Annotated in this window: 43 protein-coding genes and 2 tRNA genes (2 of these 45 only partly in view); 31 read left to right on the top strand and 14 right to left on the bottom strand. The window is 67.3% G+C overall.

Annotated features, from left to right (window positions below):
* The 6 genes in view from hutC to hutG are tightly spaced (at most 58 nt apart) and all read left to right on the top strand, a layout consistent with a single transcriptional unit that may run on beyond the window.
* A protein-coding gene (hutC, locus tag HWX25_RS12745; RefSeq protein ID WP_059599060.1) for a histidine utilization repressor crosses the window boundary here: on the top strand, positions 1-74 show its end. The gene continues 622 nt to the left of window position 1, outside the view; 74 of the gene's 696 nt are visible here — the last part of the coding sequence; its start codon lies beyond the left edge, outside the window; it ends in the stop codon at positions 72-74.
* Positions 75-114: 40 nt separating this feature from the next.
* Positions 115-1,803, top strand: a complete 1,689-nt coding sequence (gene hutU, locus HWX25_RS12740) for a urocanate hydratase (RefSeq protein WP_175908693.1) — start codon at positions 115-117, stop codon at positions 1,801-1,803.
* 2 nt (positions 1,804-1,805) lie between these two features.
* Positions 1,806-2,423: a HutD family protein gene (locus HWX25_RS12735; protein WP_059817888.1), complete on the top strand. Its 618-nt coding sequence runs from the start codon at positions 1,806-1,808 to the stop codon at positions 2,421-2,423.
* A gap of 4 nt (positions 2,424-2,427) precedes the next feature.
* The gene (gene hutI / locus HWX25_RS12730) at positions 2,428-3,678 is read left to right on the top strand and encodes an imidazolonepropionase (RefSeq protein WP_175908692.1); all 1,251 of its coding nucleotides are present in this window, start codon (positions 2,428-2,430) and stop codon (positions 3,676-3,678) included.
* A complete protein-coding gene (locus tag HWX25_RS12725) occupies positions 3,675-5,051 on the top strand; it encodes a formimidoylglutamate deiminase (protein WP_175908691.1) in 1,377 nt (458 codons plus the stop codon). The genes hutI and HWX25_RS12725 overlap by 4 nt, the downstream gene beginning before the upstream one ends.
* A gap of 58 nt (positions 5,052-5,109) precedes the next feature.
* On the top strand, positions 5,110-5,907 hold the full coding sequence (hutG, locus tag HWX25_RS12720) for an N-formylglutamate deformylase (protein WP_175908690.1): 798 nt from the start codon (positions 5,110-5,112) through the stop codon (positions 5,905-5,907).
* 44 nt (positions 5,908-5,951) lie between these two features.
* Here hutG and HWX25_RS12715 read toward each other — a convergent pair whose 3' ends face one another.
* A complete protein-coding gene (locus HWX25_RS12715; RefSeq protein WP_175908689.1) occupies positions 5,952-6,176 on the bottom strand; it encodes a hypothetical protein in 225 nt (74 codons plus the stop codon).
* Between the two features lie 457 nt (positions 6,177-6,633).
* Here HWX25_RS12715 and HWX25_RS12710 point away from each other — a divergent pair, with 457 nt between their 5' ends.
* The 3 genes from HWX25_RS12710 to HWX25_RS12700 are packed head-to-tail and all read left to right on the top strand — an operon-like array spanning position 6,634 to position 10,213.
* Positions 6,634-7,440, top strand: coding sequence for a gamma-glutamyl-gamma-aminobutyrate hydrolase family protein (locus HWX25_RS12710; RefSeq protein WP_175908688.1), 807 nt, complete (start codon positions 6,634-6,636; stop codon positions 7,438-7,440).
* 12 nt (positions 7,441-7,452) lie between these two features.
* Positions 7,453-8,790: a glutamine synthetase family protein gene (locus HWX25_RS12705; protein WP_059689197.1), complete on the top strand. Its 1,338-nt coding sequence runs from the start codon at positions 7,453-7,455 to the stop codon at positions 8,788-8,790.
* 28 nt (positions 8,791-8,818) lie between these two features.
* Positions 8,819-10,213 (top strand): aspartate aminotransferase family protein, encoded by a 1,395-nt coding sequence (locus HWX25_RS12700; protein ID WP_175908687.1) that lies wholly within the window; start codon positions 8,819-8,821, stop codon positions 10,211-10,213.
* 160 nt (positions 10,214-10,373) lie between these two features.
* Here the strand turns inward: HWX25_RS12700 and HWX25_RS12695 are convergent.
* Positions 10,374-10,448: transfer RNA gene (locus tag HWX25_RS12695), tRNA-Val, on the bottom strand.
* Positions 10,449-10,530: 82 nt separating this feature from the next.
* Positions 10,531-11,013: an Lrp/AsnC family transcriptional regulator gene (locus tag HWX25_RS12690; RefSeq protein WP_059535916.1), complete on the bottom strand. Its 483-nt coding sequence runs from the start codon at positions 11,011-11,013 to the stop codon at positions 10,531-10,533.
* Between the two features lie 191 nt (positions 11,014-11,204).
* Here HWX25_RS12690 and HWX25_RS12685 point away from each other — a divergent pair, with 191 nt between their 5' ends.
* The 4 genes from HWX25_RS12685 (at position 11,205) to HWX25_RS12670 (ending at position 15,517) form a co-directional block, all read left to right on the top strand.
* Entirely contained in the window at positions 11,205-12,419 is a 1,215-nt protein-coding gene (locus HWX25_RS12685; RefSeq protein WP_175908724.1) for an amino acid aminotransferase, read from the top strand.
* Between the two features lie 30 nt (positions 12,420-12,449).
* Positions 12,450-12,836 (top strand): RidA family protein, encoded by a 387-nt coding sequence (locus tag HWX25_RS12680; protein ID WP_059535912.1) that lies wholly within the window; start codon positions 12,450-12,452, stop codon positions 12,834-12,836.
* 132 nt (positions 12,837-12,968) lie between these two features.
* Complete coding sequence (locus tag HWX25_RS12675; RefSeq protein ID WP_175908723.1) at positions 12,969-14,006, top strand: porin; 1,038 nt, start codon at positions 12,969-12,971, stop codon at positions 14,004-14,006.
* Between the two features lie 92 nt (positions 14,007-14,098).
* Positions 14,099-15,517 (top strand): amino acid permease, encoded by a 1,419-nt coding sequence (locus HWX25_RS12670; RefSeq protein WP_059535908.1) that lies wholly within the window; start codon positions 14,099-14,101, stop codon positions 15,515-15,517.
* Between the two features lie 36 nt (positions 15,518-15,553).
* Here HWX25_RS12670 and HWX25_RS12665 read toward each other — a convergent pair whose 3' ends face one another.
* Positions 15,554-16,456 carry a LysR family transcriptional regulator gene (locus tag HWX25_RS12665; protein WP_059817870.1) on the bottom strand — a complete coding sequence of 301 codons (903 nt, stop codon included), beginning with the start codon at positions 16,454-16,456 and terminating at the stop codon, positions 15,554-15,556.
* Between the two features lie 174 nt (positions 16,457-16,630).
* Between HWX25_RS12665 and HWX25_RS12660 the strand changes: the two genes are divergently transcribed.
* From HWX25_RS12660 to HWX25_RS12650, 3 genes are all read left to right on the top strand, one after another.
* Positions 16,631-18,385 carry an acyl-CoA dehydrogenase family protein gene (locus HWX25_RS12660; RefSeq protein ID WP_175908686.1) on the top strand — a complete coding sequence of 585 codons (1,755 nt, stop codon included), beginning with the start codon at positions 16,631-16,633 and terminating at the stop codon, positions 18,383-18,385.
* Between the two features lie 14 nt (positions 18,386-18,399).
* The gene (locus HWX25_RS12655) at positions 18,400-19,602 is read left to right on the top strand and encodes a CaiB/BaiF CoA-transferase family protein (RefSeq protein WP_175908722.1); all 1,203 of its coding nucleotides are present in this window, start codon (positions 18,400-18,402) and stop codon (positions 19,600-19,602) included.
* Between the two features lie 185 nt (positions 19,603-19,787).
* Positions 19,788-21,200, top strand: a complete 1,413-nt coding sequence (locus HWX25_RS12650; protein ID WP_175908685.1) for an MFS transporter — start codon at positions 19,788-19,790, stop codon at positions 21,198-21,200.
* 175 nt (positions 21,201-21,375) lie between these two features.
* Here the strand turns inward: HWX25_RS12650 and HWX25_RS12645 are convergent, their stop codons facing one another.
* Positions 21,376-21,651, bottom strand: coding sequence for an oxidative damage protection protein (locus HWX25_RS12645; protein WP_006478357.1), 276 nt, complete (start codon positions 21,649-21,651; stop codon positions 21,376-21,378).
* A gap of 49 nt (positions 21,652-21,700) precedes the next feature.
* Positions 21,701-23,080 (bottom strand): amino-acid N-acetyltransferase, encoded by a 1,380-nt coding sequence (gene argA / locus HWX25_RS12640; RefSeq protein WP_044847668.1) that lies wholly within the window; start codon positions 23,078-23,080, stop codon positions 21,701-21,703.
* A 23-nt stretch (positions 23,081-23,103) separates the two neighbouring features.
* Here argA and hrpA point away from each other — a divergent pair, with 23 nt between their 5' ends.
* The 5 genes from hrpA (at position 23,104) to HWX25_RS12615 (ending at position 31,180) form a co-directional block, all read left to right on the top strand.
* On the top strand, positions 23,104-27,288 hold the full coding sequence (gene hrpA / locus HWX25_RS12635) for an ATP-dependent RNA helicase HrpA (protein WP_175908684.1): 4,185 nt from the start codon (positions 23,104-23,106) through the stop codon (positions 27,286-27,288).
* Between the two features lie 160 nt (positions 27,289-27,448).
* Positions 27,449-28,438 (top strand): beta-propeller fold lactonase family protein, encoded by a 990-nt coding sequence (locus HWX25_RS12630; protein ID WP_059535900.1) that lies wholly within the window; start codon positions 27,449-27,451, stop codon positions 28,436-28,438.
* Positions 28,439-28,454: 16 nt separating this feature from the next.
* Positions 28,455-29,429 (top strand): sterol desaturase family protein, encoded by a 975-nt coding sequence (locus HWX25_RS12625; RefSeq protein WP_059690959.1) that lies wholly within the window; start codon positions 28,455-28,457, stop codon positions 29,427-29,429.
* Between the two features lie 111 nt (positions 29,430-29,540).
* On the top strand, positions 29,541-30,368 hold the full coding sequence (locus HWX25_RS12620) for an EI24 domain-containing protein (RefSeq protein WP_059535897.1): 828 nt from the start codon (positions 29,541-29,543) through the stop codon (positions 30,366-30,368).
* Positions 30,365-31,180, top strand: a complete 816-nt coding sequence (locus HWX25_RS12615; protein WP_059535895.1) for a molybdopterin-binding protein — start codon at positions 30,365-30,367, stop codon at positions 31,178-31,180. The genes HWX25_RS12620 and HWX25_RS12615 overlap by 4 nt, the downstream gene beginning before the upstream one ends.
* A gap of 113 nt (positions 31,181-31,293) precedes the next feature.
* On the opposite strand, the gene HWX25_RS12610 is transcribed toward HWX25_RS12615, so the two are convergent.
* Positions 31,294-31,758: a rhodanese-like domain-containing protein gene (locus tag HWX25_RS12610; protein WP_175908683.1), complete on the bottom strand. Its 465-nt coding sequence runs from the start codon at positions 31,756-31,758 to the stop codon at positions 31,294-31,296.
* Positions 31,759-32,164: 406 nt separating this feature from the next.
* Between HWX25_RS12610 and glnA the strand changes: the two genes are divergently transcribed.
* From glnA to HWX25_RS12590, 4 genes are all read left to right on the top strand, one after another.
* The gene (glnA, locus tag HWX25_RS12605; protein ID WP_059535891.1) at positions 32,165-33,580 is read left to right on the top strand and encodes a type I glutamate--ammonia ligase; all 1,416 of its coding nucleotides are present in this window, start codon (positions 32,165-32,167) and stop codon (positions 33,578-33,580) included.
* A gap of 161 nt (positions 33,581-33,741) precedes the next feature.
* Positions 33,742-34,884, top strand: coding sequence for a nitrogen regulation protein NR(II) (gene glnL, locus HWX25_RS12600; RefSeq protein WP_059817862.1), 1,143 nt, complete (start codon positions 33,742-33,744; stop codon positions 34,882-34,884).
* Positions 34,885-34,930: 46 nt separating this feature from the next.
* A complete protein-coding gene (gene ntrC / locus HWX25_RS12595) occupies positions 34,931-36,460 on the top strand; it encodes a nitrogen regulation protein NR(I) (protein WP_059535886.1) in 1,530 nt (509 codons plus the stop codon).
* A gap of 79 nt (positions 36,461-36,539) precedes the next feature.
* Entirely contained in the window at positions 36,540-38,684 is a 2,145-nt protein-coding gene (locus HWX25_RS12590; protein ID WP_175908682.1) for a prolyl oligopeptidase family serine peptidase, read from the top strand.
* A 27-nt stretch (positions 38,685-38,711) separates the two neighbouring features.
* Here HWX25_RS12590 and xth read toward each other — a convergent pair whose 3' ends face one another.
* The gene (gene xth / locus HWX25_RS12585) at positions 38,712-39,488 is read right to left on the bottom strand and encodes an exodeoxyribonuclease III (protein ID WP_208456622.1); all 777 of its coding nucleotides are present in this window, start codon (positions 39,486-39,488) and stop codon (positions 38,712-38,714) included.
* A gap of 181 nt (positions 39,489-39,669) precedes the next feature.
* On the opposite strand from xth, the gene HWX25_RS12580 reads away from it, so the two are divergent.
* Positions 39,670-39,746 (top strand) — tRNA-Met (locus tag HWX25_RS12580).
* Between the two features lie 82 nt (positions 39,747-39,828).
* Here HWX25_RS12580 and HWX25_RS12575 read toward each other — a convergent pair.
* Positions 39,829-40,521 (bottom strand): aspartate/glutamate racemase family protein, encoded by a 693-nt coding sequence (locus tag HWX25_RS12575; protein ID WP_175908681.1) that lies wholly within the window; start codon positions 40,519-40,521, stop codon positions 39,829-39,831.
* A gap of 170 nt (positions 40,522-40,691) precedes the next feature.
* Here HWX25_RS12575 and dinB point away from each other — a divergent pair, with 170 nt between their 5' ends.
* Positions 40,692-41,897 carry a DNA polymerase IV gene (dinB, locus tag HWX25_RS12570; protein ID WP_175908680.1) on the top strand — a complete coding sequence of 402 codons (1,206 nt, stop codon included), beginning with the start codon at positions 40,692-40,694 and terminating at the stop codon, positions 41,895-41,897.
* A 60-nt stretch (positions 41,898-41,957) separates the two neighbouring features.
* Here the strand turns inward: dinB and HWX25_RS12565 are convergent, their stop codons facing one another.
* The 4 genes from HWX25_RS12565 to fixL all read right to left on the bottom strand — a co-directional run bounded on the left by HWX25_RS12565 (position 41,958) and on the right by fixL (position 48,553).
* Positions 41,958-44,045 carry a M3 family metallopeptidase gene (locus HWX25_RS12565; protein WP_175908679.1) on the bottom strand — a complete coding sequence of 696 codons (2,088 nt, stop codon included), beginning with the start codon at positions 44,043-44,045 and terminating at the stop codon, positions 41,958-41,960.
* Between the two features lie 254 nt (positions 44,046-44,299).
* Positions 44,300-45,157 carry a bifunctional methylenetetrahydrofolate dehydrogenase/methenyltetrahydrofolate cyclohydrolase FolD gene (folD, locus tag HWX25_RS12560; RefSeq protein WP_175908678.1) on the bottom strand — a complete coding sequence of 286 codons (858 nt, stop codon included), beginning with the start codon at positions 45,155-45,157 and terminating at the stop codon, positions 44,300-44,302.
* A gap of 244 nt (positions 45,158-45,401) precedes the next feature.
* A complete protein-coding gene (gene fixJ, locus HWX25_RS12555; RefSeq protein WP_006493245.1) occupies positions 45,402-46,040 on the bottom strand; it encodes an oxygen response regulator transcription factor FixJ in 639 nt (212 codons plus the stop codon).
* Positions 46,037-48,553 (bottom strand): oxygen sensor histidine kinase FixL, encoded by a 2,517-nt coding sequence (gene fixL, locus HWX25_RS12550; RefSeq protein WP_059464201.1) that lies wholly within the window; start codon positions 48,551-48,553, stop codon positions 46,037-46,039. The genes fixJ and fixL overlap by 4 nt, the downstream gene beginning before the upstream one ends.
* Before the next feature lie 273 nt (positions 48,554-48,826).
* On the opposite strand from fixL, the gene aceE reads away from it, so the two are divergent.
* From aceE to lpdA, 3 genes are all read left to right on the top strand, one after another.
* Entirely contained in the window at positions 48,827-51,523 is a 2,697-nt protein-coding gene (aceE, locus tag HWX25_RS12545) for a pyruvate dehydrogenase (acetyl-transferring), homodimeric type (protein WP_175908677.1), read from the top strand.
* Between the two features lie 70 nt (positions 51,524-51,593).
* Positions 51,594-53,240, top strand: a complete 1,647-nt coding sequence (gene aceF / locus HWX25_RS12540; protein WP_175908676.1) for a dihydrolipoyllysine-residue acetyltransferase — start codon at positions 51,594-51,596, stop codon at positions 53,238-53,240.
* 272 nt (positions 53,241-53,512) lie between these two features.
* Complete coding sequence (gene lpdA / locus HWX25_RS12535) at positions 53,513-55,282, top strand: dihydrolipoyl dehydrogenase (protein ID WP_175908675.1); 1,770 nt, start codon at positions 53,513-53,515, stop codon at positions 55,280-55,282.
* 204 nt (positions 55,283-55,486) lie between these two features.
* On the opposite strand, the gene HWX25_RS12530 is transcribed toward lpdA, so the two are convergent.
* On the bottom strand, positions 55,487-56,053 hold the full coding sequence (locus HWX25_RS12530; protein ID WP_059450463.1) for a phasin family protein: 567 nt from the start codon (positions 56,051-56,053) through the stop codon (positions 55,487-55,489).
* A 653-nt stretch (positions 56,054-56,706) separates the two neighbouring features.
* On the opposite strand from HWX25_RS12530, the gene pbpG reads away from it, so the two are divergent.
* Positions 56,707-57,671, top strand: partial view of a D-alanyl-D-alanine endopeptidase gene (gene pbpG / locus HWX25_RS12525; protein ID WP_175908674.1) — the 5' portion only. It continues 187 nt past the right edge of the window; the window shows 965 of its 1,152 coding nt (coding positions 1-965); the start codon lies at positions 56,707-56,709; its stop codon lies beyond the right edge, outside the window.

Below are 57,671 nucleotides of genomic sequence, written 5' to 3'. Positions count from 1 at the left end.
CGCAGGGCGTCGTCGCCTCGGTGGCGAATCTGTGGCACCCCGGCAGCCGTTATCGCTTCACCGGGCATTTCTGATTCCTATTTGAATATTCACTTTCCCTCGGGAGCAGCCGTCATGAACCATCCGAAACACATCGATCCCCGTCTCGATCCGACGCGCACGATCCGCGCGCCGCGCGGCAGCGAGAAGGTCTGCAAGACCTGGCTGGCCGAAGCGGCCTACCGGATGATCCAGAACAACCTGGATCCGGAAGTCGCCGAGCATCCGCACGCGCTCGTCGTGTACGGCGGCATCGGCCGCGCGGCGCGCAACTGGGAATGCTACGACCAGATCCTCGCGTCGCTGAAGGAGCTCGGCGAAGACGAGACGCTGCTCGTGCAATCGGGCAAGCCGGTCGGCGTGTTCCGCACGCACAAGGATGCGCCGCGCGTGCTGCTCGCGAACTCGAACCTGGTGCCGCACTGGGCGACCTGGGAGCACTTCAACGAGCTCGATCGCAAGGGCCTGATGATGTACGGCCAGATGACGGCCGGCAGCTGGATCTACATCGGCAGCCAGGGCATCGTGCAGGGCACCTATGAAACGTTCTTCTCGGTCGCGAACCAGCACTTCAACGGCGACCCGTCGGGCCGCTGGATCCTGACGGGCGGTCTCGGCGGCATGGGCGGTGCGCAGCCGCTGGCGGCGACGATGGCCGGCTTCTCGATGATCGCGGTCGAGTGCGACGAGACGCGCATCGACTTCCGCCTGAAGACGCGCTACGTCGACAAGAAGGCGACGACGCTCGACGAGGCGCTCGGCATGATCGAGGAAGCGAAGCGCACCGGCAAGCCGGTGTCGATCGGCCTGCTCGGCAACGCGGCCGACGTGTTCACGGAGTGCGTCGAGCGCGGCATCACGCCGGACTGCGTGACCGACCAGACGAGCGCGCACGACCCGATCAACGGCTACCTGCCGCAAGGCTGGAGCGTCGCGCAATGGCGCGAGACGCAGAAGGTCGATCCGGAAGGCATCGTGCATCCGGCGAAGCAGTCGATGGCCGTACAGGTGCGCGCGATGCTGACGCTGCAGGAGCGCGGCGCGGCCACGCTCGACTACGGCAACAACATCCGCCAGATGGCGCTGGAAATGGGCGTCGAGAACGCGTTCGACTTCCCGGGCTTCGTGCCGGCCTATATCCGCCCGCTGTTCTGCGAAGGCAAGGGCCCGTTCCGCTGGGTCGCGCTGTCGGGCGATCCGGAAGACATCTACAAGACCGACCAGAAGGTGAAGGAGCTGATCCCCGACGATCCGCACCTGCACAACTGGCTCGACATGGCACGTGAGCGCATCGCGTTCCAGGGCCTGCCGGCACGGATCTGCTGGGTCGGCGTGAAGGATCGCTATCGCCTCGGCCAGGCGTTCAACGAGATGGTGAAGAACGGCGAACTGAAGGCCCCGATCGTGATCGGCCGCGACCACCTCGACACCGGTTCGGTCGCGAGCCCGAACCGCGAGACGGAATCGATGAAGGACGGCTCGGACGCCGTGAGCGACTGGCCGCTGCTGAACGCACTGCTGAACACCGCGGGCGGCGCATCGTGGGTGTCGCTGCATCACGGCGGCGGCGTCGGGATGGGCTTCTCGCAGCACTCGGGCGTCGTGATCGTCGCCGACGGTACCGCCGAAGCGCACGAGCGTCTCGGCCGCGTGCTGCTGAACGATCCGGCGACGGGCGTGATGCGCCATGCGGATGCCGGCTACGAACTCGCGCAGCAGACGGCCCGCGAAGCCGGCCTGAAGCTGCCGATGCTCGGCCGCTGAGCATGACGGCGCTCGATCAGGCGCCGGTGCACGCAACGATGATCCGCGCGGCGGATCTCGTTGCGACGCCGTGGAAGAACGGCGGCGGCGTGACGCGCGAAATCGGCGCGTTTCCGCCGGGCGCCGCGCTCGACGCGTTCGCCTGGCGCGTGAGCGTCGCGGACGTCGGCGCGGCCGGGCCGTTCTCGCGTTTCGACGGCATCGACCGCACGCTCGTGTTGCTGTCCGGTGCGGGCATGACGCTCGCGGAAGCGGGCGGCGCGCGCCACGTGCTCGACGCGCCGCTCGCCCGCGCGGATTTCGCCGGCGAAACGGCGATCGACGCGACGCTGCACGACGGCGCCACGCGCGACTTCAACCTGATGACGCGCCGTTCGGCCGCGCGCGGGACGGTCGATGTGTGGCCCGAAGGCACGCACCGCGTCGAGCGCGCCGATACCGTGCTGCTGTTCTGCGCGACCGGCGCCGTCGGCATCGACATCGACATCGACGGCGCGCACTATGCACTGCAGGAAATGGACACGCTGCGGCTCGACGGGCCGCGGCGTGCGTTTGACGTCGTCGTGAGCGGAGGCGGCGCGCTGCTCGCCGTGTCGCTCGCCGTCGGCGAACGAGACTGAACGCATGAAACCGATTGTCTGGCATCACCTGAGGCTGTGTCCGCACGGCCATCCCGACGAAACGATCGACGATGCGGCGATCGCCGTCGACGAAACCGGCACGATCGTGTGGCTCGGCGCGTTTTCCGCGCTGCCGCACGGTTATGCGCACTGGCGGCGGGAAGACCTGCACGGCGCGTGGGTGACGCCGGGCCTCGTCGACTGCCATACGCACCTCGTGTACGGCGGCACGCGCGCCGACGAGTTCGCGCAGCGCCTCGCCGGCGTCAGCTACGAGGAGATCGCGCGGCAGGGTGGCGGGATCGTGTCGACGGTGCGCGCGACGCGCGCGGCCGACGAGACGACGCTGTTCGTGCAGGCGGCCGCACGCCTACAGCCGCTGCTCGCCGAAGGCGTGACCGCGATCGAGATCAAGTCGGGCTACGGGCTCGACCTCGCGAGCGAGCGCAAGATGCTGCGCGTCGCGCGCCAGCTCGGCGAGCGCTTTCCGGTCACGGTGTACACCACGTTCCTCGGCGCGCACGCGCTGCCGCCGGAATACGCGGGCCGCGCGGATGACTACATCGACGAAGTGTGCGGACGGATGCTGCCGGCGCTCGCCGACGAAGGCCTCGTCGACGCGGTCGACGTATTTTGCGAGCGCATCGGCTTCTCGCTCGCGCAGACCGAGCGCGTGTTCGAGGCCGCGACGCGGCGCGGCCTGCCGGTGAAGCTGCACGCGGAGCAGTTGTCGAACGCGGGCGGCACCGCGCTTGCCGCGCGGTATCGCGCGCTGTCCGCCGACCACCTCGAATTTCTCGACGAAGCCGGCATCGAGGCAATGAAGGCGGCCGGCACGGTCGCCGTGCTGTTACCCGGCGCGTATTACTTCATTCGCGAAACGCAATTGCCGCCGATCGAGCTGCTGCGCAAGCACGGCGTGCCGATCGCGCTCGCGACCGATCACAACCCCGGCACGTCGCCGCTCGAATCGCTGCTGCTGACGATGAACATGGGCTGCACGCTGTTCCGCATGACGGTGCCCGAGGTGCTGCAGGGCGTGACGCGCCATGCGGCCGCGGCGCTCGGCCGCGCGGATCGTCACGGCGCGCTCGAGATCGGTCGCCAGGCCGATTTCGCGGCCTGGTCGGTCGGCTCGCTGTCGGAGCTTGCTTACTGGATCGGCCGGCCGCTGTGCGAGCAGGTCGTGCGCGGCGGTACGACGGTGTTTCGCCGGATCAACGGCCAGCCTTGCAACAGACGAGACTCACGATGACCGAAATGACGCTGTTCGCGGACCATGCCCGGCTGCCCGATGGCTGGCGCCGCAACGTGCTGCTGCGCTGGGACGCGGCCGGCACGCTGACCGACGTGACGCCCGATGCCGACGCGCCGGCCGGCGTCGCGCGCGCGGCGGGACCCGTGCTGCCCGGCATGCCGAACCTGCATTCGCACGCGTTCCAGCGTGCGATGGCGGGGCTCACCGAATACCGCGCGAATCCCGCCGACAGCTTCTGGAGCTGGCGCGACCTGATGTACCGTTTCGCGCTGAAGATCACGCCCGACGCGCTCGCGGCGATCGCGCGCTGGCTGTACGTCGAGATGCTGAAGTGCGGCTACACGTCGGTGTGCGAATTCCACTACGTGCATCACGCGCAGGACGGCTCGCGCTATCCGCAGATCGCGGAACTCGGCACGCGCGTGATCGACGCGGCCCGCTCGGCCGGCATCGGCATCACGATGCTGCCCGTGTCGTACCAGTTCGCCGGCTTCGGCAACAAGCCGCCGCGCGACGACCAGCGCCGCTTCATCAACACGCCGGACGGGCTGCTCGAACTGCTAGACGCGATGCGCCGCGTCGCGCCCGAGCATGGCGGACTGCGCTACGGCGTCGCGCCGCACTCGCTGCGCGCGGTGTCCGAGAGCGGATTGCGCGCGCTGCTCGACGGCCTGCCCGACGACGCGCCCGTGCATATCCATATCGCCGAACAGACGGCTGAAGTCGACGATTGCGTGCGTGCTTACGGCACGCGTCCCGTGCAGTGGCTGCTCGATCGCTTCGACGTCGATGCGCGCTGGTGCCTCGTGCACGCGACGCACGTCGATGCGGCCGAAACGGCCGCGCTCGCGAAGCGTCGCGCGGTGGCCGGCCTGTGCCTGACCACCGAGGCGAACCTCGGCGACGGCGTGTTCCCGGCCGTCGACTATCTCGCGCAGGGCGGCGTGATCGGCGTCGGCTCGGACAGCCATGCGTCGGTCGACTGGCGCTCGGAGCTGCGTCTGCTCGAATACGGGCAGCGGCTCGTGCATCGCGCGCGCAACGTGCTCGCGAGCGACACGCAGGCGCATGTCGCCGACCGGCTGTTCGACGCGTCGCTCGCGGGCGGCGCGCAGGCCAGCGGGCGGCGCATCGGCGCACTGCGTGAAGGCTGCCGCGCCGACTGGCTCGTGCTCGATCCCGATCATCCGGCGATCGCCGAACACGACAGCACGGCGTGGCTGTCGGGCGCGGTGTTCGCCGAGCATGGCGACACGCCGGTGCTCGACGTCTACACCGGCGGCGAACGCGTCGTGAGCGGGCGCCGCCATCGCGACGAAGCCGTCGCGTATGCCGACTACCGCGCCGCGCTGGCGCAACTGCTGCGCTGAACGCGCGGCACCCGGCGCGCCGCGTGCGCGCGCCGGCAGACTCTTACGGTGATGCGACATGACTGAACAACCGGCTGTTTTCACGCTGAAGCAGGGCACGCTGCCGCTGCTGATCTCGATTCCGCACGCTGGCACCCACATTCCCGACGACATCGCCGCGACGATGACGCCCGATGCGCGCTTCGTCGACGATTGCGACTGGCACCTCGAGCGGCTGTACGGGTTCGCGGCGACGCTCGGCGCGTCGATCCTCGTGCCGTCGCACGCGCGTTACGTCGTCGACCTGAACCGTCCGCCCGACAACGAGAACCTGTACCCGGGGCAGGACACGACCGGGCTCGTGCCGGTCGACACGTTCGACAAGGCGCCGCTGTATCGGGCGAACGCGCTGCCCGGCAACGACGAGATCATGCGCCGTCGCGACCGCTACTGGCGCCCGTATCACGACGCGCTGCAAGGCGAGATCGCGCGCCTGAAGCGCGAGCACGGCCGCGTGCTCGTGTGGGAAGCGCATTCGATCCGCTCGCACGTGCCGCGCTTCTTCGAAGGCCGCCTGCCGGACTTCAACTTCGGTACGTCGGGCGGCGCGAGCGCCGCGCCCGGCCTCGCCGAGGCGCTGGCGGCATGCGTGAGCGCGCACGGCGGCTATACGGCCGTCGCGAACGGGCGTTTCAAGGGCGGTTACATCACGCGTCATTACGGCGTGCCCGCCACCGGCGTCGAAGCCGTGCAGCTCGAACTGTCGCAGATCACCTACATGGAAGAGACGCGTCCGTACGCGTACGACGAAGCGCGTGCCGCGCGGATCGTGCCGCTGCTGCAGACGCTTGTCGAAACAGCCCTCGCGCATCGCTGAGCCGCCGGCGCGCGTGGCGTGCGGCGGCGCGGTGTCGCCTCGCGTCACGGCCTGTCAGCGGGCACTGCACGCGCCGACGCAGCGCACAAAACGGCATCGACCGGTCGGGTCGATGCCGTTTTTTTTCGTCTGATCGATGTCGGGATCGATACCTGAAAATTTGACGCAATTTTTAGGTGATATAAGCTGAATGTCAGGAAGTCGTCACGCGCGCCGGCCGCGACGGCGTCGATCAGCGCCGCATCGCGCCGGAATTCGTTGCGAAACACCTTGCCGACGTGTCGCCGCGCGGCATTGCCGCCTCCGCTTCATCGCGACACGTGTCCTGTCTTCACCAGTCAGTCGAGTACGATCGTGAAAGCCGCCAGCCCTTCGATATGCCGGACCCGAAGTCCGTCGGCGGGCGCGTCGCCTCAGGCCGGGCCGATCCGGCATGCTGATCGCGGCACGCGCGCCGCCCTCATACGCGAGCCTCGTCTCTTCGCTGTGTCCCATCGCGGCCTGCGCCGCTTCAACCTCGTGACCGCGCACGTGTTCAGCGCGGTGCAGTGCGACGGCAGCGCTTCATTGTTGCCCTAGCGTCCGTTTCCGCTTTCGCATCGGGTCGCACCGTCCGTTGCCGCGCCGTTCGCCCGGCAGGATCGCGCATGGGCGCGTGCGGCGCGACCGCGCGTGGCCATCGCCCCGCGCGGATGCCCGCGTCGCACGTTCATCCTGGAGGCGATCATGCGACCGCGCCCGCTCGTAGCCGTCACCGCCGACCGCGTGATGCGCGGCGCCCATCCGAACCACACGGCCGGCGAGAAGTATCTCGTCGCGCTGGTCGACGGTGCCGGCGCGCTCGCCTTCGTGCTGCCCGCGCTCGGCACACGCCAGCCGGTCGACGCGATCGTCGCGTCCATCGACGGGCTGCTGCTGACCGGCAGCTATTCGAACGTCGAGCCGCATCACTACGGCGGCCCGGCGAGCATGCCCGACACGCTGCACGATCCCGCGCGCGATGCGACCGCGCTGCCGCTGATCCGCGCGGCGATCGACGCGGGCGTGCCCGTGCTCGCGATCTGCCGCGGCATGCAGGAGCTGAACGTCGCGTATGGCGGCACGCTGCATCAGCGGCTGCATGCGAGCGCGGGCTTCCACGATCATCGCGAGCGCGACGGCGATCCGCTCGAGCGGCAGTACGGCCCCGCGCACTGCGTGCAGCTCGCGCCGGGCGGCGTGCTGCAACGGGTCGCGCGCGGCGCGCATGACGCGATGGTCAATTCACTGCACGACCAGGGCATCGCGCGGCTTGGTGCGGGGCTCGCGGTCGAAGCGAGCGCGCCCGACGGGCTGATCGAGGCCGTCAGCGTGCGCGGCGCGCGCGCGTTCGCGCTCGGCGTGCAGTGGCATCCGGAATGGCGCTTCGCGGAACAGCCGCTGTCGCGCGACATCTTCGCGGCATTCGGCGCGGCGTGCCGCGCACGCATGACACACCGTATTCATGCGGCCGGCGGCACCATGCCGTCGCCGGCCGCATCCGACATCGACTGAACGAGGCCGATCATGCAACCCGAACTGAGCGAATTCCTGCGTCAGCACCGCATCACCGAAGTCGAGGCGATCATTCCCGACATGGCCGGCATCGCGCGCGGCAAGATCATTCCGCGCAACAAGTTCGAGTCCGGCGAATCGATGCGCCTGCCGCAGGCGGTGATGGTGCAGACCGTCACCGGCGACTATCCGGAAGACGGCTCGCTGACCGGCGTGACCGATCCCGACATGGTGTGCGTGCCCGATCCGTCGACGATCTGCCTGATTCCGTGGGCCGTCGATCCGACCGCGCAGGTGATTCACGATTGCGTGCATTTCGACGGCTCGCCGGTCGAGATTTCGCCGCGCTACGTGCTGCGCCGCGTGCTCGACCTGTACAAGGCGAAGGGGTGGAAGCCGGTCGTCGCGCCCGAACTCGAGTTCTATCTGGTCGACATGAACGCCGACCCGGACCTGCCGTTGCGTCCGCCGGTCGGCCGCACGGGCCGCGCGGAGACGGGGCGTCAGTCGTATTCGATCGAGGCCGTCAACGAGTTCGATCCGCTGTTCGAGGACATCTACGAATACTGCGAAATGCAGGGCCTCGACATCGAGACGCTGATTCACGAGGTCGGCGCCGCGCAGATGGAGATCAACTTCGTGCACGGCGACGCGCTGTCGCTCGCCGACCAGGTGTTCCTGTTCAAGCGCACGGTGCGCGAGGCCGCGCTGCGTCACAACATGTACGCGACGTTCATGGCCAAGCCGATGGAAAACGAGCCGGGCTCCGCGATGCATATCCACCAGAGCCTCGCCGATGCGCGCACCGGCCACAACCTGTTCGCCGACGAGGGCGGCGTCGTCTCGCCGATGTTCCACAGCTATCTCGCGGGGCTGCAGAAATACACGCCCGCATTGATGCCGATCTTCGCGCCGTACATCAACTCGTATCGCCGGCTGTCGCGCTTCATGGCCGCGCCGATCAACGTGCAGTGGGGCTACGACAACCGCACCGTCGGCTTTCGCATCCCGCAGTCCACGCCGGTCGCGCGGCGCATCGAGAACCGGATTCCGGGCGTCGACTGCAATCCGTACCTCGCATTCGCGGCGACGCTCGCGGCCGGATATCTCGGTCTGACGCAGCAGCTCGCGCCGACCGAACCGATCGCGTCCGACGGCTACGACCTGCCGTACCAGTTGCCGCGCAATCTCGAGGAGGGCATCTCGCTGATGGCCGCGTGTGCGCCGCTCGCCGACATTCTCGGCAACAAGTTTGTGAAGGCGTATCTGGCGCTGAAGGAAACCGAATACGAAGCGTTTTTCCGCGTGATCAGCTCGTGGGAACGCCGCCATCTCCTGCTGCACGTGTGAGCGTGCGGCACCGACCTGCGGAGGCAACATGACAGAACGAAGCGAAGCCGTCGCCGCGCGCTCGACCGCCGAATACCGCGCGCTCGACGCCGCGCACCACATCCACCCGTTCTCCGACATGGGCGCGCTCAACCGCGCGGGCAGCCGCGTGATCGTGAAGGCCGACGGCGTCTACTTGTGGGACTCGGACGGCAACAAGGTCATCGACGGCATGGCCGGCCTCTGGTGCGTGAACGTCGGCTACGGCCGCAAGGAACTCGCCGACGCCGCGTATCGCCAGCTCCAGGAATTGCCGTTCTACAACACGTTCTTCAAGACGACGCACCCGCCGGTGATCGAACTGTCGGCGATGCTCGCCGAAGTCACGCCTGCGGGCTTCAACCACTTCTTCTATTGCAACAGCGGCTCGGAAGGCAACGACACGGTGCTACGTCTCGTGCATCAGTACTGGCGTGTGCAGGGCAAGCCGCAGAAGAAGGTCGTGATCTCGCGCAAGAACGGCTACCACGGCTCGACGATCGCGGGCGGCACGCTCGGCGGGATGGGCTACATGCACGAGCAGATGCCGTCGAAGGTCGAGAACATCGTGCACATCGACCAGCCGTATTTCTTCGGCGAAGCGCAGGCCGGCGAGACGCCCGAAGCCTTCGGCCTCGCACGCGCGCAGCAGCTCGAGGCGAAGATCCTCGAACTCGGCGCGGAGAACGTCGCCGCGTTCATCGGCGAGCCGTTCCAGGGGGCGGGCGGCGTGATCTTCCCGCCGTCGACCTACTGGCCGGAAATCCAGCGGATCTGCCGCAAGTACGACATCCTGCTCGTCGCCGACGAAGTGATCGGCGGCTTCGGCCGCACCGGCGAATGGTTCGCGCATCAGCACTTCGGCTTCGAGCCGGACCTGATCACGATGGCGAAGGGCCTGACGTCGGGCTACGTGCCGATGGGCGCGGTGGGCATCCACGAACGCATCGCGCGGCCGATCATCGACAACGGCGAATTCAATCACGGCCTCACGTACTCGGGCCATCCGGTCGCGGCGGCGGTGGCGGTCGCGAACCTGAAGCTGCTGCGCGACGAGGGGATCGTCGAGCGCGTGAAGCGCGACATCGGGCCGTATTTCCAGCGTCGGTTGCGGGAAGCGCTCGGCGATCATCCGATCGTCGGCGAGATCGCCGGGGCGGGACTGGTCGCGGGTGTCCAGCTCGCGGGCGATCGCGCGCGGCGCGAGCGGTTCGACGCCAGCGTCGATATCGGCACCATCTGCCGCGACTTCTGCGTCAACGGGAATCTGATCATGCGCGCGACCGGCGACCGGATGCTGCTGTCGCCGCCGCTGGTGATCAGGGAGGCGGAGGTCGACGAGATCGTCGACAAGGCGAAGCGCGCGTTCGATGCGACGGCGGAGCGGGTGGGGCGGGCAGGGTAGTCAGTCGTCGCGGCGCTGCGATTGCATGTGGTCGGAGCGTCGTTGCCCGTCGAACGGGTTCGCGAGCGCAAGGAAGCGTGCAGGGGAGACGGGCCGCAGCAGAAAGGCGGCCGCAAAACGAAAAGGGCCTGCGTCGTGAGACGCAGGCCCTTGAATTCTTTGGTGGGCGGTACTGGGATCGAACCAGTGACCCCTGCCGTGTGAAGGCAGTGCTCTACCGCTGAGCTAACCGCCCAAAGAAGCTGAAATTATGTCAGAGCTTTTCGGGTTCGTAAAGCACTTTCTTCAAATATTTTTCAGCCGGTGCAAAAGATTCGTCAGCCGGCCGTCGACGGCTCGACGAGATCGAGGATCGAGCCGTCGCGCTTGAGCGTCGCGAGCACGATGCTCGAATTGATCGACATCACGCCCGTCGCGCGGTGCAGGCGGTTGATCACGAAGTCGGAATAGTGGTCGAGATCGCGCGCCCGCACCGTCAGCACGTAGTTCGAGCCGCCGGTCACGATCTGCGCGGCGATGACTTCCGGCCACTGCTGGATCGCCTCCACGAACCGGTCGTGCCATTCGGGCACGTCCGGCCGCATCGACACGTGCACGAGCGCCTCGAATGCGACGCCGACCTTCTTCGGATCGATCGTGCAGCGGTAGCCCGAAATGGCGCCGCGTTCCTCGAGCAGCTTCACGCGCCGCAGGCACGCCGACGGCGACAGCGCGACCGCATTCGCGAGGTCCTGATTGCTGATGCGTCCGTCCCGCTCGAGATGCCGGAGGATCCGCATGTCGGTTCGATCCAGATTCATTTCGCAGAATCCCATATTTTTTGAGATGACAAGCGCAGACTCTACTGCAATGGCGGCGATTCGTCATCGAAAAGTGAAGCTCATTCTATTTCGTCCTCGATAACATGCGCCCCATGCCTCGACCGCACGGCCTGACGCGCTGTCACGCCGCCGGCCGACTTGCCGCCTTCAACTTCCAGCGTCATTCCGCCATGTACGAACACATTCCCGCCTATCCGGGCGACCCGATCCTGTCGCTGTTCCAGGCGTTCCAGCAGGATGCCCATCCGCACAAGGTCAACCTCAGCATCGGTCTCTACTACGACGAAGCGGGCCGCATCCCCGTGCTGGAGAGCACGCGTCTCGCGGCCGAGCGCGTGCGCGAAGCCGGCGCGCCGCATACGTATCTGCCGATGGAAGGGCTCGCCGCGTATCGGCAGGGCGTGCAGCGCCTCGTATTCGGCACCGACTGCGCGGCGCTCGCGCAAGGGCGTATCGCGACGCTGCAGACGCTCGGCGGCTCGGGCGCGCTGCGGCTCGGCGCGGAGTTCGTGAAGCGCTATTTCCCCGACAGCGCGATCTGGATCAGCGATCCGACGTGGGACAACCATCGCGTGATCTTCGCGGCGGCCGGCCTCGACGTGCACACGTATCCGTACTACGACGAAGCGCGCAACGACCTGCGCGTCGACGCGATGCTCGCGGCGCTCGACGCGCTGCCCGCGCGCAGCATCGTGCTGCTGCAGCCGTGCTGTCACAACCCGACGGGCCTCGACCTCGGCCGCGACGCATGGCGCGCGGTGATCGACGTGCTCGCGCGCCGCGGGCTGATTCCGTTCCTCGACATGGCGTACCAGGGCTTCGGCGACGGGCTCGACGACGACGCATGGGCCGTGCGCGCGATCGTCGAAGCGGGACTGCCGGCGATCGTCAGCAACTCGTTCTCGAAGAACTTCTCGCTGTACGGCGAGCGCGTGGGCGGCCTGTCGATCGTCTGCGCGAGCGCGGGCGAAGCGGCGACGGTGCTGAGCCAGTTGCAGGCCGGCGTGCGCCGCACCTATTCGAGCCCGCCGCTGTTCGGCGCGCAGCTCGTGTCGGCCGTGCTGAACGACGACGTCCTGCGGGCGTGCTGGGAAGACGAGGTGGCCGAGGTGCGCACGCGCATCAAGCGCATGCGCGGCGCGCTGAAGACGCGGCTCGACGCGCGTCTACCGGCGAGCGCGTTCGATGCGCTCGTCACGCAGCGCGGCATGTTCAGCTACACGGGCATCGCCGCGACCGACGTGGACCGGCTGCGCGCGTCGCACGGCGTCTACCTGCTGCGCTCGGGCCGCATGTGCATCGCGGGCCTGAACGACGCGAACGTCGACCACGTCGCGAACGCGATCGCCGACGTGCTCGGCGGCACGTCGCGCCAGGCCGCCTGAGCGGCCGGTCCCGAACCGAAGGAGGACACGATGGCAGACACGATCCCGGTCGACTTGCCGCAACTCGCGCAGCCGTTCTCGTGGGCGACCCGCGCGAGCGGGCTGATGTTTACCGGCCACGGGCCGGTCGATGCGTCCGGCGCGATCGCCGGCGATACGATGACCGAGCAGGCGCGCATCACGCTCGGCAATCTCGCGAAGGCCGTCGCGGCGGCCGGCGCGACGATGGACGACGTCGCGCAGGTGCTCGTCTATCTGTCCGACGTGAAGGCGATGCCCGAATTCGACGCCGAATACCGGCGCCACTTTCACGAACCGTACCCGAACCGCACGTGCGTGGGCGTGCAGGGCTTCGCGCACCCGGACATGCGCGTCGAACTCGTCGCGTACGTCGCGCTGCCGGCGGCACGCGGCTAGCCGGCACGCGACTTCGCGACGATCGCAGCACCCACGATTAACGACAAGCATCAACACCCCCGACGAACATCAAATATTCAGACAAGGATGGAGACGAAGATGAGGCGTATCACTCGATTCGCAGTACCGACGATGGCGGGCCTGCTCGCCGCGAGCGGCGCGATGGCGCAGAGCAGCGTGACGCTGTACGGCATCGTCGACCAGAGCATTCGCTACACGACGCATGCGAACGCGTCGAACGACGCGAGCGTGCAGATGACCAACGGCGCGATCACCAACAGCCGCTGGGGCCTGAAGGGCAGCGAAGCGCTCGGCGGCGGGCTGAAGGCCATCTTCCAGCTCGAGAGCGGTTTCGAGCCGCAGAACGGGCAACTCGACGGCGCGCTGTTCGGCCGCTACGCGTATGTCGGCCTGGCGAGCGACTGGGGAACCGTGAAGCTGGGCCGGCAGGCGACCGAGGCGTTCAACCTGTTCGGCGATCTCGATCCGCTGACGGTCGGCAACTATACGGCCAACATGTGGCCGTACTTCCTCACGCAGGGCCGCGCGAGCAACGTCGTCAGCTACGACGGCACGTTCGGCGGGCTGAACGTCGGCGCGAGCTACGGCTTCGGCGGCGTCGCGGGCAGCCTCGGCGCGAATGCGTACTGGGGCACGCACGTGTCGTACACGCTCGGCGGGCTGATGGTCGGCGCGACCTACCAGCAGGCGCGCGACCTGAACAGCCGTGCGCAGCAAGCATGGGGCGCGGGCGCACGCTACGCGTTCGGCGCGGCGACGCTGTACGCGGGCTACCTCGGCGGCATCGACCGCACGGGCATGCTCGACCGGCAACTGCTGAACGCGCCGGGCCGCGACGTGACCTACGGTTCGTTCGCCGACAACCCGCGCCGCGACGCGATCTTCTATACCGGCGCGAGCTTGAAGGTCACGCCGGCGGTGTCGGTGACGGGCGTCGCGTACTACGACGACATCCGCAACGTCAACGGCGTCGCAGGTAACGGCGGGAAGCGCTATACGGGCGTGCTCGAGGCCGAGTACGCTCTGTCGAAGGCGACGCAGGTCTATGCGACGGTCGACTACAACCGGGTGACCGGCGGCGCGTTCACCGAAATGCCCGGACGCGGCAACCAGACGGGTATCGCGGCCGGTTTGCGCCACATGTTCTGAGCACGCGGCGCGCGGTGGCCGGTGCGGTCCGGCACCGGTCCGTGCGCCGTCGATGTTTCGACCGGACACACGTTTTCGAACGAGGTCATTCGATGCAACCAGAAGGGCAATTTCAGCACATTGCGGCGCGCGAGCAGGGTCTGCGCCGCACGCTTTCCGCACGGCAGATGGCGATGATCGCGATCGGCGGTGCGATCGGCACGGGTCTCTTTCTCGGCAGCGGGTTCGCGATCGGCTTCGCCGGCCCGAGCGTGCTCGTCAGCTACGCGATCGGCGCGTTCATCTCGCTGCTGCTGATGGGCTGTCTCGCGGAAATGACGGTCGCGCACCCGACTTCCGGGTCGTTCGGCGCGTACGCCGAACATTACGTGAGCCCGTGGGCCGGGTTCCTCGTGCGCTATGCGTACTGGGCGTGCATCGTGCTCGCGGTCGGCACCGAAGTCACCGCGATCGCGCTGTACATGAAGTACTGGTTCCCGGGTGTGCCGGGCTGGCTGTGGATCGTCGGCTTCTCGGCGCTGCTCGTGTTCGTCAACGCGCGCAGCGTCGACGTGTTCGGCGCGGTCGAATACGGCTTCTCGGTCGTGAAGATCGCGGCGATCGTCGGCTTCATCGTGCTGGGCGCGTACGTCGTGTTCGGCAATCCGGCGCTGGTCGGCGACGGCGCGGCCGGCGCGGGCTTCCACCATTACACCGAGCATGGCGGGTTCTTCCCGAAGGGGATGTGGGGGATGTGGGTCGCGGTGATCGTGTCGATCTTCAGCTACCTGAGCATCGAGATGATCGCGGTCGCGGCGGGCGAGGCGGAAGATCCCGAGCGCGCGGTGACGCGCGCGTTCCGCTCGACGATCGTGCGGCTCGTGCTGTTCTATCTCGTCACGCTCGCGTTGATGCTCGCGATCGTGCCGTGGACGGCGGCGGGGCGCGACGAGAGCCCGTTCGTGAAGGTGATGGAGGCGATCCACCTGCCGGGCGCGGCCGGGCTGATCAACTTCGTCGTGCTGATCGCCGCGCTGTCCGCGATGAACAGCCAGCTCTACATCACGACGCGGATGATGTTCAGCCTGTCGCGCGCGGGTCATGCGCCGAAGGCGCTCGGCGAGGTGAACACGCGCGGCGTGCCGTTCGGCGCGCTGATGCTGTCGACGCTCGGCATCGCGCTCGCGACGGTCCTGAGCGTGCTGTATCCGGACGCGTCGTTCACGATCATGATGTCGGTGTCGATGTTCGGCGCGCTGTTCACGTGGATGATGATCTTCGTCACGCATTACTGCTTCCGGCGGCGTCGCGCGGCGCTCGGCCTGCCGGCGCCCGCGTTCCGGATGCGCGGCTTCCCGCTGCTGACGCTGCTCGGCGCGGCGCTGATGCTCGCGGTGATGGTGACGACGTACTTCACGGCCGAATTCCACATGACGCTGATCTTCGGCATTCCGTTCCTGGTCGCGCTGTCCGTTGTGTATGCGGTGTGGTATCGGCGCGCGCAGCCGGTGCTGCAGCCGGAAGCGAAGTAGCGGAGAAGTAGCGGCGCGGCGTACCGGCGCGCCGGCTCAGCCCGCGAGCGCGGGCAGCGCGTCGATCGACGCGCGCACGTAGTCGGCGAAGCGCAGCGCGACCGGTTCGGCGGTGCCGCTGCGCTTCAGCTCCAGCGTGCGCGATTCCAGCGACGCATCCTTCAGCGGCCGGAACGCGAGCCGGTCGCTCTTCACCTGCTGCAGCACGCGCGGCACCAGCGCAATGCCCATCCCGAATTCGATCATCGACAGGATCGTCTGCCAGAGCCGCGCCTCGTGACGGATCAGCGGGCTGAATCCCGCGTTTACGCATTGCGCGATGATCAGGTCGTGATAGTGCGGCGCCGCGTCGCGCGGAAACAGGATGAACGGTTCCGCGGCCAGCGCGGCGAGTGCGACCTGCCGGCGCCGCGCGAGCGGATGCGCGGCCGGCAGGCAGCACACGAACGGTTCCGCGTAGACGGGCGTCGATTCGACCTCGGGCGGGCAGTGGCCCCAGTGCGCGTAGCCGAGATCGATCTGGCCGCGCTGGATCGCCTGCACCTGCGCCTGCGTGTTCATCTCGCTCAGCACGATCTCGACGCCCGGATAGTCGGCCTCGAAGCGTCGCACGGCGTCGGGCAGCCCGCGATACAGCATCGAATGGACGAAGCCGATCCGCAGCCGTCCCGCGAGACCGGACGCCGAGCGCACCGTGAGCCTCTCTGCCTCCGCCGCCTGCAGCAGCAGCCGGCGCGCTTCGCCGAGCAGCACCGCGCCCGCGTTGGTCAGCGCGACCGTCTTGTTGGTGCGGGAAAAAAGCTGCACGCCGAGCGCATCCTCGAACTTGCGGATGTCGAAGCTCAGCGCCGGCTGCGAGATGAACAGGCGCTTCGCCGCGCGCCCGAAATGCAGTTCCTCGGCGACCGCCACGAAGTAGCGCAACTGCCTCAGTTCCATGTTGTTTCCTCCCCCGCATCGACATCGATAAGCATCGTCTATCGTACCGGATAAATCCTGTATTGGACGCTTATCGATCGCGCGCCTACGCTCTGCTGAACGCCTGGCACCAGCCGGCCGCGCCGCCACGGCGCGGGCACCGGCCGGCAGCCGGGCCACCATGGAGACGCATGCATGAACGACACCGCTCGCACGCCGGACACCGGCGCGGCCAACAACATCCCCGATAGCCGGGGCATCAACTTCTTCACGGCCGATCCCGATCTCGGCGCGTTGCTGAAACTGCATCTCGGCGCGACCCGATACGCGGAACTCGAACCGCAGCTGCACGCGCTCGGCGCGCGCGTGTCGGGCGAACTCGACGCGTGGGCGTCGCGCGCGGACAAGCATCCGCCCGTGCTCGAGCATCGCAACCGGCGCGGCGAAGCCGTGCAGCGGATCGACAAGGATCCCGCGTATGTCGCGCTCGAACGGGTCGCTTACTCGGAACTCGGGCTCGCGGCGCTGAGCCATCAGCCCGAGGCGGTGGCGCCACTCGTCAAGTACGCGCTGACGTTCCTGTTCGTGCAGGCGGAATTCGGGTTGTGCTGCCCGGTCAGCATGACCGATTCGCTGACGCGTACGCTGCGTCGTTTCGGCGACCCGGCGCTCGTCGAACACCATCTGCCGAGGCTCGCGTCGCGCGATTTCGACACGCTGTTCCAGGGCGCGATGTTCATGACCGAGCAGGCGGCCGGCTCCGACGTCGGCCGCATCGCGACGCGCGCGGTGCGCGAAACCGACGCGCAGGGCGGGGCGGTGTGGCGCCTGTACGGCGACAAGTGGTTCTGCTCGAACGCGGACGCCGACCTGGCGATGGTGCTCGCGCGGCCCGACGGCGCGCCGGACGGCATCAAGGGCCTCGCGCTGTTCCTGCTGCCGAAGACGCTGCCGGACGGCACGCGCAATCGCTACCGGATCGTGCGGCTGAAGGACAAGCTCGGCAGCCGTTCGATGGCGAGCGGCGAGATCGCGCTCGAAGGCGCGCAGGCCTGGTTGATCGGCGAGATCGGGCGCGGCTTTCACCACATGGCCGACATGATCAACATGTCGCGGCTGTCGAACGGCGTGCGCGCGGCGGGCCTGATGCGGCGCGCGCTGAACGAGTCGCTGCACGTGGCCGCGCATCGCGCCGCGTTCGGCCGTAAGCTGATCGAGATGCCGCTGATGCAGCGTCAGTTGATGAAGATGCTGCTGCCCGCCGAGGCCGCGCGCGCGATGTTCATGCAGATCGCGCTGCTGCTGCCGCAAGCGGACGCGGGCGACGAGCAGGCCGCGCGCTGCGTGCGCATCCTGACGCCGCTGATCAAGTTCCGCGCGTGCCGCGATGCGCGCCGCGTGACGGGCGACGCGATGGAGGTGCGCGGCGGCACCGGCTACATCGAGGAATGGAGCGATGCGCGCCTCGTGCGCGACGCGCATCTCGGCTCGATCTGGGAAGGCACCAGCAACATCGTCGCGCTCGACGTCGCGCGCGCCGCGCAGCGCGAGCAGGCGCTCGACGCGCTGCGCACGTTCCTCGGCGACCGGCTCGGCGCGGCGCCGCTGCCCGACGCGAGCCGCGCGGCGCTGCGGCGCATTCTCGCGCGCGCGTGCGATGCGCTCGCGCGGGTCGCGGCGGAAGGCGACGACGCGCGCGTGCGGCAGGCCGCGTCGGCGCTTTACTACGCGAGCGCGGCCGTGCTGATGGCGTGCGAGGGCGCACAGCTCGCACCCGATTACCGGCGCCTCGCGCTCGCGCACCTGGTCGTGCGTCACAAGCTGCTACCGGTCGATCCGCTCGCACCGGCGTCGCGCGACGACGAAGCGGCGGCGTTCGACGCGCTGCTGCGCGGCACACCGGTGCCGCTCGACATGGCGCTCGACCTGCTGCCGGAGGTCGAACGATGAGCGCGAAGGAAGCGATGAACGCGCCGCGCGGCGCGCTTGGCGGGCTCAAGGTCGTCGACCTGAGCCGCGTGCTCGGCGGTCCGTACTGCACGCAGGCGCTCGCCGATCACGGCGCGACCGTGATCAAGATCGAGCCGCCGGACGGCGACGAGACGCGCGGCTGGGGGCCGCCGTTCCTCGGCGACACCGCGTGGTATTTCATGGGCGTGAACCGCAACAAGGAGGGGCTCGCGCTCGACCTGTCCCGCGACGAAGGGCGCGCGATCCTGTGGCGCCTGCTGGAGGACGCCGACGTGCTCGTCGAGAATTTCAAGCCCGGCACGCTCGCGCGCTGGGGCATGGACTATGCGCGCGACCTGCAGCCGCGTTTCCCGCGCCTGATCCACTGCGCGGTGACGGGCTTCGGCGAGGACGGCCCGCTCGGCGGGCTGCCCGGCTACGACGCGGTGATCCAGGCGATGGCCGGGCTGATGAGCGTCAACGGCGAGCGCGACGGCGACGCGATGCGTATCGGATTGCCGATCGTCGACATGGTCACGGGGCTCAACGCGCTTGCCGGCATCCTGCTGGCGCTCGCGGAGCGCGAGAAGAGCGGGCAGGGGCAGTCGATCGACATCGCGCTGTACGACTGCGGCGTGTCGCTGCTGCATCCGCACCTGCCGAACTTCTTCGGCTCGGGGCGCGTGCCCGGGCGCAGCGGCAACGCGCATCCGAACATCGCGCCGTACGACAGCTATCGCACGGCGACGGTGCCGATCTTCCTCGCGGTCGGCAACGACCGGCAGTTCGCGCGCCTCGTCGCGCATCTTGGCGCGCCGGCGCTCGCGGGCGATCCGCGCTTCGCGGACAACCGCAGCCGCTGCGCGCACCGGCCCGAACTGAAGGCCGAACTCGAGGCACGGCTCGCCGCCCATCCGTGCGAGCCGCTGGCGCGCGACCTGATGGCGGCGGGCGTGCCGTGCGGGCCGGTGCGCACGGTCGCCGACGTCGCGCGCGACCCGCATGCGCTGCATCGCGAATTGTTCGTCGAGATCGGCGCATATCGCGGCACGGCATCGCCGGTGAAGCTGTCGCGCACGCCGGCGACCTATCGTTCGCCGCCGCCCGCGCTTGGCCGCGACACGCGCGCGGTGCTCGACCGCCTCGGCGTCGATCCCGCGCTCCAGCAACGATTGCTCGATGCTGGCGTGCTGAAGGTCGCGCCGGACCCGGCGTGACCGGCCGAGTGGTGCTCGCACGCGAGCATCCTCGGCCGGCGCATCGCAGGGATAAGACCCTCAACGCAAGGCAATGAAAGCGACGTAAAGCGACGTAAAGCACCACCGCCAGCCGGCGGCGCAAGGCCGGCCATCCGGCAAGGCGCGCGACAGTCGCGCCGCCGATCACAAACATGGAGACATCGATGAGCCGTCCGCAATCCCCGTCCGCCGCGCAGCCGCGGCCCGGCCGCGCCGCCCTCGCGGCGTTCGTCGGCACCACGATCGAGTGGTACGACTTCTACATCTACGGCACCGCCGCCGCGCTCGTATTCGGCAAGGTGTTCTTTTCGAGCACGATGGATCCCGGCGTCGCGACGCTGCTCGCATTCGTCACGTTCTGGGCCGGCTTCGCCGCGCGGCCGCTCGGCGGAATCGTGTTCGGGCATCTCGGCGATCGCGTCGGCCGAAAGACCGCGCTCGTGATCACGCTGGTGATGATGGGGCTGGCCACGACGGGCATCGGCCTGCTGCCCGGCTACGCGTCGATCGGTGTGTGGGCGCCGGCGGGCCTCGTCGTGCTGCGCGTGTTGCAGGGCATCGCGGTCGGCGGCGAGTGGGGCGGCGCGGTGCTGATCGCGAGCGAGAACGCGCCGAAGCATCGCAGCATCCTCTATGCGGCGTTCGCGCAGCAGGGTTCGCCCACCGGCAACCTGCTCGCCACCGCGGCCTTTTTCGCGCTGAGCGCGCTGCCGACGCCGTCGTTCCTGATGTGGGGCTGGCGCATTCCGTTCCTGCTGTCGGCGGTGCTCGTGATCATCGGGATGGTGATCCGGCTGCGGCTCGAGGAATCGATCGACATGCAGCGCGTGCTCGCGCGCAAGCGCACGGTGAAGCTGCCGCTGCGCGACGTCGTGCGCGACCACTGGCCCGTCGTGCTGCTCGCGGCCGGCACGCTGCCGGTGATCAACGTCACGTATTTCCGCAGCACCTTCGCGCTGTCGTGGGCGACGAAGGAGCTCGGCTACGCGCAGGGCACGTTTCTCGGCATCCTGTCGATCTCGCTCGTCGTGCAGTTCCTGATGCAGCCGGTCGGCGCGTGGTTCGTGTCGAAGGTCGATATGCGACGCGCGATGTGCTGGATCCTGATTCCCGAGATCGTGCTGATGCCGGTGATGTTCCATGCGCTCGCGACGCGTTCGTACTGGATCGCCGTCGCCGGGATGTGCATCTCGACGATCCCGTCGGCGATGTTCTACGGCGCGGTCGGCGGCGTGCTCGCGCGCGTGTTTCCGGCCAACATCCGTTACACGGGCCTGTCGCTCGCGTATCAGTTGAGCGCGCTCGTCGTCGGCGGCGGCACGCCGGTGCTCGCGCAGGCGATCCTGAACGCGACTGGCAGCATCGTCGGTGTCGCGATCGCGTCGGGGCTGTACGCGCTCGTGTCGCTTGCGTGCATGCTCGCGCTGCTGAATCGCACCGGCTACCGCGCGGACGAGTTGTCGACGGCCGAGCGCAGCGATGCGGCCGAATGGGGTGCCGAAGGCACGAGCGCTGAAGGTCCGACCGGCGAGACCGCGCAGGCGGGCGATCGCGGTGCGTTGAAACCGGCGGGTTGAATCCGCCGGGCCGGCGTGACTTGCCGATTCGGCGGCAGCGCACGTGCCGGCCGGATCGCATCGACCCGATTCCGCACTCCCAAAAGCAAACGGCACCGTGCGATACACGGTGCCGTTTGCCTTGCTTCGCTTCGCAACGCGGCCGGCGCGACCGGCCCGCGCGATTCGCGGTGCTTCAGCCTTCCGTCGGCGGCACGTAGCCGGACGCCTGGTCCGCGCCGTCGCCGAAGAAGTACTTCTCGGTCTGCTTCATCAGGTACTGGCGCGCGCGCGGGTCGGCCATGTTCAGGCGGTTCTCGTTGATCAGCATCGTCTGCTGCTTGAGCCAGCCTTGCCACGCTTCCTTCGACACGCTTTCGTAGATGCGCTTGCCGAGTTCGCCCGGCAGTGGCGGGAAATCGAGACCTTCGGCTTCCTTGCCGAGCTTCGCGCATTGGATCATTCGAGCCATCGTGTACTTCTCCTGTAATCGGTCTGGGGGAGGGCAGTCGTGCCTGCGCTCAGAGCTGCTTCATCAGCACGAGCGACTTGCGCTGCCAGTTATAGAGTTTGCGGCGGTCTTCCGGCAGGTCGTCGACGCTGACCTTGACGAAGCCGCGCTTGAGGAACCAGTGCTCGGTGCGCGTCGTGAGCACGAAGATGTGCGTGAGGCCGCGCGCGCGGGCACGCTGCTCGATGCGCTTGAGCAGGCGTTCGCCGTCGCCCGAGCCCTGCGCTTCCGGCGCGACCGTCAGGCACGCCATCTCGCCGATCTTCTCCTGCTGATACGGATACAGCGCCGCGCAGCCGAACAGCACGCCATCGTGCTCGATCACCGAGAAGTGGTCGATGTCGCGTTCGATCTGGTGGCGGCCGCGCCGCACCAGCGTGCCGTCGGACTCGAGCGGCTCGATCAGCGACAGGATGCCGCCGACGTCGTCCGGCGTCGCTTCGCGCAGGCTCTCGAGGTTCTCGTACGAGATCATCGTGCCGACGCCGTCGTGCAGGAACAGTTCGAGCAGCATGCTGCCGTCGAGCGACTGCGGAATCAGGTGGGCCCGGGTCACGCCGCCGCGGCAGGCGCGGATCGAGTGCTTCAGGAAGAACGCGTCGTCGCCCTGGATGTTGCCGGAGTCGAGCAACTCGGCGGCCGCGTCGAGCGACATTTCGCGGATCAGGCCGCCTTCGTCGTCGACGATGCCGGGCGCCTCGGTCAGGAAGATGATCTTGTCGGCGCGCAGCGCGATCGCGGCAGCCGACGCGACGTCTTCCATCGACAGGTTGAACGCCTCGCCGGTCGGCGAGAAGCCGAGCGGCGACAGCAGCACGAGCTTGCGGCTCGCGAGCGAATGACGGATCGATTCGGCGTCGATCTTGCGCACGATGCCCGTGTGCGCGAAATCGACCCCGTCGAGAATCCCCACCGGCCGGGCGGTCACGAAGTTGCCGGACACGACGCTGATGTGCGCGTGCGCCATCGGCGAGTTCGGCAGACCCTGGCTGATCGCGGCCTCGATGTCGAGACGCACTTCGCCGGCCGCTTCCTTCGCGGATTCGAGCGCGCGCGCATCGGTGATGCGCAGCCCGTGCGAAAACTCGGATTCGACACCATGCAGGCTCAGCTGCTCCTCGACCTGCGGCCGCGAGCCGTGCACGAGCACGATCTGGATGCCCATCGCCTGCAGCAGCGCGATGTCGGACACGAGCGCGTTCAGCAGCCCCTGCTGCACCACCTCGCCGCCGAACCCCACGACGAACGTGCTGTTGCGGAACTTGTGGATGTAGGGCGCGACGGAGCGCATCCAGTCGACGAACTGCGCGTGGCTGGCGGCCGAATCGTCGGCGGCCGGCGGCGTCGCGGCGCCGGTCTGGGCGGGTGGGAGGTCGGTTTGGGAATTCATGGGCGGGATTATAATGCGCCCCCATGTCGAATGTACCTAAAAGTCCCGCGCCGACGCGGGCCAAAGCGCCGTCGGCCCGGCACCCGGAGGGGGCGGCCGATGCGCGTCAGCAGCAGGGCCAGCCGCCGCGCCAGCAGCAACAGCAGGCGGGTCAGCCGCCGCGCGGGCCGCGCGGCGACGAGCGGCGCCGCGAGCCGGGCCAGCCGGCCGCGCCCCAGGCCGCCGGCGAGCGCGCGCCGCGCCGCGAGCGTCCGCCGCGCGCGGCCGTCGCGCCCAATCCCGTTCCGCCGATCACCTACCCCGAAAGCCTGCCCGTGTCGGGCAAGCGCGACGAAATCGCGCGCGCGATCGCCGGTCATCAGGTCGTCATCGTCTGCGGTGAAACGGGTTCGGGCAAGACCACCCAGCTGCCGAAGATCTGTCTCGATCTCGGCCGCGGCCTCGGCGCCGGCGGCACGGGCCTGATCGGCCATACGCAGCCGCGGCGCCTGGCCGCGTCGTCGACCGGCCGGCGCATCGCCGAGGAACTCGGCACGCCGTTCGGCGAGGTGGTCGGCTACAAGGTGCGCTTCACCGACAATCTCGCGCCGGGCGCGTCCGTCAAGCTGATGACGGACGGCATCCTGCTCGCCGAGACGCAGACCGATCCGCTGCTGAAGGCGTACGACACGCTGATCATCGACGAGGCGCACGAACGCAGCCTGAACATCGACTTCCTGCTCGGCTACCTGAAGGAAATCCTGCCGAGGCGGCCGGACCTGAAGCTGATCGTCACATCCGCGACGATCGACGCCGACCGCTTCGCGCGCCATTTCGGCACCGACGCGCGCCCGGCGCCCGTGATCGAGGTGAGCGGGCGGCTGTATCCGGTCGAGATGCGCTACCGGCCGGTGGCCGAGGATCGCCCGGCCGTGAAGCACGCCGAAGGCACGGGCGGCCGCGATCGCGTGAAGACCGCGCGCGAGGCCGAACGCGACCTGATGGACGCGATCGTCGACGCGGTCGACGAACTGTGCCGCGAAGGCCCCGGCGACGTGCTGGTGTTCCTGCCCGGCGAGCGCGAGATCCGCGAGGCGGCCGAGGCGCTGCGCAAGCATCATCCGCCGCATACCGAGATCCTGCCGCTGTTCGCGCGACTGTCGGCGGCCGACCAGGACAAGGTGTTCAAGGCGTCGAACGCACGCCGCATCGTGCTTGCGACCAACGTGGCCGAAACGTCGCTGACGGTGCCGGGCATCCGCTACGTCGTCGACACCGGGCTCGCGCGCGTGAAGCGCTATTCGTACCGGAACAAGGTCGAGCAGCTGCAGGTCGAGTCGATCTCGCAGGCCGCCGCGAACCAGCGCGCGGGTCGCTGCGGCCGGGTGGCCGACGGCGTCTGCATCCGCTTGTACGAGGAAAGCGACTACCAGGCGCGCGCGCGTTTCACCGATCCGGAAATCCTGCGCTCGTCGCTCGCGTCGGTGATCCTGCGGATGAAGTCGCTGCACCTGACCGCGATCGAATCGTTCCCGTTCCTCGAACCGCCGCCCGGCCGCGCGATCGCGGACGGCTACCAGCTGCTCAACGAACTCGGCGCCGTCGACGACGACAACGCGCTGACGCCGCTCGGCCGCGAACTCGCGCGGCTGCCGCTCGATCCGCGCGTCGGCCGGATGATTCTCGCCGCGCGCGACCAGCAGTCGCTGCGCGAGGTGCTGATCATCGCGAGCGCGCTGTCCGTGCAGGACCCGCGCGACCGTCCGATCGAGGCGCAGGAGCAGGCCGACCAGGCGCACCGCCGGTTCGCCGACGAGCGCTCCGAATTCCTGCAGTGGCTGAAGATCTGGGCGTGGTTCGAGGAAGCCGTCGCGCACAAGAAGTCGAACCGCCAGCTGATCGACGCGTGCCGGCAGAACTTCCTGTCGCACCTGCGGCTGCGCGAATGGCGCGACGTCCATTCGCAGCTGCTGACGGTCGTGCGCGAGCACGGCTGGCGCCTCAACGAGGTCGAGGCGACCTACGAGCAGGTCCATCTGGCCCTGTTGACGGGCCTGCTCGGCAACCTCGGCATGAAGGCCGACGACGATCCGCATTACCTCGGCGCACGCGGAATCAAGTTCTACCTGTGGCCGGGCTCGGCGCTCGCGAAGAAGGCCGGCCGCTGGGTGATGGCGGCCGAACTCGTCGAGACGAGCCGGCTGTATGCGCGCTGTCTCGCGAAGATCGAGCCGGAGTGGGTCGAGAAGATCGGCGCGCACCTGCTGAAGAAATCGCTGTCGGAGCCGCATTGGGAAAAGCGTCCCGCGCAGGTCAGCGCGTTCGAGCGCGCGACGCTATACGGGCTGCCGATCTACCACCGCCGGCGCGTCGCGTTCGGCAAGCAGGATCCGGCGCGGGCGCGCGAGCTGTTCATCCGCGGTGCGCTGGTCGAGGGCGAATTCGACACGAAGCTGCCGTTCTTCGCGCACAATCGCAAGCTGCTCGCCGACATCGAGCAGCTCGAGCACAAGTCGCGCCGCCAGGACGTGCTGGTCGACGACGAGCTGATCTACGCGTATTACGACCAGGCGATTCCGGAGGGCATTCACACCGGCGCCGCGTTCGAGCGCTGGTATCGCGACGAGGTGAAGAAGGGCGGTCAGGCGGAGGAGAAGCAGCGCCTGCTGTACCTGTCGCGCGATGACCTGATGCGCCACGAGGCGGCCGGCGTGACGACCGAGCTGTTCCCGAAGCGCGCGACGATGGCCGGTGTCGAGATGGCGCTCACGTACCATTTCGAGCCCGGCACGCCGCGCGACGGCGTGACGCTCGCGGTGCCGCTGTACGCGCTGAACCAGGTCGACGCGCGCCGCTGCGAATGGCTCGTGCCGGGGATGCTGAAGGAAAAGGTGCAGCTGCTCCTGAAGTCGCTGCCGCAGAAGCTGCGACGGCACTGCGTGCCGCTGCCCGAATACGCGGCCGGCTTCGTCGAGCGGACGGGCCGCGAGCGCTTCGGCGCGGGCGGCCTCGTCGAGGCGCTGATCGCCGACGTGCGCGGCGAGACCCAGGTCGCGATGAAGACGGCCGACTTCAAGCTCGAGACGTTGCCCGCGCACCTGTTCATGAACTTCAAGGTGATCGACGAGCACGGCCGCCAGCTCGCGATGGGGCGCAATCTGGCGCAACTACGTCAGGAGCTCGGCGCGCAGGCGCAGCAGCAGTTCCAGAAGATCGCGGCGGCGTCGACGATCGCGCCGGGCGGCGAAGCGGGCGACGGCGACGCGGGCGGCGCGCCGGCGCTCGCCGCGGCGGCGGGTTCGACGGCGAAGGGCGGCAAGCCGGGCAAGGGCGCGGCGCCGCACACGGCCGCCCCGGCGGAAGCCGGCGCGACCGCGCTGTACGAGAACCTGACGACGTGGAACTTCGGCAAGCTCCCCGAGCTGCTGGAGATCCGCCGCCGCGGCCAGACGCTGTACGGCTATCCGGCGCTCGTCGATCGCGGCACGCATTGCGACGTCGAAGTGTTCGACTCGCCGGAGGAGGCCGCGCGGATCCACCGGGCGGGCTTGCGGCGGCTGTTCGCGCTGCAGCTGAAGGAGCCGATCAAGTTCCTCGAGAAGAACCTGCCGGGGCTGCGCGAGATGGCGATGCAGTACATGTCGCTCGGCACGCAGGACGAGCTGCGCGACCAGCTGATCGACACGGCGCTCGACCGCGCGTGCCTGCAGGATCCGCTGCCCGACGACGACGCGAGCTTCCACGCGCGCCGCGACGAGGGCAGGAGCCGCCTCAACCTGCTCGCGCAGGAGATCGCGCGGCTGGTCGGGCAGATCCTCGCCGAGTATGCGGGGCTTGCGAAGAAGCTCGCGCAGGCGAAGCCGTTCGCGCAGGCCCATGCGGATCTGCAGCAGCAGCTCGCCGCGCTGGTCGGCAAGCGCTTCGTGATCGACACGCCTTACGTGCAGCTTGCACACTTCCCACGCTACCTGAAGGGCATCGCGCTGCGGATCGACAAGCTGAAGGCCGACCCGGCGCGCGACGCGAAGCAGTCCGGCGAGCTGCTGCCGCTCGTCCAGCAGTATCAGCGCGCGGTGTCGCAGCGCGGCGGCGTCGCCGATTCGCGCCTCGCGGAATTCCGCTGGCTGCTGGAGGAGCTGAGAATTTCGCTGTTCGCGCAGGAACTGCGCACGCCGATGCCTGTCTCTGTCAAGCGTCTGCACAAGGTGTGGGAGTCGATGCAGCGTTAGCGCATCGGCGACCGGCGGGGCCCGCACCGGTTGCGGGCCTGGCCGCGGCGGCCGCACGGCAGCCGCGACGTGCGTCGAAGTGGCGCAACCCCGCCTTCGGTCAACCGGTGGGGCCCGCCGAGCGTTTTACAATGACTGCTGTTCCACGACGTGAGTCTTCATGCGCACTTTCCTTTCCTTCGGCCGCACGCTTGCGCTGGCCGCCGCCGTGCTGGCGCCCGCCGCACATGCGAATAACGTAATCATCCTCAATTCGGCCGAAGCGACGCTTTCCCTGATCGACCAGCAGACCCGCCAGGTCGTCGGCACGATGCCGACCGGCAAGGAGCCGCACCACCTGATGGCGACGCCGGACAATTCGTCGCTGATCGTCGCGAATTCGGTCTCGAACAGCCTGATGTTCGTCGATCCGAAGACGGGCAAGCTGCAGCGCACGGTCGAAGGCATCGAAGATCCGTACCAGCTCGGCTTTTCGCCCGACAACAAGTGGTTCGTGTCGACCGGGCTGCGCCTCGACCGGCTCGATATCTACGGCTACGACGGCCGCGACCTGCATCTCGTGAAGCGCTTGCCGCTCGCGGTGATGCCGAGCCACATCGCGTTCACGAAGGACAGCAAGACCGTGCTCGTGTCGCTGCAGGTGTCCGGCGAGATCGCGGCGGTCGACCTCGCGACTCAGACGGTCAAGTGGAAGATGAAGGTCGGCAAGGTGCCGGCGGGCCTGTGGCTCACGCCGGACGACAAGTTCCTGCTGGTCGGGATGACCGGCGCGGATTACGTCGCGGTGGTCGACTGGCGCAACCAGAAGATCGTCAAGCAGATCCACACGGGCAACGGCGCGCACAACTTCCGCTCGCTCGCCGACGGCACGCACGTCGCGGTCACGAACCGGGTCGCGAACACGATCAGCATCATCGACGAGAACACGCTCACCAACGTCGGCGACATCACCGGCCTGCTGCCGGGACCGGACGACATGGAACTGTCCGCCGACAAGAAGACGCTGTGGGTGACGTTCCGCTTCGCGAAGAAGGTCGGTATCATCGATCTCGCATCGCGCAAGCTGGTGCAGACGATCGCCGTCGGCCGTTCGCCGCACGGGATCTACTTCTACGACCGCGCGCCGTGGAAGGCTGCGAACGGCGCGTGACGGGCGGAGGCGAGCGATGCTGCACCTGATCGATGCGTTCGTGTCGGACATCCAGACCTGGCTGTACGTCGACGTCGTGCAGCCGCTCCTCTTCAAGTTCAACCTGATGGGCTATGACGAGGACACCTACGACGCGCTGTACTGGGTGATCATCGGCGCGCTGCAGATGGTGCTGATGTTCGTGCTGCTGCGCCCGCTCGAGGCGCTGCTGCCGGTCGAGCGCTGGCAGAACCGCCGCGCGGTGCGGGTCGACGTGATCTATACGGCGATCGCGAAGCTCGGCATCTACGCGCTGTTTTTCTTCTTCGCGCTGCAGCCGGTGTTCGACGGCTTCCAGGCATGGCTGCGCCTGCACGGCGTCGTGAACGTCAACCTCGACTATCTGTGGCCCGGCGTGACGTCGCGGCCGATCGTCGCGTTCGCGATCTACCTCGTCGTGCTCGACTTCGCTGGCTACTGGTATCACCGCTGGCAGCACAAGTTCGGCATCTGGTGGGAACTGCACGCGGTGCATCACAGCCAGCGGCAGATGTCGCTGTGGTGCGACGACCGCAACCACCTGCTCGACGACGTGATCCAGTCGTGCTTCTTCGCGTCGATCGCGCTCGTGATCGGCGTGACGCCGTCGCAGTTCGTCGTGCTGACCGCGGTCACGAACTTCATGCAGAGCATCCAGCATACGAATGCGCGGCTGTCGTTCGGCCGGCTCGGCGAGCGCCTGCTCGTGAGCCCGACCTTCCACCGGCGCCACCACGCGGTCGGCTACGGCCACGAAGGCACCAAGTACGGCTGCAACTTCGGCGTGCTGTTCCCGTGGTGGGACATGATGTTCGGCACCGCGTCGTGGAACCGCACGGTCGAGCCGACCGGCATCCGCGAGCAGATCGAAGGCGTGTCCTACGGCGACGGCTTCTGGGCGCAGCACGGCCTCGCGTTCGTGCGCATCTTCCGGCGCCTCGTTCCCGCGAAGCGCGGCGCGGCGTCGGCCTGACCCCGTCGCTTTCCCGTTGAACGGCTCTCCCGCACGGCCCGCATGCGCTTTGGCGCATGCGGGCCGTGTGGTTTATCCTTTCCCCGTTTTTCTTCGTCGATACAGGTTCGCATGAACGACTTGCTGCGCTCCTTCGTCCGGGCCTTCGTCAGCGCGCTGCATCCGCGCATGCTGTGGCTCACCCTGATGCCGTTCGTCGTCTCGGCGCTGCTGTGGGGCGTCGTGCTGTGGTTCTCGTGGCAGACGCTGATCGACGCCGCGCGCGGCGCGCTCGACGGCTTCGTGCTCACGGCCGTGCTGTACCGCATGTTCGACGCGATCGGGATGTCGCAGCTGCATGCGGTCGTCGCGCCGTTCGTCGTCGTATCGCTCGCGATTCCGCTGATCGTGCTGACCGTGCTGCTGCTGATCGCGACGATCTCGATGCCGGTCGTGATCAAGCACCTGTCGAACCGGCAGTTCGCCGCGCTGGAGGCGAAGCGGGGCGGCACGTTCTTCGGCAGCGTGTTCAATTCGCTCGGCGCGGCCGTCGTCGGCGTCGTGCTGCTCGTCGTCACGATCCCGCTGTGGCTGATTCCGCCGTTCTTCGCGCTGCTGCCGCCCGTGATCTGGGGCTGGCTGACCTACCGCGTGATGACGTACGACGCGCTCGCGCAGCACGCGAGCCGCGACGAGCGCCGTGCGCTGGTGCGGCAGCATCGCTGGCCGCTGATCGGCATCGGCGTCGCGACCGGGCTGCTCGGTACCGTGCCGACCTTCGTGTGGGTGTCGTCGGTCTGGATGATGGTGCTGTTTCCATTCGTGGCGGCGGCCATGATCTGGGTTTACGCTTTCATCCTCGTCTTTTCGGCGCTGTGGTTCGGGCACTATTGCCTGCGCGCGCTGGACGACCTGCGCGCGAGTTCGCGCGCCACCGCAATCGACATGGGGCAGGCATGAGCATCGGCATCATCATCATCGGCGACGAAATCCTTTCGGGCCGCCGGCAGGACAAGCACCTGGCCAAGGTCATCGAGCTGCTCGGCGCGCGCGGCCTCGCGCTCGACTGGGCCGAATACGTCGGCGACGATCCGGCGCGGATCACCGCGACGATCGCGCGCGCGGTCGCATCCGGCGACATCGTGTTTTCCACGGGCGGGATCGGCGCGACGCCGGACGACCACACGCGCCAGTGCGCGGCCGCCGCGCTCGGCGTGCCGCTCGAGCTGCACCCGGAAGCGAAGGCGCTGATCTCGGAGCGCATCCGCGAGACGCACACCGATCCGGCCAGGCCGGTCGATTTCGAATCGCCGGAAAACCAGCATCGCTTCAACATGGGCGTGTTCCCGGCCGGCGCGACGATCATCCCGAACGGCTACAACCGGATTCCCGGGTTCTCGGTCGGCGATCTCCATTTCGTGCCGGGCTTTCCGGTGATGGCGTGGCCGATGATCGAATGGGTGCTCGATACGAAGTACCAGCATCTCCATCACGCGACGCCGCACGCGGAGCGCTCGCTGTACGTGTTCGAACTGCCGGAATCGACGCTCACGCCGCTGATGGAGAAGATCGAGCGCGATTTCCCGGGCGTGCGCGTGTTCAGCCTGCCGAGCGTCGGCGATGCCGAGCGCGGCGGGATCTACGCGCGCCGGCATATCGATCTCGGCGTGAAGGGCGAGCCGGAGGCGGTCGCGGCCGCGTTCGTGAAGCTGCGCGAAGGCGTGCACCTGCTCGGCGGCGACGTGGTCGAACCGGACGTGCCGCGCGCCTGAGGGCCGCGCAACGGCCGCACAAAAACCACGGGCCGCGCAATGCGGCCCGTCATCGGGATGTCATCGCCCGGCTCGACGATGTCGCAGTCGGGCGTGCCTGGGCGGATGCGCCGTCAGGCGCCGATCCACGGCAGTTTCCGGAAGCACCAGCCGTCGACCGTCTTGCGGTGGCCTTCGGCATCCTTGCCGCCCTCGAAGCCTTCGAGCAGGTCGAAGGCCTTCGTGAAGCCGGCCTGCGTCGAGGCGACCGCGGCGAGCTTCGAGCGCGCCGCGCTGCGGCACAGGAACAGGATGGGCGTATCGACCGGGAGGGCCGCTTTCAGTTGATCGACGAATTCGGCGTTCGGCACGCCGCCCGGATAGCGCGTCCATTCGAGGTGCAGGTACTGGCCGTCGCCGACGAGCGGGCGGCCGATCCAGTCGAGCTCGGCGCGGGTGCGCACGTCGACGAGGCGTGCCGACGGGTCGAGCTGCAGCAGTTCGAATGCCTCGACCGGCAGCAGTGCGCCGGCATAGTGGAGCGCGCCCTGGGCGCGGCGTTCTTCGGCCTTCGCGTAAAGCTGGTCGAGCGTACTCATGGCAGGAGGTCTCCGTATCGGTCAAACGATCATTCTAGCGCGGCGCCGCCGCGCGGATGTCCGGTTGCCCGGCAGGGTATGCACCGCCCACGCATTCACCAAAAAAGTGCAGAATGGCGTGCGTGCACCAGAATGAATCTACGGCATGGGCATGCTTCGCCATTTGCACCATGGAGGTGCGGCCATGCGATCGCCGATGCGGCGCCTGGCCCCGGAATCGCGCAGCCGGGCCCTGCCGTGGCGCGGTCTGGCGCGATTCATGTCGCTTCTGTGCATGGCTGGCACGGTTGCTGCTATATAGAATTCGGTCGACCCGGGGCGCGCTGCGCCAAAGCCAGACTCCGGGCAGCTCGATAAACGAGGCGGTTCCCAGTCCGCCGGAATTGTTCAATCAGGAGAAGAGGTTATGAGTAAAACCGTCGCCGACGTCATGCAGCTCGTGAAGGACGAGGACGTCAAGTTCGTCGATTTCCGCTTCACGGATACGCGCGGCAAGGAACAGCACGTGTCGGTGCCGGTTTCGGCGTTTGACGAAGACAAGTTCGAAAGCGGTCATGCATTCGACGGCTCGTCGATCGCCGGCTGGAAGGGCATCGAGGCGTCGGACATGCTGCTCATGCCGGACCCGACCGCCGCATTCATCGACCCGTTCTACGAAGAATCGACGCTGGTGCTGACCTGCGACGTGGTCGAGCCGGCCGACGGCAAGGGCTACGAGCGCGATCCGCGTTCGCTCGCGAAGCGCGGCGAAGCGTACCTGAAGAGCACGGGCCTGGGCGACACCGCCTACTTCGGTCCGGAGCCGGAATTCTTCATTTTCGACTCGGTCCAGTGGAACACGGACATGTCGGGCTGCTTCGTGAAGATCAACTCGGAAGAAGCGCCGTGGTCGGCAGGCAAGGAATTCGAAGGCGGCAACACGGGTCACCGTCCGGGCACGAAGGGCGGCTACTTCCCGGTCGCGCCGGTCGACACGTTCCAGGACATGCGTTCGGAAATGTGTCTGCTGCTCGAACAGCTCGGCATCCCGGTCGAAGTGCACCACCACGAAGTGGCGGGCCAGGGCCAGAACGAAATCGGCACGAAGTTCTCGACGCTGGTGCAGCGCGCCGACTGGACGCAATGGTCGAAGTACATCATCCATAACGTCGCGCACTCGTACGGCAAGACGGCGACGTTCATGCCGAAGCCGGTCGTCGGCGACAACGGTTCGGGCATGCACGTTCACCAGTCGATCTGGAAGGACGGCCAGAACCTGTTCGCGGGCAACGGCTACGCCGGCCTGTCGGAATTCGCGCTGTTCTACATCGGCGGCATCATCAAGCACGCCCGTGCACTGAACGCGATCACGAACCCGACGACGAACTCGTACAAGCGTCTGGTCCCGCACTTCGAGGCACCGGTCAAGCTGGCCTACTCGGCACGCAACCGTTCGGCATCGATCCGCATTCCGCACGTGTCGAACCCGAAGGGCCGCCGTATCGAAACGCGCTTCCCGGACCCGATGGCCAACCCGTACCTGTGCTTCACGGCACTGATGATGGCCGGTCTCGACGGCGTGCAGAACAAGATCCACCCGGGCGAAGCCGCGGACAAGAACCTGTACGACCTGCCGCCGGAAGAGGATGCAAAGATCCCGACCGTCTGCGCAGGCCTCGACCAGGCGCTGGAAGCGCTCGACAAGGATCGCGAGTTCCTGACGCGCGGTGGCGTGTTCACCGACGGCATGATCGATGCGTACCTCGCGCTTAAGGAGCAGGAGCTGGCGAAGTTCCGCATGACGACGCATCCGATCGAGTTCGAGATGTACTACTCGCTGTAATCGGCGATGGCGCTTCGATTCAGCGCCGTCATGCCGATTCGTTCCCGTCGCGCGGCCTGCGGCGGGGACCGCGGAGTCTGAAAGGGGACGGCGTCCAGCCGTCCCTTTTTTGTTCCGAGCATTTCCATTTTCCGACCCGCTGAGGCGCGACGACACGCACGATGGCTCTGAAGAATCTGATCAAGGCGAGGACGGGGCAGCCCGAGCGACTGACGGACGACGAGCGGCTCTCGCGCTCGGGCCTGCTTGCCGGGCTGGAAGCGCTGCCGACGGTCGTGATCGTGCTCGACCGCAAGACGCTGCGCGTCGCGTTCGCGAACCCGTCCGCGGAGGCGATGCTCGACATCTCGCGCCGGCAGCTCGCGCAGCGGCCGTGGGGCGAGATTTTCCCGAACGCGAACGAGCTCGCGTCGACGATCACCGCGATCGGCGAGGAGCGCTTTCACGCGACGCATCTCGATACCGTGCTCGACCGGCCCGGCCGGGAACCGCTGCACGTGCATGCGATCGTCGGCTTCCTCGAGACCGCGCCCGATTTCGTGCTCGTCGAGCTGTTCGAGAACGAACGGCAGTCGCGCACCGATCGCGAGGAGCGCATCCACGACCTGACCGCGGTCAACAAGCAACTGATTCGCAACCTCGCGCACGAAATCAAGAACCCGCTCGGCGGCATTCGCGGCGCAGCCCAGCTGCTCGAATTCGAACTGAGCGAGCGCGAGCGCGGCGAGTTGCGCGAATACACGCAGGTGATCATCAAGGAGTCCGATCGGCTGCAGACGCTCGTCGACCGGTTGCTGGAGCCGCACCGGCATCCGCACATCGTCGGCGACGTCAACATTCATGAAGTGTGCGAACGCGTGCGCGCGGTGATGCTCGCGGAATTTCCGCGCGGGCTCACCATCGAGCGCGATTACGACGTGAGCGTGCCGGACCTGCGCGGCGACAAGGAGCAGCTGATCCAGGCGCTGCTGAACATCGTGCGTAACGCCGCGCAGGCGCTGCGCGAACGGATCGCGCAGGGCGACGCGAAGATCGAGCTGCGCACGCGCGTCGCGCGCAAGGTGACGATCGCGAAGCGCCTGTACAAGCTGGCACTGGACTTGCACGTAGTCGACAACGGGCCCGGCATTCCGGAGGAGATCCGCGACCGGATCTTCTACCCGCTCGTGTCCGGGCGCGACGACGGCAGCGGCCTCGGCCTCACGCTCGCGCAGACCTTCGTGCAGCAGCACGACGGGATGATCGAGGTCGAGAGCCGGCCCGGCCGTACCGAATTTCAGATCCTGCTGCCGCTCGATCACTGAGCGACGGCATGGCGATTCACCGGATTCACCCATACCTGACCGACCTATGAAGCCGATCTGGATAGTAGACGACGACCAATCGATCCGCTGGGTGCTCGAAAAGGCACTCGCCCGGGACAGCTTCGCGACGAAGAGCTTCGCGAACGTGCGCGACGCGCTGGCCGCGCTCGACCACGAGACGCCGCAGGTGCTCGTGTCCGACATCCGGATGCCGGGCGGCTCCGGCCTCGAGCTGTTGCAGGCGATGCACGAGCGCTTGCCGGGCCTGCCCGTCATCATCATGACGGCGTTCTCCGATCTCGACAGCGCCGTCGCGGCGTTTCAGGGCGGCGCGTTCGAATATCTCGCGAAGCCGTTCGACGTCGACAAGGCCGTCGAGCTGATTCGCCGCGCGGTCGAGGAGAGCCTGCGCGGCGGCGCGCCGCAGGACGAGCGCGTCGCCGAGGCGCCCGAGATGCTCGGCCAGGCGCCTGCGATGCAGGACATGTTCCGCGCGATCGGCCGCTTGTCGCATTCGGCCGCGACCGTGCTGATCACCGGCGAATCGGGCACCGGCAAGGAACTCGTCGCGCGGGCGCTGCACCGTCACAGCCCGCGGGCGAACGGCCCGTTCATCGCGCTGAACACGGCGGCGATTCCGAAGGACCTGCTGGAATCCGAACTCTTCGGCCACGAGCGTGGCGCGTTCACCGGCGCGCAGACGACGCGCCAGGGTCGCTTCGAGCAGGCCGAGAACGGCACGCTGTTCCTCGACGAAATCGGCGACATGCCGTTCGATCTGCAGACGCGCCTGTTGCGTGTGCTGTCGGACGGCCAGTTCTATCGGGTCGGCGGCCACAACCCGCTGCGCGCGAACGTGCGCGTGATCGCCGCGACGCACCAGAATCTGGAGGCGCGCGTGCGGCAGGGGCTGTTCCGCGAGGACCTTTACCACCGGCTCAACGTGATCCGGCTGCGGCTGCCGCCGCTGCGCGAACGCAGCGAGGACATCGCGCTGCTCACGCGGCACTTCCTGCAGAAGAGCGCGCGCGATCTCGGTGTCGAGCCGAAGCGCGTGTCGGACGAAGCGCTCGCGTATCTGACGTCGCTGCCGTTTCCCGGCAATGTGCGGCAGCTCGAGAACCTCGCGAACTGGCTGACCGTGATGGCGCCCGCGCAGACGGTCGAGATCAAGGACCTGCCGCCCGACCTCGTGCCGGCAGGCGCGCCGGTGACCGCGACGGCCGATGGCGCGGATGCACTCGGCGGCGTGAGCGGCGGCGTCGCGGGCGACGCGGCGCGCGCGCAGCTGGCGGCCGGTGTCGTGCCGTTGACGGCGGCGCCCGTCGCGGCCGCGCCGAACGGTGCGCCGGCCGGCTACCCGATGTGGGAAAGCGGGCTGCGCACCGAAGTCGCGCGGCTGCTGCGCGAGAATTCGGCCGACGTGATGGACGAGCTCGCGCGCCGCTTCGAGGCGGCCGTGATTCGCGAGGCGCTCGACTTCACGCGCGGCCGCAAGGTCGAGGCGGCGGAGCGGCTCGGCATCGGCCGCAACACCATCACGCGCAAGATCCAGGAACTGCATCTGGAGCCGTAAACCTCTGTCACGGCATGCGCGGACGTCGCGCATGCCGTGATCGGACATAATCGCGGTTTGCCGTCAGGTGCGTTCCGTCATGTCCGATTCCTTCCGCTGGCCCGCCGGGGCTGATCCCTTCCGCTTTCTCGAAGCGCTCGACAGCAAGCGTGCCCGCGCTTGGGTCGACGAGCAGAACGCGCGCACGCGTGTCGCGCTGCGCGACGACGATGCGTATCGCGCGCTCACCGCGCGGCTTGCGCAGGCGTATCTGCCGCGCGAACGCCCGGTGATTCCGACCCGCTGGCGCGACTGGGCGTACGACCTGTGGCAGGACGATCTCCATCCGAAGGGACTGTGGCGCCGCGCGCGCTGGGACGACTGGCGCGCCGGCCGGCCCGAATGGGAAACGCTGCTCGACGTCGACGCGCTCGGCGCGCAAGAGGGCGAGTCGTGGGTGTTCGAGCAGGACGCGATCCTGTACCCCGACGGTGACCGCGCGCTGCTGTCGCTGTCGCCCGGCGGGGCCGACGCCGTCGTCGTGCGCGAGTTCGATCTCGTGCAGCGTCGTTTCGTCGACGGCGGTTTCACGATCGACGAGCCGGGGCATCACACGGTCGGCTGGATCGACCGCGATACCGTCTACGTGAGCTGGGATCGCGGCGAAGCGCATGCGACCGCGGCCGGCTATCCGTACGACGCGCGCCGCTGGGTGCGCGGCACGCCGCTCGCCGATGCGCCGGTCGTGTTTCGCGGCGAACCCGACGACATCAGCGCGGGCGCGTGGTTCGACCCGATCGATGGCCGTCACGTCGCGTGGCGCAGCGTGGATTTCTTCGATGCACACGCGTACTGGCTGACCGACGCAGGCGAGTGGGCGCGCTACGACGTGCCGACGCATGTCGAGGTCGGCTTCTGGGAAGGCTGGCTCGTGCTGGAGCCGCGGCTCGACTGGGACTGCGGCGGCGTGCATCACGCGGGCGGCTCGCTGCTCGCGATCCGCGAGCAGGCGTTCCTGGCGGGGTCGCGCGAGCTCACGACGCTGTTCGCGCCGCGGCCGTCGACGTCCGCCTGCACGTGGACGCACACGCGCACGATGCTGATCGCGAGCTGGCTCGACGACGTGCACAACCGCACGATGCTGTGGCAGCCGCGTCAGGGCGAGGACGGCGCGTGGACGTGGGACGCGCGGCCGTTCGACTGGCCGGGCGATGCGCAGATCGACGTCGAGCCGGTCGAGTCGACGTTGAACGACGACGTGTACGTGGACGTCGATACCTATCTCGATCCGCCCGAATGCTGGCTCGCCGACCTGGCCGATCGCGCGGCCGATGCGCCGTCGCGCCGCGTGCTGCTCGACCGGCCGCCGGTGCGGTTCGATGCGGCCGGGCTCGTCGTGCGCCGCGCGAATGCCCGTTCGCGCGACGGCACGGTGGTGCCGTACACGCTGATCGGGCCGCGTGACGCGCTCGATGCACTCGATGCACTCGATGCACTCGATGCGCCGGAGCGCGCCGACGGCCGCACCCGCGTCGCGCGCCCGTGCCTGCTGTCAGGCTATGGCGGCTTCGCGATTCCGAACCTGCCGGGCTACAGCGATGCACTCGGCATTGCGTGGCTCGAACGCGGCGGTGTCGCGGCGTTCGCACACATCCGGGGTGGGGGCGAATTCGGGCCGGGCTGGCACGTCGACGCGCAGCGCGAACATCGGCAGCGCTCCTTCGACGACTTCATCGCGGTGGCCGAGGACCTGATCCGCACCGGCGTGACGACGGCCGCGCAGCTCGGCATCGAGGGCGGCAGCAACGGCGGGCTATTGGTGGGCGCCTGCATGGTGCAGCGTCCGGAACTGTTCGGCGCGGTGCTGTGCCGCGTGCCGCTGCTCGACATGCGGCGCTATCCGAAGCTGCACGCGGGCGCCGCATGGCTCGACGAGTACGGCGACCCGGACGATGCGCGCGAGGGCGCGGCGCTTGCCGCCTACTCGCCGTATCACCGCGTGCGCGACGGTATCGTGTATCCGCCGCTGCTGCTGACGACGTCGACGCGCGACGACCGCGTGCATCCCGCGCATGCACGCAAGATGGCCGCGCGCATGCATGCGCTCGGACACGAACGCGTGTGGTACTGGGAGAACACCGACGGCGGTCACGGCAGCGCCGACGATCTGGAGCGCGCCGAATCCGATGCGGCGGAATTCGGCTTCCTGTGGGCCCATCTCGGACCCGCGCCCGCGCGCGATTGAGCGCGGGCGTGAGCGGGCAGGGGGGGCTCAGCCGACGATCGCGACGACGGGCGTGTGGTCGGACGGCTGGTCCCACGTGCGCGGCACGCGGTCGACTTCGCACGACGTGCAGGTGGCGGCGAGCGCCGGCGACAGCAGGACGTGGTCGATACGCAGCCCCGCGTTGCGGCGGAACGCGAACATCCGGTAGTCCCACCACGTGAAGGTCTTCTCCGGCTGTTCGAAACGGCGGAATGCATCGACGAAGCCGAGTTCGATCAGCTTTGCGAAGTGCGCACGCTCCTGCGGCGACACGAGGTTCTGGCCTTCCCATTTCGCCGGGTCGTGCACGTCGCGGTCTTCCGGCGCGATGTTGTAGTCGCCGAGCAGCGCGAGCTTCGGGTAGCGCTGCATCTCGGTGCTCAGCCACGCATGCAGCGCGTCGAGCCACTGCATCTTGTAGACGAACTTGTCGGAGTCGGGCGCCTGGCCGTTCGGGAAATAGGCGGACACGATGCGCACGCCGTCGACCGTCACGGCGATCACGCGCTGCTGCGGATCGTCGAAGCCGGGGATGTTGCGCACGACGTCCGATTCGTCGACGGCGAGCGTGTCGCGCACGAGGATCGCGACGCCGTTGTAGGTCTTCTGGCCCGTGAACCAGCTGCGGTAGCCGGCAGCCTCGAGATCGGCGCGCGGATACTTCTCGTCGGGCAGCTTCAGTTCCTGCAGGCACAGCACGTCGGTTCCGCTTTGCGCGAGCCAGTCGAGCACGTGCTGTTTGCGGACGTTGAGCGAGTTGACGTTCCAGGTGGCGATTTTCATGAACGGGAATGCGTGCGGGGTGAATGCGAAGGCCGCCATCTTACCGCGAGCAAGGGGCGCGAACGCGCGCGACACGCGACGCGAAGCAGGCGCGATGCATTGCGTTATCGACGACCTGCAAAGAAATTGTGACAAAAGTGTTGACGTGAGTACTTCATCACCCTATAATTTATTTCTCTGACGCGGGGTGGAGCAGTCTGGCAGCTCGTCGGGCTCATAACCCGAAGGTCGTAGGTTCAAATCCTACCCCCGCAACCAAGCACACCAGACGATGTGCAGCGCAAGTGACCGATGCGCGCTTCGTCGACAGGAACCCGGCCTCGTGCCGGGTTTTTTGTTTTCAGCCCGCCGCCCACTCGACCGCCGCCTTCGCATGCAGCGCAGTCGTATCGAACACCGGCAGCGGCGAATCGTCCGCACCGATCAGCAGCGTGATTTCCGTGCAGCCGAGTATAACCGCCTGCGCGCCGCGTGTTGCCAGCTCGTCGATGATGGCCACGTAGGTCGCGCGCGACCCTGCATCGATCACGCCATGACACAGCTCGTCGTAGATGATCCGGTGCACGTCGCTGCGCGCGGATTCGTCCGGCACCAGCACGTCGAGACCGAATTTGTCGCGCAGACGCGCCGCGTAGAACGGCAGTTCCATCGTGTAGCGCGTGCCGAGCAGCGCGACGCGCTCGACGCCCGCTGCACGCAGCGCAGCGCCGGTCGGATCGGCGATGTGCAGGAACGGCAGCGCCACCGCAGCCTCGATCGCGCCGTGCACGCGGTGCATCGTGTTGGTCGTCAGCACGATGAGGTCGGCGCCGGCCGCTTCGAGCCGGCGCGCGGCATCGGCCATCCGCTCGCCGAGCGCGGCCCAGTCCTGCGCGCGCTGCAGCGCTTCGATTTCAGCGAAATCCACCGTGACCAGCACGCTCTTCGCATTGTGATGGCCGCCGTGCAGCGCCTTCGAATGGCGATTGATCATCCGGTAGTACTCCGCCGACGATTCCCAGCTCATCCCGCCGATCAGTCCGATCGTCTTCATCCGTCACCCGTGCGTTTCGTAACCTGTGGCAGACGAGTATAGGGGGCGGTCCTTGCGCGCGGCGGTACGATCCGCGCGAAGCGGACCGGTACGGTGCGGCCGGTCGGAACGTGCCGGAACTGCGTGGAGGCGACCGAACGCGACAGCACGCGACAGTTGAAACGGCCACTGTGTTTTTGTACAGTATCGGCACCGTGAATCCGACCATCATCCCGCCTGCCGATCCGCGCGTGCCGCCACCCGGCGACGCGCCGTCGCGCGTGCGCAAGATCATCCATTGCGATTGCGACTGCTTTTACGCATCGGTCGAGATGCGCGACGACCCGTCGCTGCGCAACCGGCCGCTCGCGGTCGGCGGCCGGCCCGACCAGCGCGGCGTGATCGCGACCTGCAACTACGAGGCGCGGCGCTACGGCGTGCATTCGGCGATGTCGTCGGCGCTGGCGATGCGCAAGTGCCCGGACCTGCTGATCCTGCCGTCCGCGATGGATAAATACCGCGCGGCGTCGCGGCAGATCATGGCGATCTATCGCGACTACACGCGTGACGTCGAGCCGCTGTCGCTCGACGAGGCGTACCTCGACGTCAGCGGCTCCGAACTTTGTCAGGGCAGCGCGACGCTGATTGCGCGGGAGATTCGCCAGCGCGTGTACGACACGGTCGGCGTGACGGTGTCGGCGGGCGTCGCGCCGAACAAGTTCATCGCGAAAATCGCGTCCGACTGGAACAAGCCCGACGGCCTGTTCGTCGTGCGCCCGCATGAGGTCGATGCATTCGTCGCGGCGTTGCCGGTGCGCAAGCTGCACGGCGTCGGCCAGGTGACGGCCACGCGGCTCGACCGGCTCGGCATCCAGACCTGCGCGCAGCTGCGCGACTGGTCGCTGATCGATCTGCATCGCGAATTCGGCGCGTTCGGCCGGCGGCTGTACCAGCTGGCGCGCGGAATCGACGAGCGGCCGGTGCAGGCCGATCAGGAGCGCAAGTCGGTCAGCGTCGAGACGACCTACGTGACCGACCTGACGACGCTCGAGCAATGCGCGGACGAGATCCGCCGCCTGGTCGTGCAGCTCGACGCGCGCATCGCGCGCGCGGGCGCGGCCCGTGCGATCCGCAAGCTGTACGTGAAGATCCGCTTCGCCGATTTCCAGCGCACGACGGTCGAGTGCGTGGCCGACGCGACGAATGCGCAAACGGCCGTCACGCTGCTCGCGAAGGGGCTGCAGCGGCGCGCGCAGGCCGTGCGGCTGCTCGGCGTCGGCGTGCGCATCGACGAGGATACGGCCGAGCGTCACGGGCAGTTTTCGCTGTTCGACGACGAGGCCGACCGCAACACCGGCAACACGGACGAAGCCGGCGGCGAAACGCCGGCACCATGAAAAAAGGCACCGCCGAAGCGGTGCCTTTCGATGCTGCCGGACGAGCCGGGCAGCGCATGCTCAGTGCGCGGGGGAAGCCATCCCGTTGTGGCGCAGCAGCGCGTCGATTTCCGGCTCGCGGCCGCGGAACGCCTTGAACGAATCCATCGCCGGCCGGCTGCCGCCGACTTCGAGGATCTCGCGGCGATAGCGCGTGCCGGTTGCCGCGTCGAGCACGCTGCCGCTTGCGGCAGCCGCTTCCTCGAACGCCGCATACGCGTCGGCCGACAGCACCTCCGCCCACTTGTAGCTGTAATAGCCGGCCGCATAGCCGCCCGCGAAGATGTGGCTGAACGTGTTCGGCCAGCGCGAGAACGCGGCCTGCGGGATCACGTGGTAGCGCTCGTTGATCTCGCGCGCGAATGCGTTCACGCCGGTCGTGCCGGCCGGGTCGAAGTCGACGTGCAGCAGCATGTCGAACATCGAGAACACGATCTGGCGGAGCGTGCCGAGGCCGCTCTGGAAGTTCTTCGCGGCGATCATCTTGTCGAACAGCTCGCGCGGCAGCGTGGCGCCCGTATCGACGTGCGACGACATCGACGACAGCACGTCCCATTCCCAGCAGAAGTTTTCCATGAACTGCGACGGCAGTTCGACCGCATCCCATTCGACGCCGTTGATGCCCGACACGCCGAGTTCGTCGACGCGCGTGAGCATGTGATGCAGCCCGTGGCCAAATTCATGGAACAGCGTGATGACTTCGTCGTGCGTGAAGCATGCAGGCTTGCCGCCGACCGGTGCCGAGAAGTTGCAGGTCAGATACGCGACCGGCGTCTGCACGGCGTTGCCGCGTTTCGCGCGCGCACGTGCATCGTCCATCCACGCGCCGCCGCGCTTGCCTTCGCGTGCATACAGGTCGAGATAGAACTGCGCGACGAGCGAGCCGTCGCGGTTTTCCACGCGGAAGAAGCGCACGTCCTTGTGCCACACCGGTGCGTCGTCCGGCTTGATCCGCACGCCGAACAGCGTTTCGGTGACGGTGAACAGGCCCTTCAGCACGGCCGGTTCCGGGAAATACTGCTTGACCTCGTTTTCCGAGAACGCGTAGCGCTGCTGGCGCAGCCGCTCGGCCGCGAACGCGACGTCCCACGGCGCGAGCTCGGCCAGACCGAGTTCCTTCGCGGCGAACGCGCGCAGTTCGTCCCAATCCTTGTCAGCGTGCGGGCGCGCGCGCGTCGCGAGATCCTCGAGGAACGCGATCACCTGCTGCGGCGATTCGGCCATCTTCGGCGCGAGCGACACTTCGGCGAAGTTGCGGTAGCCGAGCATCTGCGCTTCTTCGCGGCGCAGCTTCAGTTCGTCGGCGACGATCGCCGTGTTGTCCCACTCGGCCTTGCCGCCGCCGTACTGCGGGCCGAGTTCCGATGCGCGGGTTGCATACGCGCGGTACAGCGTCTCGCGCATCGCGCGGTTCTCGGCGTACTGCAGCACCGGGAAGTAGGACGGGAAGTGCAGTGTGAACTTCCAGCCTTCCTTGCCTTCCTTTTGCGCGGCTTCGCGGGCCGCTTCGATCGCGTCGCCCGGCAGGCCGGCCAGCTCGGCTTCGTCGTGCGCGAAATACGCATACGCGTTGGTCGCGTCGAGCACGTGGTCGGAGAACGCCTTCGACAGCGCAGCCTGCTGCTCCTGCAGTTCCGCGAAGCGCGGCTTCTGGTCCTCGGGCAACTCGGCGCCCGACAGGCGGAAATCGCGCAGCGCGTTGTCGAGGATCTTCTTGCGTTCGACGGACAGCGTCGCGTATTCGGCGCTCGCGGCGATCGCCTTGTACTTCTCGTACAGCGCGAGGTTCTGGCCGACGCTCGACCAGAACTCGGTCACGCGCGGCAGGTTTTCGCCGTAGGCGGCGCGCAACTCCGGCGTATCGGCGACCGCGTTCAAGTGGCCGACGACGCCCCATGCACGCCCGAGCGGTTCCGTCGCCTGCTCGACCGTCTCGACGATCGCGGCCCACGTCGCCGGCGTCGCCGGTGCGCTCGCGGTGTCGACCGCGCGGTTGGCGGCATCGAGCAGCGTGTCGAGCGCGGGCGTCACGTGTTCCGGACGAATCTCGCCGAAGCGGGGCAGGCCGGAGAAATCGAGGAGCGGATTGGTGTTGGCGCTGGCGGACATTAAGACTCCCTGTCTGTTGCCGGATGAACCGGAGTGAAAAGGGTGAGGCGCGATGCGGCGGCGCCCGATACCGACATTATTGGGGCGCATCGCGCGCTTTCCAATCGTTAGTTTCTAACGACGCGATTGGTTGCGCTCGGTGCGGGGTCGGATACGGGGGAGTTTGGTGCAACGGCGCGGCCGCGACGGCGGCCGGCCAGACGCCGGCGCACGAATGCGCGCCGGCTGGGCGGGCAGGGGCGATCGCGTTGCGATCAGGCGGCCGCGGCGGCGCGCTCGGCGGCTTCGATCGTGTTGATCAGCAGCATCGTGATGGTCATCGGGCCGACACCGCCCGGCACCGGCGTGATGTGACCGGCGACTTCCTTCACGCCGGCGAAGTCGACGTCGCCGCACAGCTTGCCCGCGTCGTCGCGGTTCATGCCGACGTCGATCACCGTCGCGCCGGGCTTGACCATGTCGGCCGTCAGGATGTTGCGCTTGCCGACCGCGGCGACCACGACGTCGGCCTGACGCGTGTGCGTGGCGAGGTCGCGGGTCTTGCTGTGGCAGATCGTCACGGTCGCGCCGGCTTCGAGCAGCAGCATCGCCATCGGCTTGCCGACGATGTTCGAGCGGCCGATCACGACGGCGTTCGCGCCTTGCAGCGGGATGTCATGTGCTTCGAACATCTTCATCACCCCGTACGGCGTGCACGGGCGGAACAGCGGCTTGCCCGTCATCAGCGCGCCGGCGTTCGCGACGTGGAAGCCGTCGACATCCTTCTCCGGCGCGATCGCCTCGATCACCTTGTGGCTGTCGATGTGCTTCGGCAGCGGCAGCTGGACCAGGATGCCGTGGATCTTCGGGTCGCGGTTCAGTTCGTCGATGCGCGCCAGCAGGTCGGCTTCCGACAGAGTGTCCGGGTACGCATCCTTCAGCGAGAAGAAACCGTTGTCCTCGCACGCCTTGATCTTGTTGCGCACGTAGACTTCGCTCGCCGGGTTGGCGCCGACGAGGATCACCGCGAGACCGGGCTGGTGGCCGCGTGCGGTCAGGGCGGCGGCGCGTTCGGCGGCCTGCGCGCGCAAGGTCTTCGAGAGGGCGTTGCCGTCGATGAGGAGGGCTGTCATGGTGGTGGTCCTGCCGGGAAGTTGGAATGCGGGCGTGCGGCGCGCGAAGCGCCGCAGCAAAACACGCAATTATACCGGTCGCCTGCCGTCGTCCGACAGCGAATACAAGGAAAGCGTCATGGCGGCGGTGCCGGCGCGCCGGGAGGAAGCGCCGGGCCGCGCCGCGCGAGTGGGCCGCATCGCACGGCGCGGCAGGGTGACGGTGCGGCCGGCCGGGCAGGTGCCCCGCGGCCGCGCGCGACGTTCAGGCCTGCTTCTTCGACAGCGCGAGGCGCAGCAGATCGGCGACCGTGTTGACGTTGAGCTTTTCCATGATGTTCGCGCGGTGCGCTTCGACCGTCTTGATGCTGATCCCGAGATCGTCGGCGATCTGCTTGTTCAGGCGGCCGGCGATGATCCGCTCGAGCACCTGCTGCTCGCGCGCGGTCAGCTTCGACAGGCGCTCGCTCGCGGCGCGCTGTTCCTGGACGCTCTTGCTTTCGCTTCGGGCCTTGTCGAGCATCCGCTCGACGAGCTTGCGCAGCTCGGCCTCGTCGAACGGTTTCTCGATAAAGTCCATCGCACCCTTTTTCATCGTCGACACCGCCATCGGCACGTCGCCGTGGCCCGTGACGAAGATGATCGGCAGCGCGGCGTTGTCCGCGATCAGGCGTTCCTGCAGTTCGAGGCCGCTCATGCCCGACATCCGCACGTCGAGGATCAGGCAGGCGATCTGGCCGGCCTGCTGCGCCGGCTGATAGGCATCGAGGAACTGCTCGGCGCTCGAGAAGCATTGCACGCGATAGCCGTTCGCCTCCAGCAGCCAGCGCAGCGAGTCCCGTACGGCCTCGTCGTCGTCGACGACGAAGACAGTTTCCTGAGTGGTGGTGACAGGGCTATTCATAGTTCTCCCGTAACGGTATGTGATGCCGATGCCTCGCGCCCCCCTTGGCCGAGATCAGCGGGTTCCCCAATGGGCAGGCTGCAGTGGAATGTCGCGCCGGAAATGCGGCCGTCCGGTTCGACATTGTTGACCACCCACAGACGCCCCCGATGCGATTCGATGATCGAACGGCAGATGTTCAGCCCCATGCCCATGCCGTCGGACTTGGTGCTGTAAAACGGTTCGAACAGGCGTTCGGCGGTCGCTTCGTCCACGCCCGGACCCTGGTCGATCACGCGGATGTCGACGAAACCCGCGTCGATGTCGGCGACGACGCGGATCACGCCGTCCGCCGACGCCGGCTTCACGTCGGCCATCGCCTCGGCCGCGTTCTTCATCAGGTTCACGAGCACCTGCTCGATCAGCACGGGGTCGACATAAATAATAGGCATTCTTGCGAGGATTTCCGTGACGATCCGGATCCTGCGCTTCCTGGCCTCGATTTCGGCGAGCCCGACCGCGTCGGCGACGATGTCCGCGACCCGCGCCGGCTGGCGCTTCGGCTCGCTGCGCTTCACGAATTCGCGGATCCGCTTGACGATCATCCCCGCGCGCAGCGCCTGCTGCGCGGTCTTTTCCAGCGCGGGCTGCAGCGTTTCGGGCGTGCCGCGGCCGCTCTTCACGAGCGCGAGCGTGCCCGAGCAGTAGTTGTTGATCGCGGCGAGCGGCTGGTTCAATTCGTGAGCAATCGACGACGCCATTTCACCCATCGTCATCAATCGGCTCGTGAACTGCAGCTTCTCTTCCTGCTGGTGCGCGAGTTCCTGCGCCTTCTTGCGGGTCGTGATGTCGGTCGCGATCTGCATCTGCGCGAGGTGGCCGTCCACCCACTGGATGTACTGGCGGCGCACCTCGAACCACTTCTGGATGCTCTCGACGTACACCTCCTGCGCGTCGGCCGTGCTGCTCGTCAGCGCGGCGGCCGGCAGGCCCGCGAACGCGTCGACCATGTCGATCGAGTCGGACGACGCCTGCGCGCGGTCGAAGCCGCCGCCGGACAGCTCCAGGTGGCCGTCCGGGCGGATCCCGAACAGATGGCGGTAGTAGCGGTTCGCGAACAGCAGCTCGGCTTCGTCGGCGGCGAGCACCGACACGGCGGCGTCGAGGCTTTCGAGCACCGTCGTGAAGCGCTCGTGCGCGGCCGCGAGTTCCTCGCGCGCGCGCTTCGGCTCGGTGATGTCGGTCATCGACGACATCCAGCCGGTCTGGCGGCCCGAGCTGTCGATCAGCGGCGACACGTAGAGGCGCGCATGGAACAGCGTGCCGTTCTTGCGCCGCACGCGCAGCTCGAAGCCCGAACTCGGCGCCTTGCCGCGCAGCGTCATGTCGAGCTGGCGCTGCATTTCGGGGTAGGCGTCGCGCGGCCAGTACGGGAACGGCGCGACCTTGCCGACGAGGTCGGTCTCGTCCCAGCCCGTCATCCGGCAGAACGCGGGGTTCACGTGCGTGATGCGGCCGTGCATGTCGAGCACGCGCATGCCGATCAGCACCGAGTTTTCCATCGCGCGGCGGAAGAAGGCTTCCGCGTACAGCGCCTGCTGCGCCTCGAAGCGCTGGCGCGTGTGCTTCCACAGGCTCCAGAGGCTCCACAGCACGAAGCACGACAGGCCGGCGACCAGCCACACGAGCGTGTTGTTGGTCAGGTTCGTGAGCTGCGGGAATGCGTACACGCGCACGGTCAGCCCTTGGCCGGGCGGATCGAGCGGCAGGTCGTAGTGGGAGTCGCGCGGCAGGCGCGGGCGCGTCGACGTGGACGACAGCTCGCGGTTGTTCGAGTCGGTGATCGAGATCTTGTACTTCGACGACAGCTCCTGCGGGATGTCGTGCTTCAGGATCCCTTCGACCGAGAACACCGCGGCGATCGAGCCGAGATATTCGCGGTCGCCGCGCATCACGGGCGTCTGCAGCGTGATGAAGCCGTTGCCGAAGTCGTCGTAGATCAGCGGCGAATAGGCCTGGCGGCGCGTGCTGCGCGCCTCGTCGTACGCGCCGCGCACGGCGTCCTGCATCTGCGCGTCGCCGGGCTTCGCGAGCCGCTGGCCGAGCAGCGGCGGGTGCACGGTCGGCCAGCGCTGCACGCCGGGCGCGGTGTACCAGTTCAGATAGAGGATTTCCGGATGCGTCTGCATCACGTCCGCGACGGCCATCTGGAATGCGTTCTGGTCGAGACGGCCGGACGCGAGATCGCGCGACAGCGCCTGCAGCTGCTCCTGCGCGCCCGTCATCGACAGGCGGATCTGCTGCTGCGCCCAGGCGACGTTACGGAACAGGGTGTCTTCCTGCTGCTGCTGTTCGCGGCGATTGAGGCTCCATAGAATCAGGCTCATCACCACGAGGAACACGAGGATCGACAGCAGCGGCGTCAGCAAATAGGAGTTGGACCACCACGGTCCGTGGTGCCAGCGGGACGGCTGCGACTCCGCCGGCGGGCCCGACGGTCGCGCCGAGCGTGCGAAAAGCCGATCGGTCAACATGGCAGGATTGTAGCGCAGCGCAATACATGGAAAACCCATACCGGATATGTTGAACGGAAACGGATTTGTGCTCGCGGCGCGTGCCGGAGAGGCCCGAAACGAGGGTGCAGCGCAGCAATATTCCGCATTGCGAGAAAAGATCTCACAATTCGAAAATTTTGTTGCGCGTGGCCGTGCACGATCATTACAATCCGTCGGAGCTTGCCCGCAGCCGGCCGCGTCGCGTCGTCTGCACGAGAGCGATCCTCACATTCCAGGACCCAGGAGACGAGAATGTCCGCTGTACCGAACGAAGTGATGAAATATGTCGCCGCCGATCGTGACGACGACCCGCAAGAAACCGTTGAATGGCTCGAGTCGCTCGACGGCGTGATCTCCTCCGTGGGCACGGGCCGCGCGCACTACCTGATCGAAAAACAGATCGAATTCGCCCGCATGCACGGCGAACACCTGCCGTTCTCCGCCAACACCCCGTACATCAACACGATCCCGGTCGAAGCCCAGGCGAAGATTCCGGGCGACCAGGACGTCGAGCACCGCATCCGTTCGTACACGCGCTGGAACGCGCTGGCGATGGTGCTGCGCGCAGGCAAGGACACGAACGTCGGCGGCCACATCGCGTCGTTCGCATCGGCCGCGACGCTCTATGACGTCGGCTACAACCACTTCTGGCACGCGGCGTCGGACCAGCACGGCGGCGATCTCGTGTTCGTGCAGGGCCACTCGTCGCCGGGCGTGTACTCGCGCGCGTTCCTGCTCGGCCGCCTGTCGGAAGAGCAGCTCGACAGCTTCCGCCAGGAAGTCGACGGCAAGGGCATCTCGTCATACCCGCACCCGTGGCTGATGCCGGACTTCTGGCAGTTCCCGACCGTGTCGATGGGTCTCGGCCCGATCATGGCGATCTACCAGGCACGCTTCATGAAGTACCTGGAATCGCGCGGCATCGCGAAGACCGCCGGCCGCAAGGTCTGGGCGTTCCTCGGCGACGGCGAGACGGACGAGCCGGAATCGCTCGGCGCGATCGGCATGGCGAGCCGCGAGAAGCTCGACAACCTCGTGTTCGTGATCAACTGCAACCTGCAGCGTCTCGACGGCCCGGTGCGCGGCAACGGCAAGATCATCCAGGAACTGGAATCGGAATTCCGCGGCGCCGGCTGGAACGTGATCAAGGTCATCTGGGGCAGCCGCTGGGATGCGCTGTTCGCACGCGACAAGACGGGCGCGCTGATGCGTCGCATGATGGAAGTCGTCGACGGCGAATACCAGACGTACAAGTCGGAGTCGGGCGCGTTCGTACGCGAGCACTTCTTCAACACGCCTGAACTGAAGGCGCTCGTCGCCGACTGGTCGGACGACGACATCTGGGCGCTGAACCGTGGCGGCCACGATCCGCACAAGATCTACGCGGCATTCCACGAAGCGACCAACACGAAGGGCGCGCCGACCGTCATCCTCGCGAAGACCATCAAGGGCTACGGGATGGGCGAGTCGGGCCAGGCGATGAACATCACGCACCAGCAGAAGAAGCTGCCGGTCGAGCAACTGAAGAAGTTCCGTGACCAGTTCCGCCTGCCGATCACCGACGAGCAGATCGCCGACGTGCCGTACCTGAAGTTCGAGGAAGGTTCGAAAGAACTCGAATACATGCGCCAGAAGCGCATGGACCTCGGCGGCTACCTGCCGCATCGCCGCGAGAAGGCGACGTCGCTGCCGGTGCCGGCGCTCGACGCATTCGAGCCGCTGATGAAGGGCACGGGCGAAGGCCGCGAGATCTCGACGACGATGGCGTTCGTGCGGATCCTGAACATCCTGCTGAAGGACAAGGCGCTGGGCAAGCGCGTCGTGCCGATCGTCCCGGACGAATCGCGTACGTTCGGCATGGAAGGCCTGTTCCGCCAGATCGGTATCTGGAACCAGGAAGGCCAGAAGTACGTGCCGGAAGATTCCGACCAGCTGATGTTCTACAAGGAATCGGAAACCGGCCAGATCCTGCAGGAAGGCATCAACGAAGCGGGCGGCATGTGCGACTGGATCGCGGCGGCGACGTCGTATTCGACGCACGGCGAGATCATGGTGCCGTTCTACATCTTCTATTCGATGTTCGGCTTCCAGCGGATCGGCGACCTGGCATGGGCGGCGGGCGACATGCGCTCGCGCGGCTTCCTGCTCGGCGGCACCGCGGGCCGCACGACGCTGAACGGCGAAGGCCTGCAGCACGAAGACGGTCACTCGCTCCTGTGGGCGGCATCGGTGCCGAACTGCGTGAGCTACGACCCGACGTTCGGCTACGAACTCGCGGTGATCATCCAGGACGGTCTGCGCCGCATGGTGCAGGACCAGGAAGACGTGTACTACTACATCACGGTGATGAACGAGAACTACGAGCACCCGGCGATTCCGCAGGGCGAGCACGTGGCGGCCGACATCATCAAGGGCATGTACGCGTTCAAGAAGGCGGACGCCGACCAGAAGGCGCCGCGCGTGCAGCTGCTCGGCGCGGGCACGATCTTCAACGAAGTGATCGCCGCCGCCGACCTGCTGAAGAACGACTGGGGCGTCGCGGCCGACCTGTGGAGCGTGCCGAGCTTCACCGAACTCGCGCGTGAAGGTCACGAAATCGAGCGCTGGAATCTGCTCCATCCGACCGAAGAGCGTCGCCTGTCGCACGTGCAGAAGTGTCTGAAGGACACGCAAGGCCCGGTCATCGCATCGACCGACTACGTGCGCGCGCTGGTCGACCAGATCCGCGGCCAGATCGATCGCCGCTTCGTCGTGCTGGGCACGGACGGCTTCGGTCGTTCGGACACCCGCGAGAAGCTGCGTCACTTCTTCGAAGTCGACCGTCACTGGGTCACCGTCGCCGCGCTGAACGCGCTGGCCGACGAAGGCACGATCGAGCGCAAGGTGGTCGCGGACGCGATTGCCAAGTACAACCTCGATCCGTCGAAGCCCAACCCGATGACCGTTTAACGCACACGCGCCGTGTGATGCCGCGCGCCGCTTCCGGGAGGGGCGCGCGCGGCCATGGAGACACAAAAAGATGAGTCAAGCGATCGAAGTGAAGGTGCCGGATATCGGCGATTACAAGGACGTGCCCGTCATCGAGGTGCTCGTGAAGGTGGGCGACACGGTCGAGCCCGAGCAGTCGCTCGTCACGCTCGAGTCGGACAAGGCGACGATGGACGTCCCGAGCCCGGCAGCCGGCACGGTCAAGGAAGTGAAGATCAAGGTGGGCGATTCCGTATCGGAAGGCTCGCTGATCATCCTGCTCGAAGGCGGCGCCGCGGCGCAGGTGAACGGCGCGGCCGCGCCGGCAGCAGCGCCGGCTCCGGCGGCAGCGCCGGCACCGGCCGCAGCCGCGCCGGCTGCCGCTCCCGCTGCGTCGGGCGGCACGCTCGAGGTGAAGGTGCCCGACATCGGCGACTACAAGGACGTCCCGGTGATCGAAATCGGCGTGAAGGTCGGCGACACGGTCGAGAAGGAGCAGTCGCTCGTCACGCTCGAATCGGACAAGGCGACGATGGACGTGCCGAGCCCGGCCGCCGGCGTCGTGAAGGAAATCAAGGTCAAGGTGGGCGATTCGGTGTCGGAAGGCACGCTGATCGTGCTGCTCGACGCTGCCGGCGCCGCGCCGGCCGCCGCGCCGCAAGCGAGCGCACCGGCACCGGCCGCTGCCGCGCCGGCACCCGCCGCCGCACCGGCCCCCGCGAAGGCCGCGCCGGCTCCGGCTGCTGCCGCGCCGGCCGCCGCACCGTCGGGCGAGTATCGCGCGAGCCACGCATCGCCGTCCGTGCGCAAGTTCGCGCGCGAACTCGGCGTCGAAGTCGCACGCGTGCAGGGTAGCGGTCCGAAGGGCCGTATCACGAAGGAAGACATCACGGGCTTCGTGAAGGGCGTGATGACGGGCCAGCGCGCAGCGCCGGGCGCGGCAGCCGCGCCGGCAGGCGGCGGCGAGCTGAACCTGCTGCCGTGGCCGAAGGTCGACTTCGCGAAGTTCGGTCCGTTCGAGGCGAAGCCGCTGTCGCGCATCAAGAAGATCTCGGGCGCGAACCTGCATCGCAACTGGGTGATGATCCCGCACGTCACGAACAACGACGAAGCGGACATCACCGAGCTCGAAGCGCTGCGCGTGCAGCTGAACAAGGAGCACGAGAAGGCCGGCGTGAAGTTCACGATGCTCGCATTCGTGATCAAGGCGGTCGTCGCGGCGCTGAAGAAGTTCCCGACCTTCAACGCGAGCCTCGACGGCGACAACCTGGTGTTCAAGCAGTACTACCACATCGGTTTCGCCGCGGACACGCCGAACGGTCTCGTCGTGCCGGTGATCCGCGACGCAGACAAGAAGGGCCTCGTCGACATCGCGAAGGAAATGGCCGAGCTGTCGAAGGCCGCACGCGACGGCAAGCTGAAGCCGGACCAGATGCAGGGTGGCTGCTTCTCGATCTCGTCGCTCGGCGGCATCGGCGGCACCAACTTCACGCCGATCATCAATGCGCCGGAAGTCGCGATCCTCGGGTTGTCGCGCGGTCAGATGAAGCCGGTGTGGGACGGCAAGCAGTTCGTGCCGCGTCTGACGCTGCCGCTGTCGCTGTCGTATGACCATCGTGTCATCGATGGCGCGGAAGCCGCGCGGTTCAATGCGTATCTCGGTGCGTTGCTTGCCGATTTCCGTCGCATCATTCTTTGATGAGCGGGGAGCGTGCTCGCGGGGCGTGGGTTTTCTTTCGGTGATCCACGCCCTGTCGTTGAACTGGCTTTCTTGACGGTCTGCTAGCGTCGCCCCTGCGCGGGGCGGCGGTCACTTTTCTTTGTCTTCCAAAGAAAAGTAACCAAAAGAAAGGCGCGTCCTTGGGCGGACGGCAAAGGTGGTCCTGCCCAAGTGTGCGTTCTCTTGTCAGGCCGTAGTTCTTCCGCGAGCGGCTCCCTCTCTGTCTGCAGCTAATCAAGAAGGGGACAGTAATGAGTCTCATCGAAGTCAAGGTTCCGGATATCGGCGATTTCAGCGGCGTCGATGTCATCGAAGTCAACGTGAAGCCGGGCGACGTGATCGAAAAAGAGCAAACGCTCATCACGCTCGAATCGGACAAGGCCTCCATGGAAGTGCCCAGCGACGTCGCCGGCACGGTCAAGGAAGTCAAGGTCAAGGCCGGCGAGCAAGTCTCGCAAGGCACGGTCATCGCCATCGTCGAAGCTTCGGCAGGCGCCGCCGCTCCGGCGAAAGCAGCCGAACCCGCGAAGGCCGCAGCACCGGCTCCGGCCGCTGCGCCCGCCGCCGCTCCGGCACCCGCGCCGCAAGCCGGCAGCTACGGCGGCTCAGCCGACATCGAGTGCGACATGCTCGTGCTCGGCGCCGGCCCCGGCGGCTATTCGGCCGCGTTCCGCGCAGCCGACCTCGGCATGAAGACGGTGCTGGTCGAACGCTACTCGACGCTCGGCGGCGTCTGCCTGAACGTCGGTTGCATTCCGTCGAAGGCACTGCTGCACACGGCGCTCGTCGTCGAGGAAGCCGAAGCGCTCGCGGCGCACGGCATCTCGTTCGGCAAGCCGCAGGTCGATCTCGACAAGCTGCGCGACTTCAAGGGCGGCGTCGTCAAGAAGCTGACGACGGGCCTCGCCGGCATGGCGAAGGCGCGCAAGGTCGAAGTGGTCACCGGCGTCGGCGCATTCGTCGATCCGTATCACATGGAAGTGCAGGGCGAAAACGGCAAGAAGGTCGTCAAGTTCAAGCAGGCGATCATCGCCGCCGGCTCGCAGGCAGTGAAGCTGCCGTTCATGCCGGAAGACCCGCGCGTCGTCGATTCGACGGGCGCGCTCGAACTGCGTCAGCTGCCCAAGCGCATGCTCGTGATCGGCGGCGGCATCATCGGCCTCGAAATGGCGACGGTGTACTCGACGCTCGGCACCGAGATCGACGTCGTCGAAATGATGGACGGCCTGATGATGGGCGCGGACCGCGATCTCGTGAAGGTCTGGGAAAAGTACAACGCGAAGCGCTTCGGCAACGTGATGCTGAAGACCAAGACGGTCGGCGCGGAAGCGAAGGAAGACGGCATCTACGTGAAGTTCGAGGGCGAGAAGGCGCCGGCGGAAGCGCAGCGCTACGACCTCGTGCTCGTCGCGGTGGGCCGCAGCCCGAACGGCAAGAAGATCGGTGCCGACAAGGCCGGCGTCGCGGTCACCGACCGCGGCTTCATCGACGTCGACAAGCAGATGCGCACGAACGTCCCGCACATCTTCGCGATCGGCGACATCGTCGGTCAGCCGATGCTCGCGCACAAGGCCGTGCATGAAGGCCACGTTGCTGCGGAAGCTGCACACGGCGAGAAGGCGTACTTCGACGCGCTGCAGATCCCGTCGGTGGCGTACACGGATCCGGAAGTGGCCTGGGCCGGTAAGACGGAAGACCAGTGCAAGGCCGAAGGCATCAAGTACGGCAAGGCCGTGTTCCCGTGGGCCGCATCGGGCCGCGCGATCGCGAACGGCCGCGACGAAGGCTTCACGAAGCTGATCTTCGACGAGGAAACCCATCGCGTGATCGGCGGCGGTATCGTCGGCCTGAACGCGGGCGACCTGATCAGCGAAGTGTGTCTCGCCGTCGAGATGGGCGCCGACGCGGAAGACATCGGCAAGACGATCCATCCGCACCCGACGCTCGGCGAATCGGTCGGCATGGCCGCCGAGCTGTACGAAGGCGTCTGCACGGACCTGCCGCCGCAACGCAAGAAGTAACGCGACCGGCATGGCCGGCCTCGTGCCGGCCACGAAAAAACGCCGCCGCCCGGGATATCCGGACGGCGGCGTTTTCTTTTGCCGCAGCCGACGGCAGTGCCCCAACGCGCCGGCGACGACCGGATGCCCGGATGCCCGGATGTTCCGACGCCGGAAACGAAAAAAAGCCGCGCAGTGCGCGGCTTTTTCAGGAGCAGGGGACGCTTACGCGGCCGGCTTGCTCGAACGGCGCGATGCAGCAGCGCTCGCAGCCTTCGTCGCGACAGCGGCAGCCGCGTTGAAGTTCGTTTCGGCGATCTCGACGGCTTGCTTGGCAGCCTTCTGGACCGTTTCGTACGTCGTGTTCGCTGCGTTCAGTGCCGACTTCAGGGCGGCGACAGCCGTTTCCGAACCGGCCGGGGCGTTCTTCGCGACGTTGTCGACGAGCGCTTGGACCTTCTTGTTCTGCTCTTCGAATTGCGCTTCGGCAACCTTCGCGAACTCGGCTTGCGTCGACGAGGCGATTTCATACAGGTGACGGCTGTACGACAGCACCTTTTCCGCGACCGGCTGCGACAGGCTCGCTTGCAGCGCGATCAGTTCCTGCGCGTCCTTCACCGACAGCAGGCGCTGCGCGTTTTCCTGGCTTTCCGCCAGCGACGACTTCACGACCTGCAGGTTGAGTTCGATCAGCTTTTCGACGCCTTCGAACGCCTTGGTCGTCAGACCGAACAGGCTTTCGAGGTTGGCTTTCTGTGCGGCGGCGATTTGCTCGGGGGTCAGCAAGGACATGTCAAGCTCCTGAAAAGCGATCGCGTCGATCGCAGGGTAAGGGGCACTACGCTGGGGAACCACGGATCCGCGTGCTTTGTGCAACGCAGCAATGTGTCGTATTTTAGGGCAGAGAAAACGCTTGTCAAGTATTTTTTGTGCGTTGCACAATCGCGACAAATTATCGATAAAACAACGAGTTATCACGCCCGTCCGGAATCGGTTTCAGGCGTGATCCCACATGGTGCGCACCGGGCCGGGGAAGGCGCGGCGCACCATGATCATGCACAGGTAAACCTGACAGGCATGTGGAACGTTATGCTTCTGTTCCTGTCGAAAAGCGCGCCGTTTCACTGCGCGTGCCGTGGCGATGTGCCGCCGCCGCGGTCGACACCGGTGCCGCAGGCACACCGAGCGCCGGGTACGTACTTTCCCCGCTTTAATTCGTCGCCAAAGTGACGTTATCTCAATTAACCGTGTGGTAATCGGGAGACGGGTGCTGTCGGGCAGCGCATCTCATCAATTTTTTCGATGGGAGCGGGAGGGTTGATCGACTCGTCGTTGGTCAACTCTTACATTCCGGTTTAACGACGATCGGTAAGTGCCTAATATTGCTCTTTTTTTCAGCTTTAACTACACTTGCGGAAACTCCCGCCCGCTTTGTCCAGACCCCAATGAAAGCCGAATCGTTTTCACCGCGCAGATTGTTGCAGAGCATGACGCTCAGCACGGCTGTGTCGGTCGCCGTCGCCTTGCTGGCGACCGCTGCGTCCGTCGCACCCGCTGACGCCTTTGCCGCCACTGCGAAGACCCACCAGGCCGCCAAGAAAGCCGCTTCCACTTCTTCGGCGAAGAAGAAGACGGTGAAGGCCGCCTCCGCGAAATCCGCCAACGTCGCGTCGGCCGATGCGCCGAAGGCAACGCGCAAGCGCGCGACGCTCGCGTCGAACGTGCACGGCCACCGCGGTGCGGTGCGCAAGGTCGCGTTCCAGCCGCGTCGCCCGACGGTCGGTCAGGCATTCGGCCTGCACGACACGCCGGACGCGCTTGCGCTGCGCTCGAGCGTCGCGTACGTCGTCGACCAGAACACCGGCGAGCCGCTGTTCGACAAGAATTCGCACGCCGTCGTGCCGATCGCGTCGATCTCGAAGCTGATGACGGCGATGGTCGTGCTCGACTCGAAATCGCCGATGACCGACCAGCTCGAAGTCACCGACGAAGACCGCGACTACGAGAAGGGCACGGGCTCGCGCCTGTCGGTCGGCTCGGTTCTGTCGCGCGAAGACATGCTCCACATCGCGCTGATGGCGTCGGAAAACCGTGCCGCTGCCGCGCTGTCGCGCTACTACCCGGGTGGCCGTCCCGCATTCATCGCCGCGATGAACGCGAAGGCGAAGTCGCTCGGCATGAACGACACGCACTTCGAGAATTCGACGGGTCTGTCGAGCTCGAACGTGTCGAGCGCGCGGGACCTCGTGAAGATGGTCAACGCGGCGTACCAGTACCCGATGATTCGCCAGTTCTCGACCGACCGCACGTACGACGTCAATACGGGCAAGCGCAACCTGGTCTACAACAGCACGAACGCGCTGATCCGCGGCAACGGCTCGTGGGACATCGGCCTGCAGAAGACGGGCTT

It is taken from the genome of Burkholderia sp. BCC1640, from assembly GCF_902833125.1.
GTDB lineage: Bacteria > Pseudomonadota > Gammaproteobacteria > Burkholderiales > Burkholderiaceae > Burkholderia > Burkholderia diffusa.
The sequence above is the reverse complement of the archived record's forward strand: the minus strand, read 5'-3'. Positions and strand labels throughout refer to the sequence as shown.

What these genes read in the sequence shown, in the direction of transcription:
- HWX25_RS12590 (WP_175908682.1), top strand. Translation starts at nt 36,540, where the DNA reads ATGTCCGATTCCTTCCGCTGGCCCGCCGGGGCTGATCCCTTCCGCTTT.
- HWX25_RS12725 (WP_175908691.1), top strand. Translation starts at nt 3,675, where the DNA reads ATGACCGAAATGACGCTGTTCGCGGACCATGCCCGGCTGCCCGATGGC.
- HWX25_RS12620 (WP_059535897.1), top strand. Translation starts at nt 29,541, where the DNA reads ATGAACGACTTGCTGCGCTCCTTCGTCCGGGCCTTCGTCAGCGCGCTG.
- HWX25_RS12630 (WP_059535900.1), top strand. Translation starts at nt 27,449, where the DNA reads ATGCGCACTTTCCTTTCCTTCGGCCGCACGCTTGCGCTGGCCGCCGCC.
- xth (WP_208456622.1), bottom strand. Translation starts at nt 39,488, where the DNA reads ATGAAAATCGCCACCTGGAACGTCAACTCGCTCAACGTCCGCAAACAG.
- HWX25_RS12675 (WP_175908723.1), top strand. Translation starts at nt 12,969, where the DNA reads ATGGCGGGCCTGCTCGCCGCGAGCGGCGCGATGGCGCAGAGCAGCGTG.
- HWX25_RS12705 (WP_059689197.1), top strand. Translation starts at nt 7,453, where the DNA reads ATGCAACCCGAACTGAGCGAATTCCTGCGTCAGCACCGCATCACCGAA.
- HWX25_RS12655 (WP_175908722.1), top strand. Translation starts at nt 18,400, where the DNA reads ATGAACGCGCCGCGCGGCGCGCTTGGCGGGCTCAAGGTCGTCGACCTG.
- aceE (WP_175908677.1), top strand. Translation starts at nt 48,827, where the DNA reads ATGTCCGCTGTACCGAACGAAGTGATGAAATATGTCGCCGCCGATCGT.
- HWX25_RS12650 (WP_175908685.1), top strand. Translation starts at nt 19,788, where the DNA reads ATGAGCCGTCCGCAATCCCCGTCCGCCGCGCAGCCGCGGCCCGGCCGC.
- HWX25_RS12565 (WP_175908679.1), bottom strand. Translation starts at nt 44,045, where the DNA reads ATGTCCGCCAGCGCCAACACCAATCCGCTCCTCGATTTCTCCGGCCTG.
- HWX25_RS12710 (WP_175908688.1), top strand. Translation starts at nt 6,634, where the DNA reads ATGCGACCGCGCCCGCTCGTAGCCGTCACCGCCGACCGCGTGATGCGC.
- hutI (WP_175908692.1), top strand. Translation starts at nt 2,428, where the DNA reads ATGAAACCGATTGTCTGGCATCACCTGAGGCTGTGTCCGCACGGCCAT.
- glnA (WP_059535891.1), top strand. Translation starts at nt 32,165, where the DNA reads ATGAGTAAAACCGTCGCCGACGTCATGCAGCTCGTGAAGGACGAGGAC.
- hutU (WP_175908693.1), top strand. Translation starts at nt 115, where the DNA reads ATGAACCATCCGAAACACATCGATCCCCGTCTCGATCCGACGCGCACG.
- HWX25_RS12615 (WP_059535895.1), top strand. Translation starts at nt 30,365, where the DNA reads ATGAGCATCGGCATCATCATCATCGGCGACGAAATCCTTTCGGGCCGC.
- lpdA (WP_175908675.1), top strand. Translation starts at nt 53,513, where the DNA reads ATGAGTCTCATCGAAGTCAAGGTTCCGGATATCGGCGATTTCAGCGGC.
- fixL (WP_059464201.1), bottom strand. Translation starts at nt 48,553, where the DNA reads ATGTTGACCGATCGGCTTTTCGCACGCTCGGCGCGACCGTCGGGCCCG.
- fixJ (WP_006493245.1), bottom strand. Translation starts at nt 46,040, where the DNA reads ATGAATAGCCCTGTCACCACCACTCAGGAAACTGTCTTCGTCGTCGAC.
- hutG (WP_175908690.1), top strand. Translation starts at nt 5,110, where the DNA reads ATGACTGAACAACCGGCTGTTTTCACGCTGAAGCAGGGCACGCTGCCG.
- HWX25_RS12530 (WP_059450463.1), bottom strand. Translation starts at nt 56,053, where the DNA reads ATGTCCTTGCTGACCCCCGAGCAAATCGCCGCCGCACAGAAAGCCAAC.
- HWX25_RS12735 (WP_059817888.1), top strand. Translation starts at nt 1,806, where the DNA reads ATGACGGCGCTCGATCAGGCGCCGGTGCACGCAACGATGATCCGCGCG.
- folD (WP_175908678.1), bottom strand. Translation starts at nt 45,157, where the DNA reads ATGACAGCCCTCCTCATCGACGGCAACGCCCTCTCGAAGACCTTGCGC.
- ntrC (WP_059535886.1), top strand. Translation starts at nt 34,931, where the DNA reads ATGAAGCCGATCTGGATAGTAGACGACGACCAATCGATCCGCTGGGTG.
- hrpA (WP_175908684.1), top strand. Translation starts at nt 23,104, where the DNA reads ATGTCGAATGTACCTAAAAGTCCCGCGCCGACGCGGGCCAAAGCGCCG.
- argA (WP_044847668.1), bottom strand. Translation starts at nt 23,080, where the DNA reads ATGAATTCCCAAACCGACCTCCCACCCGCCCAGACCGGCGCCGCGACG.
- HWX25_RS12700 (WP_175908687.1), top strand. Translation starts at nt 8,819, where the DNA reads ATGACAGAACGAAGCGAAGCCGTCGCCGCGCGCTCGACCGCCGAATAC.
- HWX25_RS12660 (WP_175908686.1), top strand. Translation starts at nt 16,631, where the DNA reads ATGAACGACACCGCTCGCACGCCGGACACCGGCGCGGCCAACAACATC.
- HWX25_RS12645 (WP_006478357.1), bottom strand. Translation starts at nt 21,651, where the DNA reads ATGGCTCGAATGATCCAATGCGCGAAGCTCGGCAAGGAAGCCGAAGGT.
- HWX25_RS12690 (WP_059535916.1), bottom strand. Translation starts at nt 11,013, where the DNA reads ATGAATCTGGATCGAACCGACATGCGGATCCTCCGGCATCTCGAGCGG.
- aceF (WP_175908676.1), top strand. Translation starts at nt 51,594, where the DNA reads ATGAGTCAAGCGATCGAAGTGAAGGTGCCGGATATCGGCGATTACAAG.
- HWX25_RS12680 (WP_059535912.1), top strand. Translation starts at nt 12,450, where the DNA reads ATGGCAGACACGATCCCGGTCGACTTGCCGCAACTCGCGCAGCCGTTC.
- HWX25_RS12575 (WP_175908681.1), bottom strand. Translation starts at nt 40,521, where the DNA reads ATGAAGACGATCGGACTGATCGGCGGGATGAGCTGGGAATCGTCGGCG.
- HWX25_RS12625 (WP_059690959.1), top strand. Translation starts at nt 28,455, where the DNA reads ATGCTGCACCTGATCGATGCGTTCGTGTCGGACATCCAGACCTGGCTG.
- HWX25_RS12610 (WP_175908683.1), bottom strand. Translation starts at nt 31,758, where the DNA reads ATGAGTACGCTCGACCAGCTTTACGCGAAGGCCGAAGAACGCCGCGCC.
- HWX25_RS12670 (WP_059535908.1), top strand. Translation starts at nt 14,099, where the DNA reads ATGCAACCAGAAGGGCAATTTCAGCACATTGCGGCGCGCGAGCAGGGT.
- HWX25_RS12685 (WP_175908724.1), top strand. Translation starts at nt 11,205, where the DNA reads ATGTACGAACACATTCCCGCCTATCCGGGCGACCCGATCCTGTCGCTG.
- HWX25_RS12665 (WP_059817870.1), bottom strand. Translation starts at nt 16,456, where the DNA reads ATGGAACTGAGGCAGTTGCGCTACTTCGTGGCGGTCGCCGAGGAACTG.
- glnL (WP_059817862.1), top strand. Translation starts at nt 33,742, where the DNA reads ATGGCTCTGAAGAATCTGATCAAGGCGAGGACGGGGCAGCCCGAGCGA.